The following is a 40,553-nucleotide window of genomic DNA, read 5'->3' as shown; positions in this document are numbered from 1 at the left end:
TCCCGCGCCGGCTTCTCGTCACGCTTACGTGGACTCACAAGCTCCGATGTCATCACTCACAGTGCCCATCCCGCCGGACCTCAGCCCGGCGTGTCGGGCCGGAAACACCGATCTTGGAACAGTCCCCCCTGGGGCATGGCGGGCGGGCATTTCCGGTACAGGGCGCGGGTTCGTGGTCTTCGGGCGGGGAGTCTGGCGGGGAAAGCCGTGGTGGCAGAGGGGTTTCCGGCTCGGTCGGCTCGCGAGGGGAGGGGCGGCTCGGGGTTGTCGGGTTCCGGTGAGTGAGAGGGTTTCGGTTGCGAGCAAGCGGGATTGACTCGTTGGATGTGACGGACAAATGCTTGCTTGGTTTCCGTGCACTGTGCGGTTGGCGGGGTTGGGGATGGATCGGCGGTGCGACTGAATCGGTCTTGTTCGTGTCGCACGAGCATGACCGGGCGCCACGGACCGCATGACGATTCGAGCGCACCGCGAGGTTGAGCGCTGGGGTCACTTGCGGGATGCCGCCCTCGCCGTACGACGGCCCGCTCCGGCATTCCGCTGAACCGGGACGACCGGCCCGGTTCGACCGGGCAAGCTGGCTTCCGCTCCGACCTGCTCCGGCCCTCCAGCCAGGCTCAACTCGCAGACCCGCTCGGCCGGTCGCAGCCCGCCGCCCGACACCGAGCCAGGCGCGCCCTGCGAATGCGCCCGGCCACCCGCAACCCGCCGACCGAGTCCGCCCCGCAACTGCAACCGGCCAGCCGTCGCGCGCCAGCCGAGCCCACCCCGCGCATGCGCCCGACCAGCCGCGGCCTGCCGACCGAGCTCACGCCGCGAACGCAACCGGCCAGCCGCAGCCCGCCAGCCGAGCTCACCCCGCGAACGCAACCGGCCAGCCGCAGCCCACCAGCCGAGCTCACCCCGCGAACGCAATCGGCCAGCGCACGCTCCGCGTGCGAGACGTCGCGCGCCGCCCGGCACGGACGATCCGCCGGTCCCGGCTCTCCGCCTTGTGGGTTCGGCTCGCGCTCCCCCGTGCAGATCGGCTGACCCGGGCTGGATGATGTTCGAGTCCCTCCGCCTCCAGCTCCCGTAGACGGTCTCACGCTCCGAGCCGTGACCTCTCGCGACCAGGGCTGCTCCGGCTCCGGACGACAGTTCCAGCCCGCAGCCCGCCGGTCCCACGTGCCGGACGCGAAAGACTCCGCCCCGCGGCAACCTTCCAGGATCCCCGCCGGTCTCACGCGCCAGGCTTGAAGGCGACCTCCTTCGTGGCGACAGTGCCCGCAGTCCGGCCGGGGGCGGTTTGGTGGGTCCAATACAAGTTGGTGTGCGCGATGACCTGCGCGGGCGGCGGCGCGCCCCACTTCGTGCGGTCGCCCGTGGTGTGGGCGTCGCTCACCAAGGTCGCGTCGTAGCCGCGGACGAAGGCGCCGTGCAGGGTGGAGCGGATGCAGGCGTCCGTTTGGGCTCCGCTGACCACCAGGTGTCCGATCCGCAACTCGGCGAGGATCGACTCCAGGGTGGTGTCTTCGAAGGAATCCCCGTACGTCTTCTCCACCAAGGGCTCCGACGGCGACGGCGTCAGTTCCGGGACCAGGCCCCATTCCGGGCTTCCCTTAGCCAAGCCTTCGCCGTTGTGCTGGACCCACACCACGGGAACCTCGGCCTCCCGGGCCTTGTCCACCAGTGCGGCCACGTTCGCCACGACGTTGTCTCGTTCGTGCGAGTCCTCGACGACGCCGTTCTGGACGTCGACGACTAGCAGTGCGGTGTTCGGCCGGTTGCCGAGAGTGGTCATCGGATCTTCCCTCCAGTCAGGTACCGCTCACGCTAGCGCCGCCCACCGACAAAAAACTGTCACTCGGGGCGGAGGGCATCGTGCTGGGAGGACGGGCCGAACTCGGTTTCGAAGCGGGTCAGCAGGCGGGAGAGGAGAGCGTTCAGGTCGGACAGGTCGGCCTCGTTCAGGACCGCGTTGAACAGAGACCGTTCCCGTTCGGTGCGTTTCCGGGTGGCGGCGGCCCAGCGGGCGCGGCCTTTGCGGGTCAGGCGGACGGGACGGCTCCGGCCGTCCGAGGACGCGGCGACACGTTCTACCAAGCCGGCTCGTTCCAGGCGGTCGACGCGGACCGTGACGGTTCCCGAGGTGACGCCCAGGCGGTCGGCCAGTTCCTTGGGCGTGAGGACGGCCGCGCGACCGGAGCGGTGCAACGCCGACAATGCCTGCCAATCCCCCACGCTGAAACCGTATTCCTCCGCGACGCCGCGCAGCACCTGCTCGAACTGCCGCGACAGCCGTCCGATTCGCTGGCGGGCCGCTTCGACCTGCTCATCCACGCCGTCCGGCATCACGGCCAGCCACTCGGGCAGGCCCGCCCCCACTGAGTCCAACTGGACACTCCCTCGATACTCAAGGTAGTTTGGTTTGAGTATCAAAGTAACTGGTCCTGGGGAGGTCCGCAATGTCCGGACGCGTCTGGTTCATCACGGGAGCGAGCAGCGGATTCGGCCGCGTGCTCGCGGAAACCGTGCTGACGCGCGGGGAAAAGGTCGTGGCCACGGCTCGCGACACGAGTGTGCTCGAAGACCTGAAGACGTTCACCGCCCGGCTGGACGTCACTGATCCGGCGTCGGTGGAAGCGGCGGTGAGCGCGGCGATCGCCGAGTACGGGCGGATCGACGTGCTGGTCAACAACGCCGGGCACGGGCTGGTCGGGGCGCTCGAGGAGCTGACCGACGCGCAGGCGCGGCAGGTGCTCGAGACCAACGTGTTCGGCGTCCTCAACGTCACGCGCGCGGTGCTGCCGCATCTGCGGGCGCAGCGCAGCGGGCACATCGTGCAGTTGTCGTCGGTCGGCGGAGTCGTCGGGAACCCGGGGCACGCGCTGTACGCGACGTCGAAGTTCGCGCTGGAAGGGATGTCCGAGGCGCTCGCCGGAGAGGTCGCGCCGCTCGGGATCCGGGTGAGCCTGGTGGAACCGGGGCCGTTCCGGACGGACTTCGCCGGGCGGTCGATGACGTTCTCCGAACCCATCGACGACTACCGCGACACCCCGGCAGGCATGATGCGCCAACGGTTTTCCGCGCAGGACGGCGCGCAGCCGAACGATCCGGCGAAGGCCGCCGAGGCCATTCTCAAGCTGGTCGACACCCCGGACGCGCCGCTGCGGCTGCCGCTCGGGCCCGAGGCGGTGACCCGGATCCGGGCGAAGCTCGAGCAGCAGCTCGCCGATCTCGCGGCGTGGGAGGAGGTTTCGCTGGACACGCGGTATCCGGACGACTGAACGATCCAGCCGTCCGGACCGCCGGCGAGTCAGCCCACGGGGCCCTCGGCGGGCACGACGGTGACATCCTGCTGCTGACCGGTCTGGTCGACGACGGTCACCGTCAGCTTGTCGCCGGGGTGGTGCTGGTCCATCAGGGTGGTCAGCGCGGTGGGCGAGTCGACTGCTTTGCCGTCCACCGCGGTGATCACGTCGCCGGCGGCCAAACCGGCCTTCGCGGCCGCGCCGTCGGGGACGACCTGCTGGATCACCGCACCCGAACCGGTTCCGCCCTGCTGTTGCTGCTGTCCGGCACCGCTGACGGTCACGCCGAGGAACGCGCTCTTTCCGATGTGGACGGTGTCGGAGCCGGTGCCGCCGACGATCTGGTGGGCGAGGGAGATCGCCTGGTTGATCGGGATCGCGTAGCCCTCGTTCCCGCTCGAACCCTGAGAGCCGTCGCCCTGCGAGTCGCCTTGGGAGCCCTGGGAGTTGTCGCCGGGGAAGCCGTTGCCGAGCCCGCCGTGGCCGCGCCGTCCGCCGCCGTTGAACTGGTACCCGGCCGACGCCGCGGTGTCCACGCCGACGACCTGGCCCTGCGCGTTCACGAGCGGGCCGCCGGAATCGCCGGACTGGATGTTCGCGTCGACCTGGATCAGGCCCTGCAGCTTCTCGGACGAGCTGTTCGATTCGTCGGACGCGGTGATCGACTGGTTCAGCGCGGTCACCCGCCCGCCGGCCGGGATCGGCGCTCCCCCGGCGCCGCCCGCGTTGCCGAGCCCGACGACCGCGTCGCCGACCTTCACCGACGACGAATCGCCGAGCGTCTCCGTCGCCAGCCCGGACGCGCCGGCAAGCTTGAGCACCGCGACATCGTGGCTGCGGTCGTAGCCGAGCACGGAAGCGGTGTACGTCTGGCCGTTGCCGATGTCGGTGACCTTGATGCTGGTCGCGCCCTCGACGACGTGGTTGTTCGTGAGCACCTCGCCGTCGGAGGTGAGCACGATGCCGGTGCCCGCCGCGGCCGCGCCCTGGTAGCCCAGCTCGGTGTTGATGTTGACGATGCCCGCGCTGACCTTCTTCGCGATCGCCTGCGGGTCGATCGCCGTGTTCGACGGGTTGGTCTGGTTGCCGATCGAGCCGAAGTTCTGGTTCCCGGACACGCCGGACGGAGCGGACGGCGTCCACACGAAATGCCCGACCCCGAGCCCGACGGCGACCGCCACCACGATCGCGCCGACCGTGACGGCCGCTGTCCGCAACGGGTGCGGCGCACGATGCTGCGGCAGCTGCTGCGTCGGATAAGGCTGACCGGCGTACTGGCCGCCCGGCTGGGGACCGTACGCGCCGGGCGGCGGAGTGCCCCACGCCTGCTGCTGTGCCCAGCCCTGCTGGTACGGCTGCCCCGGCGAATAAGGATGCGCCTGCCCGCCGTAGCCGGGCTGTCCCTGGTCGTGCCCGCCGCGCTCCTGCTCGTTCATCGTCCGCTCCCGCGTCTCGTCACCCTCCGCCAGCTCAGCAAACACCCGCTACCTGAGATTTTCCTTGCCGTGATCCGTGCGGAAGCTGTGTACCCGGGACCGGGCACGGAAAAGCCCCGCCCGGCTCGGGAAAGAGCCGGACGGGGCCCGCGGAGACCGCGCCTTCTCCGCGCCGCCGCGGTTCCGGCGGCGAGGGTGGTCAGCTCACGTGCACGTAGTCGACCACCAGCTGTTGCGGGAACTGCGTGCTGCCGTCCGGGTCGCCCGGCCAGTCGCCGCCCACCGCGAGGTTGAGGATCAGGAAGAACGGGTGGTCGTACACCCATTTCTTGCCGTTCAGGTCCGCCGGGGTGCGGGTCTGGTAGGCCTGCCCGTCGACCAGCCAGACGATCTTGTTCGGCGACCAGTCGACCGCGTAGGTGTGGAAGTCGTCGGAGAAGTTCGGGCCGTTGAACGCCGCGCCGATGCCGCCCGCACCCGAGTAGCCGGGGCCGTGGATCGTGCCGTGCACGGTGTTCGGCTCCTTGCCGATGTTCTCCATGACGTCGATCTCGCCGTCGTCCGGCCATTGCCCGCCGCCGAGCATCCAGAACGCCGGCCACATCCCTTGCCCGCGCGGCAGTTTCATCCGCACTTCCATGTGCCCGTACGCCTGGCTGAACTTGCCGGACGTGTTCAGCCGCGCCGAGGTGTACTGGCACGCGCCGTACCAGCAGGTGTTGCCGGAATTCTCTTTCTTCGCGGTGATCACGAGGTGGCCTTGGCCGTCGAGCGCGCCGTTCGCCGCGCCCGCGGTGTACCACTGCCGTTCGTGGTTGTTGCCGTTGTTGTCGCCGGTTTCGTAGGTCCACTTGCTGCCGTCGGCGGGCGAACCCGCCGGGCCGTCGAAATCGTCGGAGAACCCGGCGGCCGGGGAGGCGGCGGGGGCGGCGTGCCCCGCGGGCGTCAGCGCGACCGCGCCGGCGAGGGCGAGCGCCGCGGGGATCGCGAGCCGCCGCCAGCGGGAGGAGGTGGGCGTGGACGTCATTGTCATCCCTCAATCACTCGAGGGGCGGCCTGGCGGCGCCACCCCGGGTTTGTTGTGGATGGCAACAAAGTATGCCCACCAGCGCCTTCACCGGCAAGACGTCGCGTGGGTCATTTTCCGACCGCGACCGGCGAAAGGCGCTGACGGGAGGAATTCCGGGCAATCCGGGATGGCTGGACGGGCAACCAGCACCGGTCCGGACCGAAACCGGGCTGGCGCGCCGGGCCGGTATCGGCGAGGTCCGTGAGGGCCACCTTCACGGACGCTGACTCCCCCAGGGTTCCCCTCACGACCCGCCGCCGTCCGTGAGGGCCACCCTCACAGACGCTGACTCCCCCAGGGTTCCCCTCACGACCCGCCGCCGTCCGTGAGGGCCACCCTCACAGACGCTGACTCCCCCAGGGTTCCCCTCACGACCCGCCGCCGTGCGTGAGGGCCACCCTCACGCAGGGCTCCCTCACGACCAGCGGCAGCGGGCGCGAAGGGTCACTCCTCGACGGACGGACGCTCCTCCAGCAGCCACAGCACTCCGCTCGGCGGCAGTTGCAGCACCGCCGACGCGGGCTGTCCGTGCCACGGCTCCTCGGTCGCCTCCACCGCGCCCAGGTTGCCGACCCCGGATCCGCCGAACGACTCCGCGTCCGTGTTCAGCACCTCGGTCCACCGGCCCGCCGCCGGGAGGCCCACCCGGTAGTCGTGGTGCGGCACTCCGGCGAAGTTCGCGATGCAGGCCAGCCGCGAACCGTCCGCGCCGAGGCGCAGGAAGCTCAGCACGTTCCCGGCCGAGTCGTTCGCGTCGATCCAGCGGAAACCCTCCGGCCGTACGTCGCCGCTGAACAGCGCGGCGGTGTCCCGGTAGATCGCGTTCAGCTGCCGGATCAGGTCGCGCACGCCGCGGTGCAGCGGGGTGTCCAGCAGGTGCCAGTCCAGCGACCGCGACTCCGACCATTCGCGCGGCTGGCCGAATTCGCCGCCCATGAACAGCAGTTGCTTGCCCGGATGCGCCCACATGAACGCCAGCAGCGAGCGCAGCCCGGCGGCCTTGTTCCAGTCGTCGCCCGGCATCCGTTCCCACAGCGAACCCTTGCCGTGCACCACTTCGTCGTGCGACAGCGGCAGCACGAAATTCTCGCTCCACGCGTACACGAGCGAGAAGGTCATCTCGTTGTGGTGGTACGCCCGGTGGATCGGCTCGTGCGACAGGTAGCGGAGCGTGTCGTGCATCCACCCCATGTTCCACTTGAAGCCGAATCCCAGGCCGCCGAGATGCGTCGGACGGGTGACGCCGGGCCAGGCGGTGGATTCCTCGGCGACCATCACGACGCCCGGGTGTCGCTTGTAGACAGTCGCGTTCAGCTCCTGCAGAAACCGGACCGCGTCGAGGTTTTCCCGGCCGCCGTACTCGTTCGGCAGCCACTCGCCGTCCTTGCGCGAGTAGTCGAGGTACAGCATCGAGGCGACCGCGTCCACGCGCAGGCCGTCGAGGTGGAACTCCTCCAGCCAGAACAGCGCGTTCGCGACGAGGAAGTTGCGCACCTCGTTGCGGCCGAAGTTGAACACGAGCGTGCCCCAGTCCGGCTGTTCGCCGCGGCGCGGGTCCTCGTGCTCGTACAGCGGGCTGCCGTCGAACCGCGCCAGCGCCCAGATGTCGCGCGGGAAATGCGCGGGCACCCAGTCCACGAGCACGCCGATGCCGCGCTGGTGCAGGTGGTCGACCAGGTAGCGGAAGTCGTCCGGCGAACCGAAGCGCGACGTCGGCGCGTAGTACGAGGTGACCTGGTAGCCCCACGAACCGCCGAACGGATGCTCGGCCACCGGCAGGAATTCGACGTGGGTGAAGCCGGTTTCCTCGACGTAGTCGGCCAATTGGTCGGCCAGTTCGCGGTAGCCGAGCCCGGGCCGCCACGAGCCGAGGTGCACCTCGTACACGCTCATCGGCGCGTCCGCCCAGTCCGTCGCCTCGCGCCGGGCGACCCAGTCGCCGTCGCCCCAGGTGTACTCCGATTCGGTCACCTTCGACGCGGTCGCGGGCGGCACCTCGGTGGCGAACGCCATCGGGTCGGCCTTCTCGTGCCAGTGCCCGTCCGCGCCGAGGATGCGGAACTTGTAGCAGCTGCCGACCGGGACGCCGGGCACGAACAGCTCCCACACGCCCGAGGACCCGAGCGAGCGCATCGGGTGGCCGCGGCCCTCCCACGCGTTGAAGTCGCCGATCACCCGCACGCCGCGCGCGGTCGGCGCCCACACCGCGAAGGACACGCCTTCGACGACGCCGTTCGGGGTGTCGTACCGGCGCACGTGCGCGCCGAGCACGTCCCACAGCCGTTCGTGCCGTCCTTCGCCGATGAGGTGCTGGTCCAGCTCCCCCACCGTCGGCAGCCAGCGGTACGGGTCGTCGGTAACGACAGTGTGGTTGTCGTAGCCGACTTCGATCCGGTAGTCGCCCGGGTGTTCCGGCAGCGTCGCGGCGAACAGCGCGTCCGCTACGCGGTCCAGCGGAACGCGGCGCTCGCCCGCGACGACCGACACCGACGTCGCGCCCGGGCGCAGCGCGCGCACGACGATGTCGCCGCCGGCGGTGTGCACGCCGAGCACCGAATGCGGGTCGTGGTGCTCGCCCGCCAGCAGCCGGTCGATGTCGAGCGGAGACGGCGCCGCCGAGGGCAGATCCGCGGGGACAGCGTTCACGGGGGTCACTCGCTTCCGTCGGTGCTGCGGGCGATCGCCGCCAGCGGCACGCTCAGCCAGTCCGGCCGGTTCGCGTGCTCGTAGGCGACCTCGTACACCGCTTTGTCCAGTTCAAAGGCGCGAAGCAGGTCCGCGTGCTCCAGCGGGTCGCCGACCGGGCCGCCGGCGCGCGCGTACCCGGCGCAGAACGCGGCGCGGTTGCGCCGGGCCCATTCCATCGCGTGCCGGGTCACGTCCGCGTTCTCGGGCTGCCCGACGAGCCGCTGGTGCGCCGCGTAGTCGAACGACCGGAGCATGCCCGCGACGTCGCGCAGCGGCGAGCGCAGCGCGTGCCGTTCCGCGACCGGGGCGGCCGGTTCGCCTTCGAAGTCCAGCAACAGCCATCCGTTGACGGTACGCAGCACCTGGCCCAAGTGCAGATCGCCGTGGATGTACTGCAGCGAGATCGGCGCCTCGTGCGCGCGCACGGCCTCGAACACCTCGCGCAGCGCGGGCGCGTGCACCGCCAGTTCCGGGACCGCCTCGGACACTTGGTCGAGCCGTTCGGTCATCGCGCGCACCGTGCGGTCCAGCTCGTCGCCGTCCGCGGGCTCGGTGCCGAGCGCGGTCGCGAGGTCCGCGTGCACCTCGGCCACCGCGGCGCCGAGCCGCTCGGACTCCCCGGCGAAGTCGCCGCCCGCCTCGGCCGCGGGCTGGTCCGGATCGGCCAGCAGGTCCCGGACGCTCGTGGTCGCCATCGCCCAGCCGTCGACCGCGTCCGGCAGGAACTCCTGCAGCATCCCCATCGTCGCGGGTTCGCCGTGCAGTTCGCCGGAGATCGAGCCGACCACGCGCGCCACGTGCTTGCAGCCCGCGCTTTGCAGCGCGCGGTGCAGCAGCAGGTCCTTGTTCAGGCCCGGGCTGAGCTTGCGGAACAGCTTGAGGATGTACTGCCCGCCGTAGACGAGCGAAGTGTTGCTCTGCTCCGCGGTGATCGGCCGCGAGCGCAGCCCGGGTTCGAGCGTCGCGTCCGGTTCCGCGGCGAACCGCAGCGTCCCGGCGGACCCGCCCGCCGCCATCCGGTCCAGCAGCCCGGCGGTGAGGTCCGCGTCGCCGCTCGCCTCGTAGAACCGCTCGCCGAGCAGCGCCGCCGACGCCACCTCGGGAACCCCGGACCGGCGGCCGACCAGCAGCTGGTACGGCTCGGTCCGGTCGCCCTGCACCACGTCGACGACCGCGTGCACCAGCAGCGGATCCGGGCCCGCCAGCACGGTGAGGCTCGCCGGGCGGACCTCGTCGACCGGCCGGTCCTTGCCCGCGAACCAGCGCTGCGCGGGCAGCCAGTCCGGCAGCAGGGCGGCCAGCGCGCCGGACAGCTCGGGCGGTTCGGGCAGGTCGGACCGTGCGGGCGGGGAACCGTGGGGCGACAGCGGACTCACCTCATTCTTCCGGCTCGAGCAGCTGGAACCAGTAGAACCCGTGGCCGGGCAGCGTGAGCAGGTACGGCAGCTCGCCGATGTCCGGGAAGCGCACCCCGCCGGTCAGCTCGACCGGCGTCGCGCCCTGGTGCGCGGACAGGTCCAGTTCCACCGGCTGCGGGAAACGGGACAGGTTGTTGACGCACACCACGACGTCCTCGCGGCCGTCCGGGCGCAGCCACCGCCGCTGGTAGGCGAGCACGCTCGGGTTCGAGCCGCCGAGGTCGGTGAAATCGCCCTGGCCGAACGCGTGGTGCTGTTTGCGGACCTCGATCATCCGGCGCGTCCAGTTCAGCAGCGACGCCGCGTTGTCGGCCTGCGCCTCGACGTTCAGCGCCTGGTGCCCGTACACCGGGTCCATGATCACCGGCAGGTAGATCCGGCCGGGGTCGCAGGTGGAGAACCCGGCGTTGCGGTCCGGGGTCCACTGCATCGGGGTGCGGACGGCGTCGCGGTCGCCGAGCCAGATGTTGTCGCCCATCCCGATCTCGTCGCCGTAGTAGAGCACCGGCGAGCCGGGCAGCGACAGCAGCAGCGCGGTGAACAGCTCCTGCTGGTTGCGGTCGTTGTCCAGCAGCGGGGCCAGCCTGCGGCGGATGCCGATGTTGGCCTTCATCCGCGGGTCTTTGGCGTATTCGGAGTACATGTAGTCGCGCTCTTCGTCGCTGACCATCTCGAGCGTCAGCTCGTCGTGGTTGCGCAGGAAGATGCCCCACTGCGTGCCGGACGGGATCTGCGGCGTCTGCAGCAGGATCTCCGAGATCGGGAACCGCGACTCCCGGCGCACCGCCATGAAGATCCGCGGCATCAGCGGGAAGTGGAACGCCATGTGGCATTCGTCGCCGCCGGACTCCGCGTCGCCGAAGTACTCGACCACGTCGCTGGGCCACTGGTTCGCCTCGGCCAGCAGGATCCGGCCGGGGTACTCGTCGTCGACGACTTTCCGGCACCGCTTGAGGAAATCGTGCGTGCGCGGCAGGTTCTCGCAGTTGGTGCCTTCCTGTTCGAACAGGTACGGCACGGCGTCGAGGCGGAAGCCGTCGATGCCGATGTCGAGCCAGAACCGCAGCACGTCGATCATCGCGTCCTGCACGGCCGGGTTCTCGTAGTTCAGGTCCGGCTGGTGGGTGAAGAACCGGTGCCAGTAGAACTGGCCGCGCACCGGGTCGTAGGTCCAGTTGGACGTTTCGGTGTCGACGAAGATGATCCGCGCGTCGGCGTAGCGGGAATCGTCGTCGCTCCACACGTAGTAGTCGCCGTAGGGGCCGTCCGGGTCCGAGCGCGACTGCTGGAACCACGGATGCGCGTCCGAGGTGTGGTTGAGCACCAGGTCGGTGATCACCCGGATGCCGCGCCGGTGCGCCTCGTCGAGCAGGTACACGAAGTCCTCGACGCTGCCGAATTCCGGCAGCACGGCCCGGAAATCGCTGATGTCGTAGCCGCCGTCGCGCAGCGGCGAGGCGTAGAAGGGCGGCAGCCACAGGCAGTCCACCCCGAGCCAGGCGAGATAGTCCAGCCGGCCCGCCAGGCCGCGCAGGTCGCCGGTGCCGTCGCCGTTCGAATCGGCGAAGGCGCGCACCAGCACCTCGTAGAACACCGCGCTCTTGAACCATTCGGGGTCCTTCGGCGCCGCGTGCGCGTGCGCGAAGTCGTCCGCCTGCGGTTCGACCAGCAGGCCGTCGGCGGTCACCGCCTCCCCCGTGTGCGGCACGTCCGCCAGTCCCGCCGCGGCGCCGGGCCGGCTCTCCTCGTCCATCCGTTCCACCTTGTCGTGAGTCGCGTGTGCTGAGCAGTGGTTATCCCGTTCGGCGCCGGGATAACCACGGGGGTCGGAGCGGCCGCGGCGTCAGGCCGCGAGCCTGCGGCGCAGCGCGACGATGTGCGCCACCGCCCGCCACGGTTCGAGCCGGACGAAGTTCGCCTGGCCCCAGTCCCACGTCTCGCCGGTGACCTCGTCGTGCGCGATGAGCCGCTCGGTCCAGTCGAAGCCGAGCGCGGGCAGGTCGAGCCAGAGCGTGCCCTCTCGCGCGTTGTGCGGGTCGAGGTTCACGATCGCGACGACCGTGTCGCCGGTCGCCGGGTCCTGTTTGGAGTAAGCGAGCAGCGCGTCGTTGTCGATGTGGTGGAAGCGCAGCGACCGCATGCCCTGCAGCGCCGGATGCGCGCGGCGGACGGCGTTGAGCCGGGTCAGCCACGGTTCCAGCGAACGGCCCTCGGCGAGCGCGCGGGCGAAATCGCGCGGGCGCAGCTGGTACTTCTCGGAGTCGAGGTACTCCTCGCTGCCCGGGCGCACCGCCTCGGATTCGAACAGCTCGTACCCGGAGTACACGCCCCAGGTCGGCGACATCGTCGCGGCGAGCGCAGCACGCAGCGCGAACATGCCCGGACCGCCGTGCTGCAGCGATTCGTGCAGGATGTCCGGAGTGTTGACGAACAGGTTCGGCCGGCCGTGGTCCCAGTGCTCGACGAGGTCCGTGCCGAACTCGGTGAGCTCTTCTTTCGTGGTGCGCCAGGTGAAATACGTGTAGCTCTGGGTGAAACCGAGTTTCGCGAGTCCCCACAGCCGGGCCGGGCGGGTGAACGCCTCGGCGAGGAACAGCACGTCCGGATGCGCATCCTTCACCGACTGGATCAGCCAGGCCCAGAAGTCCGGCGGCTTGGTGTGCGGGTTGTCGACCCGGAAGATCCGCACCCCGTGCGACACCCAGTGCAGCACGACGCGCAGCACCTCGTCGTAGATGCCGCGCGGGTCGTTGTCGAAGTTGACCGGGTAGATGTCCTGGTACTTCTTCGGCGGGTTCTCCGCGTACGCGATGGTGCCGTCCGGGCGGGTGGTGAAGAACTCCGGGTACTTGACGACCCACGGGTGGTCCGGCGCGGCCTGCAGCGCGAGGTCGAGCGCGACCTCGAGGCCGAGTTCCTCCGCGCGCGCCACGAACGAGTCGAAATCCTCGATCGTGCCGAGCTCCGGATGGATCGCGTCGTGCCCGCCCTCGTCCGCGCCGATCGCCCACGGCGAGCCGACGTCGTCCGGCGTCGCGTCGAGAGTGTTGTTGGGGCCCTTGCGGTTCACCCGGCCGATCGGGTGCACCGGCGGCAGGTAGACGACGTCGAAGCCCATGCCCGCGACGCGGTCCAGTTCGCGCTCGGCGGTGGCGAAGGTGCCGTGCACCGCGCGGCCCAGCGCGTCGACCCCGCCGGTGGAGCGGGGGAAGAATTCGTACCAGGAACCGAAAGCGGCGCGTTTGCGGTCGACCCACAGCTTCAGCACGCGGCCCTTGGTGATCAGCTCGCGCACCGGGAAGTCGTGCATGAGCTGGCGGACCTCGGGCGAGAGCGCGGGCCCGACGCGCTCGGCGAGATCGCGTTCGTCGTCGCGCAGCGCGGCCGCGGCCCCGGCGAGCAGCGGGCGCTCGGCCCGGCGCTCCGGGCGGCGGGACACGCGGTCGAGCAGCAGCGCCCCGCTTTCCAGGTCGTTCGCCAGCTCCCCCGGCCCCTGCCCGGCGGCGATCTTCACCTCGACCGCGTGCTCCCAGGTGGCCCACGGATCGCTCCACGCGTCCACCCGGTAGGTCCACATGCCCTCGGCGTCGGGCACGATCACCGCGCCGAACCGGTCGAGCCCGCGGCCCTGTTCGGCCATCCGCGTCTGGCGCGCGGCGCGGTCGCCCGGACCGCGCCAGGCGACCGTCGCGGCGACCGCGTCGTGGCCCTCCCGCCAGACCGTGGCGGTGACGGGGAAATGTTCGCCCGCAACGGCTTTGGCCGGATACCGGCCGCAGCTGACAATGGGTGCGACGTCGTCGATCCCGAGCCTGCCGGTCATGGCGATGCCCCTTTTTCACGGTGGGTGGGAGGGTGGTCGGAGTGTGCTTCCGCGAGCACGGTCAGTGTGCCTGATTCCTCCAAAGCCGTTGACAGCGGGGCCTTTTTCTGATTTTCCCGCCACCCGGTCGGGCGAAACGCCCCCATTCGGCGGAACTCCCGGACGCATTCCCGTCCCCCGCCCGCAACACGCTCGCCGAATTGCGTTAACAATCGGCGGCGCGTTCCGGTGATTACCGGCGAGTATCGGTGCGGATGTCCGGGTGACGGTTTCTCGGCGGCGGCTGACTGCAGTCAGGATGCCCCATGACGCCCGCGGCGATCACGCGAAGCGCCCGGACTTCTCGGACTCGGTCTCCTTACAACTGCGGGATCTCCACCGTGTCCCGCGGCGCGCGCAGCAACAGCAGCGACCGCGCCTCGACCGTGATCCGCGCCTTCGGCTCCAGCACGCCCGGGCTGGCCGGGGTGCCGTCGGCGGTGCTGGTGTCCAAAGTGGGCTTGAAAGTCTCGCCGTACTCCGGGCCGGGCAGCACGATCTCCGCCGGTTCCGCGCCCGCGTGCAGCACCAGCAGCCACGAGTGGTCGGTGACGAGCGCGCCCTCGCGGTTGCGCGCCTGGCTGTTCGACCCGTCGATCCACATGCAGAGCGTGCGGCGGTCCTCGTCGAACCAGTCGATCTCGTCGAATTCCTCGCCGTCCGGGCGGAACCAGACAAGATCGGGCTTGCCGGTGACCGTGGTGCGGCCCTCGAAGAACTCCGGCTGCCGCAAGGCCGGGCTGTGCGCGCGCAGCCGGACCACGCGGCGGGCGAAGTCGAGCATCGGCTCCGACGCCTCGGTCGGGGTCCAGTCGACCCACGACGTTTCGTCGTCGAGGCAGTAGGCGTTGTTGTTCCCGTGCTGGGTCCGCCACATCTCGTCGCCCGCGGTGAACATCGGGGTGCCGGTGGACAGCAGCAGCGTCGCGAAGAGGTTGCGCGCCTGGCGAGTGCGCAGCGCGACGATCGCCGCGTCGTCGGTCTCGCCCTCCGCGCCGTGGTTCCACGAGCGGTTGTCGTTCGTGCCGTCGCGGTTGTCCTCGCCGTTGGCCTCGTTGTGCTTTTCGTTGTAGGACACCAGGTCCCGCAGCGTGAAGCCGTCGTGCGCGGTGACGAAGTTGATCGACTGCCACGGGCGGCGCAGGTTGTGGTCGTACAGATCGGACGAGCCGGACAGCCGGTACGCGAGGTCCCGCACGCCGGTCGCGCCGCGCCAGAAGTCGCGGACGGTGTCGCGGTAGCGGCCGTTCCACTCGGCCCACTGCGCGCCGAAGTCGCCGACGCGGTAGCCCTCGCCGGTCGCGTCCCACGGTTCGGCGATCAGCTTGCAGCGCGACAGCACCGGGTCGGTGGTGATCGCGGTCAGCATCGTCGACTCGCGGTCGAACATCTCGCCGCGCGGCCGGCCGAGCGTGCTCGCCAGGTCGAAGCGGAACCCGTCGACGCCCATCTCCTGCGTCCAGTACCGCAGCGAATCGGTGACCAGCCGGACGACCGTCGGCGAACCGGCGTCGAGGGTGTTGCCGCAGCCGGTGAGGTCGGCCATGTGCCCGCGGCGGGTGTGCAGGTAGTACGCCGGGGCGTCGAGGCCGCGCAGCGAGAGCGTCGGGCCGTCCGGGCCGCCCTCGCAGGTGTGGTTGAAGACGACGTCGAGCAGCACCTCGATGCCTGCCGCGTGCAGGGCCGCCACCATCGTGCGGAATTCCTCGATCTCGCGGCCCGGTTCGCTCGCGTAGCCCGCGTGCGGCGCGAAGTAGCCCAGCGGCGAGTAGCCCCAGTAGTTGTGCCGCCCCGAGCGGATCAGCGCGGGCTCGTCGGCGAACGCGTGCACCGGCAGCAGTTCGACGGTCGTCACGCCGAGCCGGGTCAGGTGCTCGATCGCGACCGGGTGCGCGAGGCCGAGGTACGTGCCGCGCAGCGCTTCCGGGATGAAGGGATGCTGCTGGGTGAACCCCTTCACGTGCAGTTCGCAGATCACCGACTCCTCGAACGGCACCTCGGGCTTGACCCCGGTGTCCTGCCCGCCCGGCGAGGCGACGACCGACAGCGGCACCGCCCCCAGCGAGTCCACAGTGGACATCGGACCGCGCTCGGGGTCCCCGGTGAAGCCCTGCGCGGCGTGCAGGCTGGCGAGCTTGCCGTCGATCCGGCGCGCGTACGGGTCGACGAGGAGCTTGGCCGGGTTGCAGCGGTAGCCGTGCGCCGGGTCGTACGGGCCGTGCACGCGGTAGCCGTAGTGCTGACCGACGGTGACGCCCGGGACGAGCCCGTGCCAGACGCCGAACGTGCGTTCGGTCAGTTCGATCCGCCGCTCGGAACCGTCGTCGCCGATGAGGCACACCTCGACCGCGTCGGCGACGGCGGACGTCACCGCGAACCGGACGCCGCCCGCCTCCGGGTGGGCGCCGAGCGGGAACGGACGTCCGGCGAGGACCTGGTTGTCGGATGCGGGTCGCTGTGCCATGCGCCGATCCTTTCAAACCCTCGGCGGCGACGGGCTCCGGCGCTTGGCTGAACTTGCCCGGAGCAGGGGTGATGACCTGGGCCGACAGCGGCGGCAGTAGGGGTTCGCGCCGGGCGTGCCCTCGGGATCCCTGACAGGTTCTGTCAGTGGACCGGGGCATGCTGGCCGCATGCGCGCGAGCCGGCTCGTCTCCCTCATGTTGCTGCTGCAGGCCCGCCAGCCGAGGACCGCCGCCGAACTGGCCGCCCGGCTGGAGGTCTCGCCGCGCACGGTCTACCGCGACATCGAGGCGTTGAGCGCCGCCGGGATCCCGGTGTACGGCGAGCCCGGCCACGACGGCGGATACCGGCTGGTCGACGGGTACCGCACCCAGCTGACCGGTCTGACCAGGCAAGAAGCCGAGGCGCTCTTCCTCACCGGGCTGCCCGCCGCGGCTTCCGGGCTGGGGCTGGGGCCGGTCGCGGCGAACACGGAGCGCAAACTGCTGGCCGCGCTCCCGGCCGAACTGCGGTCCCACGCCGACCGGGTCCGCGAGCGGTTCCATCTGGACGCGGCGTCCTGGTACCACGACAGGGAGGCCACGCCGCAGCTGCCGACGGTCTCGGACGCGGCGTGGCAGCAGCGGCGCGTCCGGATCCGGTATCAGCGCTGGGCCGCGCCCCGCGAAGTCGCCCGGACCGTCGAGCCGCACGGTGTGGTGCTCAAGGCCGGGCACTGGTACCTGGTCGCCCGGCATTCCGGGGAGTTCCGGACTTACCGGGTGGCGCGGATCGTCGAGGCGGCGATGCTGGACGAGACCTTCGTGCGGGCCGAGGGCTTCGATCTGGGCCGCTACTGGTCGGAGTACCTCGACGACTTCGACGCCCGACGGCACCGCGGCGAGGCGGTGCTGCGGGTGTCGCCGGAGGGGATGCGGCTCCTGCCGCAGCTCGCCGAACCAGCGGTCGCCCGCGCGGCCGCGGGCGGCGTTGTCGAAGCGGACGGGTGGACTCGGGTGGTCGTTCTGGTCGAGCAGCCCGACCAAGCCGTGCACGACCTGTTGCGGCTCGGGCCGTTGGCGGAAGTGGTTGCGCCGCAAGAGCTTCGCGACCGAATGGCCGAAACGCTCACGAAGATGCTGCAGGGCTACACCGGGTAGCGACCAGCGCGAACGACTCCGCGGGCAGCACCGTCGCGGCGCCGACCTCCGGGTTGCCCCACGAAGCCAGCACCTCCCCCGCCACCGGAACCTCGACCGGCTTCGCCCCGAAGTTGCACGCCAGCCGCAGCGCGCCCCGGTGCAGGATCAGCCACGCATCGTCCGGCGGGGTTTCCACCACGACGCGGTCCAGCCGCGGATCGGTCAGCTCCGGATGCGTGCGGCGGAGGCGGATCAGCGTCCGGTACAGGCCGAGAATTTCCCGGTGGCCCGGTTTGCCCGGTTCGGTCCAGTCGAGCCGCGAGCGGGCGACGGTGGCCGGGTCCATCGGGTCGGGAACGTCCGTTTCGCCCCAGCCGTGCCGGGCGAACTCGCGGCGGCGGCCGGTGCGGACGGCCTCGGCCAGTTCCGGGTCCGGGAACGACGCGAAGAACTGCCACGGCGTCTCCGCGGCCCATTCCTCCCCCATGAACAGCATCGGCGTGAACGGCGAGCAGAACACCACCGCCGCGCCGCAGGCGAGCAGGCCGGGCGAGACGGTCGCGGACAGCCGGTCGCCGGTCGCGCGGTTGCCGATCTGGTCGTGGTCCTGCAGGTAGGCCAGGAACCGGTGGCCGGGGGCGACGCGCCGGTCCAGCGGGCGGCCGTGGACGCGCGAGCGGAACGACGACCAGGTCCCGGCGTGGAAGAACGCCTCCCGCAGGGTCTTGGCCAGCGCGCCGGGCTCGGCGAAATCGGTGTAGTAGCCGGTGGTTTCGCCGGTGAGCCGGACGTGCAGCGCGTGGTGCAGGTCGTCGGACCACTGCGCGTGCAGGCCGTAGCCGCCGGCGTCGCGCGTCGTGACGAGCTTGGGGTCGTTCTGGTCGGACTCGGCGATCAGCGTCAGCGGGCGGTTCAGGGCCGCCGACAGCGCGTCGACCTCGGCGGACAGTTCCTCCAGCAGGTGCACGGCGCGGTTGTCGACCAGCGCGTGCACGGCGTCCAGGCGGAGGCCGTCGAAGTGGAAGTCGCGCAGCCAGCCCAGCGCGTTGTCGATGACGTAGCGCCGGACTTCGTCGGAGCCCGGGCCGTCGAGGTTCAGCCCGGCGCCCCAGTCGGTGCGGCCGGCGAAGTACGGGCCGAACCGGTCGAGGTACGCGCCGGACGGGCCGAGGTGGTTGTAGACGACGTCGAGCAGGACCGCGAGCCCGCGTGCGTGACACGCGTCGACCAGGCGTTTCAGCCCGTCGGGACCGCCGTATGGTTCGTGCGCCGCGCCCCACAGGACGCCGTCGTAGCCCCAGCCCGCGGTGCCGTCGAAGGAGTTCACCGGCAGCAGCTCGACGTGCGTGACACCGAGGTCGACCAGGTGCCCGAGCCGGTCGATGACCGCATCGAACGTGCCCGCTTCGGTGAAGGTGCCGACATGCAGTTCGTAGACCACGCCGCCAGGCAACTGCCGCCCGGTCCACGACTGGTCGGTCCACTCGAACGCCGAGTGGTCGTAGACCCGCGACGCTTCGTGCACGCCCTTCGGCTGGCGCAGCGAACGCGGGTCCGGCAGCGGGCGGTCGTCATCGCCGAGCAGGAAGGCGTAATCGGTGCCGGTGACGTCGGCCTGCCACCACCCGCTCCCGGCGGCGGTCATCTCGTGGTCGGTGCCGTCCACGCGGACGCGGACGCGCTCGGCCGACGGGGCCCATACGCGGAACATCAGGAGTCCTCCCGCACCAGAAGCGCGACCGGGTACTGCTCGAACAAGGCGGACGCCTGCGGGGCATCGCCGACTCCGCGACCGGTCAGCACGTCGGTCCATTCCCCGGCGCGCAGCGGCAGAACGGTGTCGCGCCAGCCGCCCGCCCGGTCCAGGCCGAGCGGCAGCCGCGTGACCGCGACGGTCAGGCCGGCACCGCGTTCGAAGGCCAGAAGGTGTTCCGCGGCAACGCCTTCGGCCTGCAGCGGCCGGTATCCGGTGAAGAGCTCCGGCCGGTCTCGGCGCAGGGTCAGCGCGCGGTGCACCACCAGCAGCTTCGCCGCGCCGGTCTCGTCGACCTCCGGCTGTTCGCCGCCCTGGATGCGGTCGAGAACGGAACGGCGGGCGGCGTAGTCGACCTCGCGGCGGTTGTCCGGGTCGACCAGCGAGTAGTCCCACAGCTCGGTGCCCTGGTAGACGTCCGGCACCCCGGGTCCGGCCAGATGCAGGAGCTTCTGCCCCAGCGAGTTCGTCCAGCCCGCGCCGCGCACCCGCTTCACGAAAGACTCGACGTCGGCCGCCAAAGCGGCGTCGTCCAGCACCGCGGACGGCCACTCGGCGACGGCGCGTTCGAAGTCCTCGTCGTGGTCCGTCCAGGAGGTGCGGAGTTTCGCTTCCTTCGCGGCCTTGTCGAGGTAGTCGCGCAGCCGCTCCGGCGAGATCGGCCACGCGCCGACGAGCGTCTGCCAGGCGAGGAGATTCAGCGCGGGCTCGTCGATCCCGCGCGCGGCCGTCCAGCGGCGGACCGCGACCGCGAACTCGTCCGCGACCTCCGAGAGCGCCGCCATCCGGGCGCGGGTGTCTTCGGACCGCTTCGTGTCGTGGGTGGTCAGCGTGGTCATCGTGGCCGGGGCCGCGGCCGCCCGGCCCGCGGCCAGCGTGTGGAATTCCCCGGTGCTCAGCCCGAACCGGTCCGGGTTGCCGCCGACCTCGTTCAGCGCGGCGAACCGGGTGAAGCGGTAGAAGGTCGTGTCCTCGGTGCCCTTCGCGACGACCATGCCGGACGTCTGCTGGATCCGCGTCGCCAGCTCGCCGTCGGGCGCGCCGCGCACCTGGCTGTCGAGCGCGTCGAGCGCCGGGGCCAGTTCCGGCCGCCGCTTGCGGGCCCGCACCACGGCAGTCGCCCAGTGGCCGGACCCCTCGGGAAGGTACGAACGGTAGACCGGGAACGCGATCATCACCTCGGCGACGGCGGCGCGGGCCGCACCGGCGTCCACGCCTTGCAGCAGCGCCGCGATCCGGTGCACCTCGGCGACCAGGATGCCGTCGGTCACCAACCTCCGCGCGTTCTCCTCGACCGCGTGGTAGTCGGTGCGCACGCCCTGTTCGGCGGCGAGCCGGGTGAACACCGACGCGGCGGCCGGGTCCACGAACACGCCGGTGATCTCGCGCAACGCGTCGTATCCGGTGGTCCCGTCGACCGGCCAGCTCTGCGGCAGCGCCTCGCCCGGGTGCAGGATCTTCTCCGCGACCAGCCACGCCCCGGGCGCGCCCTCGCGGAGCCGCCGGAAGTAGCCGCCGGGGTCGGCGAGACCGTCCGGATGGTCCACGCGCAGGCCGGTGACGTCGCCGCCGGACACCCAGCGCAGCACCTCGCCGTGCGTTTCGGCGAACACCTCCGGCCGCTCCACGGCGACCGCGGCCAGGTTCGTGATGTCGAAGAACCGCCGGTAGTTCAGCTCGCGGTTGCCGCGCCGCCAGCCGACCAGCTCGTAATGCTGGCGCGCGTGCACCTCGGCCGGCGTGCCGTCGCCGGTTCCGGGCGCGATCGGGAAGCGATGGTCGTAATAAACGAGTTCGGCATTGTCGGCACTGCCCTCGACGGTCAGCTCGGCAACCGCACTGTCCTCGCCGAGCACCGGCAGCAGCAGCCTGCCGCGGCTCCAGTCGATGTCGAAGAACGACGCGTACGGCGATTCCCGGCCGTTCCGGAGAACGTCCCACCACCACTGGTTCGCCTTCGCGACCTCGACCGACATGTGGTTCGGCACGATGTCCACGACGAACCCGAGCCCGGCGTCTTTCAGCCGCGCTGCCAACGCCTTTCGCGCTTCTTCGCCGCCCAGTTCTCCCCGGGCGCGCGTCGGATCGGTGACGTCGTAACCGTGCGTCGACCCGGGTGTCGCGTCGAGCATCGGCGAGCCGTACAACGCCCCGACACCCAGCTCGCGCAGGTACTCCACGATCGCGGCGGCGTCAGCGAAGCCGAACTCCGGCCGCAGCTGCACCCGGTACGTCGAGGACGGCGTGCTCATTCGCTCTCCTTCGCCGTGCGCTGGAGAACCACGAGCGAACGCGCGGCGAGCGTGAACTTGCCGCCGCCTTCGACCGGTTCGACGCCGCAGTCCCCGACCGCCCCGGTCCGGGTGTCCACCACGACTGTCCATTCGCGACCGTAGCCGTTGCCCGGCAGCGTCATCGCGATGTCCTCCCAGTGCGCGTTGAACGCGAGCAGGAACGAATCGTCCTCCACCGGCATCCCGCGCGGGTCGAGGTCCGGGATCCCTTCCCCGTTCAGGAAGATCACCACGGACTTGCCGAACGCGTCGTCCCAGTTCTGCTCGGTCATCTCCTCGCCGGCCGGGGTGAACCAGGCGATGTCGCCCAGTTCCTCGCCCTTGCGCACCGGCTTGCCCTGGAAGAACCGGCGGCGGCGGAACACCGGGTGCGCCTTGCGGAACGCGGCGAGCGCGCCGGTGAACTCGACCAGGTCGGCGTTCTCCGTGGCGAGCTCCCAGTCCATCCAGGACAGTTCGGTGTCCTGGCAGTAGGCGTTGTTGTTGCCCTGCTGGGTCCGGCCGAGTTCGTCGCCGTGCAGCAGCATCGGCACGCCTTGGGACAGCAGCAGCGTGGCGAGCAGGTTCCGCCGCTGCCGGGCGCGCAGCGCGAGCACCTCTTCGTCGTCGGTCGGGCCCTCGACGCCGCAGTTCCACGACCGGTTGTCGTCCGCGCCGTCGCGGTTGTCCTCGCCGTTGGCCTCGTTGTGCTTTTCGTTGTAGGACACCAGATCGGTGAGCGTGAACCCGTCGTGCGCGGTGACGAAGTTGATCGACGCGAACGGGCGGCGGCCGTCGTCCTGGTACAGGTCCGAAGAACCGGTGATCCGCGAAGCGAACTCGCCCAGGGTGGACGGTTCGCCGCGCCAGAAGTCGCGCACGGTGTCGCGGTACTGCCCGTTCCATTCCGTCCACAGCGGCGGGAAGTTGCCGACCTGGTAGCCGCCGGGCCCGACGTCCCACGGTTCGGCGATCAGCTTCACCTGGCTCACGATCGGGTCCTGCTGCACGAGGTCGAAGAACGTCGACAGCCGGTCGACGTCGTAGAACTCGCGGGCCAGCGCGGAGGCGAGGTCGAACCGGAAGCCGTCCACGTGCATCTCGGTCACCCAGTACCGCAGCGAATCCATGATCAGCTGCAGCGTGTGCGGGCTGCGCACGTTGAGCGAGTTCCCGGTGCCGGTGTAGTCCATGTAGTACTGCGGATCGTCCTCGACCAGGCGGTAGTACGCCTCGTTGTCGATGCCGCGCATGGACAGCGTCGGGCCGAGGTGGTTGCCCTCGGCGGTGTGGTTGTAGACCACGTCGAGGATGACCTCGATCCCCGCCTCGTGCAGGGCGCGGACCATGCCCTTGAACTCCTGCACCTGCCCGCCCTGGCCCTGCATCGCGGCGTAGGCGTCATGCGGCGCGAAGTACCCGATCGTGTTGTAGCCCCAGTAGTTGCGCAGGCCCTTCTCGTCGAGGCCGTGGTCGGTCACGAACTGGTGCACCGGCATCAGCTCCACCGTGGTCACGCCGAGTTTCTGCAGGTGCTCGACCACCGCCGGGTGCGCCAGCCCGGCGTACGTGCCGCGCAGCCGCTCGGGGACGAACGGGTGCGTCATCGTCATGCCGCGCACGTGCGTCTCGTAAATGACCGTCTCGTGGTACGGCACCCGCGGCGCGCGGTCGTTGGCCCAGTCGAAGAACGGGCTCACCACGAGCGAGTACGGCACGTGACCGGCCGAATCGTCCTCGTTGAGCTGTTCCGGGTCGTCGAAGCGGTAGCTGAACAGCGCCTCGGACCAGTCGACGCCGCGGGACAGCGCCTTGGCGTACGGGTCGATCAGCAGCTTGCCCGGGTTGCAGCGCAGGCCGCGGCTCGGGTCGTACGGCCCGTGCACCCGGAATCCGTAGCGCTGCCCGGGGCCGACGCCGAGCAGGTAGCCGTGGTGGACGAACCCGTCGACCTCCTCCAGCCGCGCGCGGGTTTCGTTGCCCTCGTCGTCGAACAGGCAGAGATCGACGTGCTCGGCGACCTCGGAGAACAGCGCGAAGTTCGTCCCCACGCCGTCGTAGGTCGCGCCGAGCGGGTAGGGCTTTCCGGGCCAGGGCCGCACAGGGCTTCTCCTTGGGCATCGGTTTACGTTGTCCGGACAGGCTTTTCGGGGGTTCAGCGCAGCGGGCGGGCCGCGGCCAGCGGAGCGACCGCCGCCCGCACCCGCGGATCGGCGAAGAACCCGTCCACGGTGGCGGGAAGCGGGATGCGCCAGTTAGGGTACTCATCCACGGTGCCCGGCAGATTCGGCTGGCGCCGTTCGCCCGCGACGTCCGCGGGCGCGGTGAGCACCAGCCGAGACGCCGCCGAGGCGAGCAGCGTGTGCAGGGCGACCACCAAGTCGTCGTCCGGAATTCCTTCGCGCGCAACCAGTTCGAGCAACGCCCGGCGTTCGGCCGCCGCCTCGGCGTACTCCTGCTCCGCCGGGCGGTCGAGCTGGCCGAGTTCGGCGCGGACGCGGACGTGCTCGGCGTCGAGCCAGCCGGACACGGTCGGCAGGTCGTGCGTCGAAATGCTGGCCATCGCGTCCGGGTCCCAGCGGTCCGGGCGGACGAACGGCTTGCCGGGCGCGTCCCAGTCGCGCTGGAACCACAGCACCGCGGAGCTGAGCAGGCCGCGTTCGTGCATGGTCTCGGTGACGGTGTCCTCGACGGTGCCGAGGTCCTCCCCCACCACGACCGCGCCCGCGCGGTGCGCCTCCAGCGCGAGCACGCCGAGCATCGCTTCGGCGTCGTAGTGCACGTACGTGCCGCGACCAGCCGGTTCGCCCGGCGGAATCCACCACAGCCGCCACATGCCGGCGACGTGGTCCACCCGGATCCCGTCGGCGTGCTGCAACACGCCGCGCACGACGTCGCGGAACGGCGCGTACCCGGCTTCGGCGAGCCGGTCCGGCCGCCATGGCGGCAGATTCCAGTCCTGGCCCTGCTGGTTGAACGCGTCCGGCGGCGCGCCGACCCGCACCTGCGCGGCGAAAACGTCCCGCAGCGCCCAGGTGTCCGCGCCGCCGGGATGCACGCCGACCGGCAGATCGTGCACGACGCCGACCGGCATGCCCGCCTCGCGCGCGGCGCGGCGAACGGTGTCCAGCTGCTCGTGACAGAGCTGCTGAAGCCAGCCGTGGAACTCGATCCGCTCGGCCAGCTCCTCGCGCGCGGCGGCCACCTCGGCGCTGCCGGGATCGCGCAACGGCTCGGGCCATTCGCGCCAATCGCTGCCGTGCACCTCGGCGAGCGCGCCGAACGCGGCGAAATCGCGAAGGTCGTCGTCCAGCTGGACCGAGTGCGGATGGTGCGGGCGCAAGAGTTCCAGCGCGGCCCGTTTCGCGGTCCACACGGCGTCGTAGTCGATCAGCTCGCCGATCGGATCGGGCGCGAGCGCCAGCACTCGCCGCCGGGTGTCCTCGTCGGCGCGGGCGAACGCTTCGGTGTCGGTCACCCGCAGGTACAGCGGGTTCGCGAACCGGCGGCTGGACGGCGAATACGGCGACCGTTCGACCGGATGCGCCGGACTGATCGCCTGCACCGGGTTGACGAGCAGCACGCCCGCGCCCAGCTCGGCGGCCGACCGGGACGCCATCTCGGCGAGATCGCCGAAATCGCCCATCCCCCACGACCGTTCGGAATGCAGCGCGTAAAGCTGGAGCATCCAGCCCCACGCGGGCGGCACCGCGGGCAGCCGGTCCGGGACGACGGCCAGCGAAACCCGTTGCTCCGCGGTCTTGATCCGGTGCCAGCCGAGCGGAAGGTCAGCCGGAAGAGTGGCGCCGACGTCACGCGTCGTGCCGTCTTCGAGCTCGATCCTCGCGGCTTGGCCGAGTTCGCGTTCTTGCCCGGCGCGCACCACCACCGTCGGCGGCAGCACGCGCGCCGCGCTCGCTTCTTGCACCGCGGCCAATTCTCGCTGAATTGCCTGTGGAGTACGGGCATCGACGTCCAGCTGCGCCAATACCGCGATCACGACGTCGGGATCTACCTGTACTTCGACTTGGTCGGAGTTTTCGTAGTGGGTGGCGACTCCATGGGCGGCGGCCAGTTCGGCCAGTTCGGGGGTCACGTTTCGGTCCGGGGAACGGGAATGCGCACCGGACCAGTGTCCCGGGCGGCGCCCCGCGGCGCCATTCGCCTCGCCGCCGCGGACGGGCGAAGCGGTGACCGGCCGGTCGGGGGGCGTGCCGGCCGGTCACCGCCACACGAAACAAGAGGGAAGGCGTTCCCCGGAATGACGCGCGAACGCCCAGTTCACCCGTTCAGGCGCTATTCGCGATTTCAGCGCGCGGTTTTCTTCTTAACGAGGTAGCGCCGTGCGAAATGGACGCGGTCAGGCTCCGGCCAGCTGCCCGAGCTTCCCGGCGAGCCGGTCCAGCCACGCTTCGACCTCGCCCGGCGAGCGGTCCGGCAGCCCGAACACGACCTCGGTCACGCCCGCCTCCTCGAGCTTGGCGAGCCCCTCCGGATCCGGGCGCGGACCGAGCGCGATCACCTCCGGCTCGCCCTCGCGGCCTTCCTTGCGCCAGATTTCGCGCAACTGCGCGACTTTCCCAGTGATGTCGCCCTCGCCCGGCGTGGTCAGCCAGCCGTCGCTGTGGCGCGCGATCCACCGGAACGTGCGCTCGGTGCCGCCCGCGCCGACGACCACCGGCACCTTGGGCTGCACCGGTTTCGGCCACGCCCAGCTCGGCCCGAACTCGACGAACTCGCCCGCGTAGCTCGCCTCTTCCTCGGTCCACAGCGCGCGCATCGCCTCGATGTACTCGCGCAGCGCAGTCCGCCGCCGCTTCCCGGGCACGCCGTGGTCGGCGAGCTCGTCGGTGTTCCAGCCGAACCCGACGCCGAGCGTGACCCGGCCGCCGGACAGGTGGTCCAGCGTCGCCACGGTCTTGGCCAGCGTGATCGGGTCGCTCTCCACCGGCAGCGCGACCGCGGTCGCCAGCCGGATCGTCGAGGTCACCGGCACCGCGCTGGCGAGCGCGACCCACGGGTCGAGCGTGCGCAGATAGCGGTCGTCCGGCAGCGAGGAGTCGCCGGTCCGGGGATGCGGGGCGTCCCGCCGGATCGGGATGTGGGTGTGCTCGGGCACGTAGAAGGTCGCGAACCCGGCCTCTTCCGCGGCCTGCGCGGCCGCCGCCGGGGAGATGCCCCGGTCGCTGGTGAACAGCACGATCCCGTATCTCACCCCCGGCACGGTATTAGAACGTGTTTCAGTTTGCAACGGCCCCGGGCGCGGGCGATTATTCCTGCGAAAACCCGGGCTTGACGGCGCCCCCGGCCGGGTACTCCACTGGTACTTGAGCGATCACCGGCCCGTCCTGCCCGAGGAGGGGATCATGCTGCCCCATCGCGACCGCAGCGCCCTGCGGAAGATCGAAGAGGAACTCGCCGCGAGCGACCCCGTGTTCGCCGCGACGCTGAGCCAAGGCGTGCCGCCGGTGCAGACCCGGCGATGGCAGAAGATCCTCGTGCTCGCCGAGGTCACTGTCCTGATGATGCTGGTCTTCGGCCTGATGGGCGGGGAGACCGGCTGGTTCCTGTGGGGACTGCTCGCCGCGCCGCTGCTGGTCTGGGCGCACCGGACCATGCTGCAGCACCGCCGTGAGCGCGCGGCCGACGACCAGACGTGACCCTCAGCGCTGGGCAGCGCGCTCGAGCAGCGGAGTGAGCCGGTAAGGCACCATCTCGCGCATGACGAGCGCGTTGTTGGTGCGCTCGACGCCGGGGATCTCCAGGATTTCCCCGGCGATCCGGTACAGGTCGTCCGCGTCGGTCGCGACCACGTGCACCAGCAGGTCCTGCGCGCCGGTCAATCCGCGCACCTGCAGCACCTCGGGCACCGCGGCGAGCGCGCGGCCGACCTCGTCCAGCAGCCGCTGCCGCGCCTGCACGGTCACGAACGCGGTGAGCGGGTAGCCGAGCGCGGCCGGATCGATCCGGTGTTCGGCCGAGCGCAGCGCGTCGCCCTGCTCGAGCCGGGCGAGCCTGCTCTGCACGGTGTTGCGGGACAGGCCCAGTTCGTCGGCGAGCGCGACCGCGGTGGCGCGCGGGGTGCGGCCGAGCGCGAGCAGGATCCGGGCGTCGGTGGCGTCGAGCCGCTGAGTGCTGGGCATGCTGCGCAATCCTCTCCGCACCGTGCGGTGCTGACTTGGGCGTTCTGCGCAATGTTGAACGCGCTTGTTGTGCACCCTACCCAGCTCTGCTGGACTGGCCTGAACTTTCCGCCCAAGAAAGGTCCGATCCTTCGTGAGCAGCGCCGCCCCCGAACGCCTTCCGGACAACGACACGGTGACCGTCCTGCGCGAGGTGCAGGACCGGGTGCTGTGGCTGTCGACCGCGATCATCGACCACGCGAACCGGGTGCGGCCCAATCCGACCGGGCTCAAGGTCGGCGGGCACCAGGCGTCCAGCGCCTCGATGGTGTCGATCATGACCGCGCTGTGGTTCGCCCGGCTGCGCGCGCAGGACCGGGTCTCGGTCAAGCCGCACGCCTCCCCCGTGCTGCACGCGATCAACTACCTCCTCGGCGACCTCGACGAGAAGTACCTGACGACGCTGCGCGAGTTCGGCGGCCTGCAGAGCTACCCGTCGCGCTCGAAGGACCCGGACCAGGTCGACTACTCCACCGGTTCGGTCGGCATCGGCGCGACCGCCCCGATCTGGGGCGCGCTGGCACGGCGCTACGTCGAATCGCACGGCGGCGGCGCGGGCGCCGGACGGCAGTACTCGCTGGTCGGCGACGCGGAACTGGACGAGGGCGCGTGCTGGGAAGCCGTCCTCGACCCGAACGTGGCCGAACTGGGCGAGGTCGTGTGGATCGTCGACCTGAACCGGCAGTCGCTCGACCGCGTGGTCCCGAACATCGGCGCGACCCGGCTGCAGGGCATGTTCGAGGCGGCCGGCTGGCAGGTGCTGACCGTCAAGTACGGGCGGCTGCTGCAGGACCTGTTCGAGCGGCCGGGCGGTTCGGCGCTGCGCCGGCGCATCGACGAGATGTCGAACCCGGAGTACCAGCGCCTGCTCCGCTGCACCCCGGCGCAGCTGCGCGAACGCCTGACGACGCCGGAACTGGCCCCGCTGCTGGACACCCTCGACGACGACACGCTGCACGCCGCCATCCGGAACCTCGGCGGCCACGACCTGTCCGCGCTGCTGGACACGTTCGACGCCATCGACGACCACCGGCCGACCGTCGTTTTCGCTTATACGGTCAAGGGATTCGGCCTCGCCAGCGAAGGACACCCGCAGAACCACTCGTCGCTGCTGACCGCCGAGCAGCTGGGCTCGCTGGCCGAGCGCGTCGGAATCTCGCCGGACAACCCGTGGCAGAAGTTCGCCGAGGGCTCCGCGGCCGCGCAGCTGTGCGCTTCGACCGCGGCCCGGCTGGAACGGGAACCCGTTGAGCTGCAACCGGTTCCGGCCCTGCCGTCCGACATCGGCCGCACGCCGTCCGGCCGCACCACCACGCAGGCCGCGCTCGGCCGCGCGCTGCTCGACCTGACCCGCGAAGCGCCCGAGGCCGCGGAACTCGTGGTGACGCTGTGCCCGGACGTCTCGTCCAGCACCAACCTCGGCGGCTGGGTCAACAAGGTCGGCGTGTGGTCGCCGCAGGAGCGCGTCGACTGGTTCGCCGACGACCCGGAAACGATCCTGCACTGGCGCGAGCGGCCCAGCGGACAGCACCTGGAACTGGGCATCGCCGAGGTGAACCTGGTGAGCGCGCTCGGCGAACTGGGCACGACGTGGTCGCGCTGGGGCCGTCCGCTGCTGCCGATCGGGGTGCTTTACGACCCCTTCGTGGAGCGCGCGCTGGAACCGTGGTCGTTCGGCATCTACGGCGGCGGACAGTCCATTTTGGTCGGTACCCCGTCCGGCGTCACGCTCGCACCCGAAGGCGGTGCGCACCAGTCGGTGACCACGCCGTCGGTCGGGCTGGAGCAGCCGGGTTGCGTGACGTACGAGCCCGCGTTCGCGCTGGACGTCGAGTGGACCCTGCTGGCTTCGCTTTCGCGGCTCGGCCGTCCCGACGGAACTTCCGCTTACCTGCGCCTGTCGACCCGCCCCGTGGACCAGAGCCTGGCCGCGGTGCCGGCCGATCCGGCCGCGCGGGAGCGTCGCCGCCGCCAGGTCGTCGCGGGTGCGTACCCGATCCGCACCGCCGCGGTGGCGCGCCCGGACGTCACGCTGGTGACGATGGGCGCGATGGTCACCGAGGCACTGGAAGCCGCCGACCGGCTGGACGCGCTGGGCAAGCACGCCGACGTCGTGTGCGTGACGAGCCCCGGCCTGCTGTTCCGCGCCGTGCAAGCGCGGGCAGGCCAGGACACCGCCGACACGTGGATCCTGGAGTCGGCGCTGCCGTCCGAACGGTCCGCGCCGATGGTGACGGTGCTGGACGGGCACCCGCACACGCTGGCGTTCCTGGCGAACGTCCACCGCGTGCGGGCGGCGCATCTGGGCGTGACGCGGTTCGGGCAGTCCGGCGACCTGGAGAGCGTGTACCGGCACCACGGCATCGACACCGACAGCATCATCCAGGCCGCGCTGGACGTCGCGGACTGAGCTAGGAGCATTTCTTGTTCGCCGCCGCCGTCACCCGCCATTGGCTGCCTCCGGTCCCGGACGGCGGCGGATTCAGCCTGACCGTCGACGCCGCGCTGGACGAGGACGAGCGGCTCACCGTCCTCGTCACCGCGGACGGGCGGACCCGGATCCGGCTCACCCCGGCGATGACCGAAACCCTCGGGCGCCCGCGCGACGAACCGGAGTTCCGGCAGCGGCTGGCCTCGGCGGGGATCGTTCTGCACGGGGCCGACAACCTGTTCTATTTCACCGACGAGGCAAGGGAAAAGCTGCTCGCCGAACCGGACGACGCGTCGGTCCGGCCGCTCACCGGTTCGGACGCCGAAGCGTTCGCTGCGTTCGAGGCCGCAGCGTCCGAACAGGATCTGGACGACGCGTCGGTCGAACTGGACCACTGGGCGGTGTACGGCGCGTTCGCCGACGGACAGCTCGCGGCGGTCGCGAGCATGTATCCGTGGCTTGACGCACCGCTGGCCGACTTAGGCGTGGTGACGCTGCCGGCGCATCGGGGCAAGGGGCACGCCCGACGCCTCGTACGGGCGATCTCGCGGCACGCGCTCGGGCGAGAGCACGAGCCGCAGTACCGGTGTCAGCTCGACAACCACGCGTCGATCGCCCTCGCCGCGTCCGCCGGGCTGACCTTGTTCGGCACCTGGGACATCGTCTCGCCCGGCTCGCCTCGCTGACGGCTCAGTCCCCGATCCGGATCAGCGACCGGGCGCCCTCCCCGCGCCGCATCCGGTCGAACGCGTCGCCGACCTCGTCGAGCGAAATCCGGTGCGTCACCAGGGTTTCCAGGTCCAGCGCACCGGAGCGGACCTCGTCGGCGAGCACCGGGATGTCGCGATCCGGGTCGGAAGCGCCGTAGACGGTGCTGGTGAGCGTGCGGGCGAAGTGGAAGATCTCCAGCGGGTTCAGCACGACCTGCTGGTCTTTCCGCCCGACCCCGACCACCGTGCAGTGCCCGCCGCGGCGCACCGAACTCCACGCGGCGCGGATCGTGGCCGCCGCGCCGACGCATTCGAAGGCGTAGTCCGCACCGCGCCCCTCGGTCAGCCCGCGCACCTGTTTGGCGAGTTTGTCGTCGCTCACCAGGAAATCCGTCGCACCGGCCGCGCGGGCGAGCGCTTCCTTCTCCGGCGACAGATCGGCCGCGATGATCTGCCCGGCACCCGCGAGTTTCGCCCCGAGCACCACGCACAGCCCGATCCCGCCGAGCCCGAGCACGAGCACGCTCTGTCCTTTTCGGACCTTCGCGGTGTTGCGCACCGCGCCGACCCCGGTGAGCACTGCGCAGCCCATCAGCGCGGCCAGGTCGAGCGGCACGCCGTCCGGCAGCGGCACGACGGAGTGCCCCGGCAGCACGGTTTCCTCCGCGAACCCGCCGACGCCGAGCAAGACGTTGAGCGGCTGGCCGTCCAGCTCCCCACGCGGCAATGTGGTGACACCCTCGATCGCGGAACACAACCAGGGCTCCCCGGCCTGGCAGAACCAGCATTCCCGGCACGCGGCGGCCCAGTTGAGCACCACCCGGTCCCCCGGCCGCACGTGCGTGACGTCGCTGCCGACCTCCGCCACGACGCCGGACGCCTCGTGTCCCGGCACGAACGGGTACTGCGGACGCAGCGTTCCGTCCACCATGGACAGATCGGAATGGCACACGCCGGCGGCCGCGACCCGCACCCGCACGTCTCCCGGACCGACCGGCGGCAGCACGATGTCGCAGACTTCCGGACGCCCGCCCTGCTCGCGCACGACCACGGCTTTGACCACGATGTCTTCTCCTTGAAAGCCGGGACTAGAGCTGGATGGACTTGAGTTCGGTGAACTCGTCGAGCGCGGCGCGGCCCATTTCCCGGCCGAGTCCGGACTGCTTGTAGCCGCCGAACGGGGCGAGCGGGTTGAAGGCCCCGCCGTTCACGTCGATCTGCCCGGTCCGGACCTTGCGCGCGAAGGCGAGCGCCCGGTCCTGGTCGGCCGACCACACCGCGCCGTGCAGGCCGTAGCGGGAGTTGTTCGCGATCCGCAGCGCGTCTTCCTCGTCGTCGAACGGGATGATCGACAGCACCGGGCCGAAGATCTCTTCCTGCGCGATCGTGGAATCCGGGTCGACGCCCGCGAAAACTGTCGGTGCGACGAAGTAGCCTGTGTCCGCAGGAGCTTCGATGCCGCCCGTCACCAGAGTCGCGCCCTCGGCGATGCCTTTTTCGATGTAACCGCGCACGCGGTCGCGCTGCGCCGCGCTCACCAGCGGGCCGAGCTTTGTCTTGGGGTCCAGCGGATCGCCGGTCGTGAACCCTTCGGCGAACGTCTTCGCGAGCGCCGCCGCTTCGTCGTGCTTCTCGCGCGGGACGAGCATGCGCGTCCACGCCGTGCAGGTCTGGCCGCCGTTGAGGAACGCGTTGGAGACGCCGACCTTCACCGCCGTCGCCAGGTCCGCGTCGTCGAGGATCACGTTGGCGGACTTGCCGCCCAGCTCCAGCGTCACGCGCTTGACCGTGCGCGCCGCCAGCTCCGCGACCCGGGTGCCCGCACGCACCGAACCGGTGAACGACACGACGTCGACCTCCGGATGCGTCGCCAGCGCCTCGCCGACCTCCGGCCCGTAGCCGGTGACCAGATTGACCACGCCGGGCGGGAAACCGGCCTCGTGGATCGCGTCGAACAGCTGGTAGGCGCTCAACGGCGCGACCTCGCTCGGCTTCACCACGACCGTGCACCCCGCCGCCAGCGCGGGCGCGATCTTGCAGGTGATCTGGTGCAACGGATAGTTCCACGGCGTGACGGCCGCGACCACGCCCGCCGGTTCGCGCACGATCAGCGAATTGCCGACCTTCTCCTCCGGCTCGTCCTGGCCGAGCAGATCGACGTAGGCCTGCACGTCGGTCTGCGGCAGCGCGGCCTGGATCCGGGTCGCGATCCGCAACGGCGTGCCCACGTCCTTCGCGATCGTCTCGCCGATCTCTTCCGCCCGCTTGGCAAGGCCGTCGTGCAGCCTCCGCAGCAGTTCGCGGCGCTCGGCCCGGCTGGTGGCCGCCCACGCCGCGAACGCCTCCCGCGCCGCCCGGACCGCCCGGTCGACGTCCCCGGCCGTGCCCTCCGGAATGTGCGCCTGGACCTGCTCGGTGGCCGGGTTTTCCACCGGGATCGAGGTTCCGCTTTCCGCACGGACCCATTCGCCGCCGATGTACAGCACGTCGCGCTCAGCCACCGAGTCTCCTTCGCCCTGGGTTCTGTCCCTCGGGCCGGATTCTATAGAAAACGCTCCGGCTGTCTAGTGCGCCGCGAGCACGCCCTGCGCCGCGAGGAAGTCGACCAGCAGGTCCCCCGCCTCGCGGATGTGCGCCGCCATCGCTTCCCGCGCCGCTTCCGGCTTGCGCTCGTTCAACGCGGCGAGCACCCGATCGTGGTCGTCGCGCGCCAGCAGCGGCCAGCCGGGAATGTCCGCGTACGCGGAGAACGGCACGTACCGGAGGGTCAACGACAGCATCCATGTGAACTTCGGCGCGGCAGCCGCGTGATTCACCATGCGGTGCAACGCGAAATCGGCCCGCTCGGTCGCGTCGAGGTCGCCTTCGCGCACGGTTTTCTCGATCTCGCGCTGGAGGTCGTCCAGCCGCGCCAGCCCCGCCGGATCGAACGCTTCCGCCGCCCGCGCGGCGAGCTCGCCGGAGACGTAGGCCTGCATCGCGTACACGTCGACGACGTCCCGGCGCGTCACCGGAATCACCCGGAATCCACGCCCTGGACGGAAATCCACCATGCCCTCGCCCGCGAGCGCCATCAACGCCTCGCGCACCGGGGTCGCGCTGACGCCGAGCCGCTCCGCGAGGTGCTCGGTGCGCAGCCGCTCGCCGCCGCGGACCGCGCCGGTCAGGATCAGGTCGCGCACCTGCTTGGCGACCCGCGGACTCAGCCGTTCGCGCGCTTCTCCGGCCACTGTCACGAAAACTCCCCGCCAGCGTTGGATTTCCCGCTATCGTAGCCTTTCCCCGTCGATGTGACCCCCGTCACTTTTCGCGCCGGAGAGAACCTGCGGAGGGGGTCGCGGCGACTACCCGGACGAACCCCATAGCCCGGGGTGAACCGCAGTGTCCTCAATGGACACACCGAGGGAGGGAACCCGAATGTCAGCGAAGTCTTCGATCCTGCGCCACGGCCGCCTTGTCGCAGGCACGGCACTGGCCGCGGCCGTCATCGCAGGCGGCACGATCGGCGTCGCGGCGGCCGCCACCAGCGATCATCCAGCCGCGCCTGTCGCTGCTGCCGCGCCTGCCGCTGTCGCCCAGCCGCCCGCCGCTGAACAGCCGCCCGAGGGCGCCCGGGCAACTGTGAAGGTCGACCCGAACCCCGCCGCCCCCGGCGGAGACGTCACGATCACCGGCAACTGCGGCGGAGGAAAAGGCCTGAAGAAGGTGATCGGCGGCTACCCAGGCCACCAGATCCTCAAGGACCTCAAGATCGTCGACGCGAACCCGGACGCCTTCAAGGCAACAGCCAAACTCACGACGAAGATCGGCAACGGAGTAGGCCCGGTCATGGTCGACTGCGACGGAGAAGCAGGCGTCACCCTGCTGGTGACCCACACCCCGCCGGCGGGTGAGTGACCATGCCGATCCGCGGCACCCGAGTAACCCGCTTCGGTCCGGAGGCGGTGTCGCCTAGGTAGGCGCCCGACTTCGTCAGATCGGAGTCGTGGGCACGCTGTTGCCGGTCCGGCCGGTGGCCAACGCCCGGACCGGCAACAGCCGCCGGCTCGACGCAAATCGAGTGGGTGACCGGAGACCCTCACGGGCTCGACCATGCGGCCGTCCCGAGGGCTGCCTGCCCAGCAGGTGACCGGCCAGTCCCCCAGGCTGGCCGGTCACACCGCGAACCCGGGCGTCCCCAACCACAGCCAGGCCGCAACCCGCGGCGCTGCCCGCTCGGCCTGCCAGCCCACCAGACTGGCCGGTCACCTCACGAACCCGGGCATCCCCAACCACAGCCAGGCCACATCCCACGGCGCTGCCCGCTCGGCCTGCCAGCCCACCAGACTCGCCGCTCACCCCAACGAACCCGGGCAACCCCCCACCTCAACCAGGCCACATCCCACGGCGCTGACCACATGACCCGCCAGCCCACCAAGCTGGCCGTTCATGCCGCACCCGACACCGATGCGGGTGTCGAGAAGGCACCTCCCAGCGCCCGCCAACCACCCGCGAACCACCCCCGCGAGGGTGGAAAATCCCGGCCTCCCCGCCCTGAAATCCCCCTGCTGTGAGCGGATGTGCGAGCGCTGTGAGGTTGCTGTGCATCCGGCCGCACAGGATGCCCGGCGAGCGTCGGCATGGTCATCTTGAAGCGTGAGAGTCAACGTTTCCCGCACAGCGCTGATCGTCTGCGCGGCGGCCGCGATCGTCGCGACCGGCGGCGCCAACGCCGTCGTCTACACCGCTGACGTCACCGGTCCGGCCGCCCAGCCGAGCGGCACGGGCACCCCGGCCGTCACGACCGGTGGTGATTCCCGCGGTACGGGGACGAGCACCTCCACCAGCAACACCCCGGCGGCCGCCGATGCCCCCGGCACCGGGGCGAACACCTCGTCCAGCAGCGCCCCCGCATCCGCCGATTCTCCGAGCACGGGGGCGAATACTTCCCGCAGCAACACCGCGACGGCCAGCCCGGCAGTCGGCGCGTTGTTCGCCGGCGGCAACCATTTCTGCTCGGCCAGCGTGGTGCACAGCCCCACCGGCGACTTGCTCCTCACCGCCGCGCACTGCATCGGCGGCGACGTCTCCGGCATCACCTTCAAACCCGGCTACCACGACGGCATCGCCCCGTACGGCACCTGGCAGGTCACCGCCGCGGTCGTCGCCGACGGGTGGAAGTCCTCGTCCGACCAGGACCTCGACTTCGCGTTCCTCAAGGTCGCCCAGCCCGGTTCCGCGAGCCTCGAAAGCCTCACCGGGGCCAACCAGCTCGGCACGAACCAAGGCTTCTCGCACACGATCACCCTCACCGGCTACCCGGACGGCACCGAACAACCGGTCGTCTGCACGGGCACCACCACCCAGTCCGACACCTACCAGCAACGCGTCGCCTGCCCTGGCTTCCCCGACGGCACCAGCGGCGGCCCCTGGGTCATCAACCAGGACCCGAACACCGGAACCGGTACCGTCATCGGTGCCATCGGCGGCTACCAGACCGGCGGCGCCACCCCGGACGTCTCCTACAGCGCCTACTTCGACGACGACATCGCCCAGCTCTACCGCTCAGCGATCAGCTGACCCGGACAGCGACGGAAAACAGGCTCAGGAGGACTGCGGTGAGTTCCGGATCGGGACCGTCGGCGGAGGACTTCGACGAGTGGTACTCGAACATGCTGGACAGCCCTGCCCGCGACGAGATCCCCCAGCGGCATCTGGGCCTGCCGCCGCGGCTGTTGTCGAGCAGTCTGCTTTCCTGGGACGGCATCGCGGAAGTCGTCGAGGCGCTGCGGCTCGCGCCCGGCGACCGGCTGCTGGACCTGGCGTGCGGGCGCGGCGGATACGGCCTCGAAATCGCATCCCGGACTGGGGCGCGGTTGATCGGTGTCGACTTCTCGCGGGCGGCGATCGAGCAGGCTCGGACGTTAGCTCGGCAGTTCGATTCCGTGGACGCGGAGTTCCAGGTGGGCGATCTTGCCGACACGGCCTTGCCAGCGGAGTCGGTCGACGCGGTCGTGTGCGTCGACGCGATCCAGTTCCGGGCGACCGCCGAGACGTTTGAAGAGATACGCCGGGTGCTCCGTCCGGGCGGACGCGTCGCTCTGACGACCTGGGAGGCTGTCGACCGCGCGGACGAGCGCGTCTCGGCACGAATCCGGGCAGTCGACACCGAAGCCGGACTCGTCGGCGCGGGCTTCGCGAACGTTGTGGTCCGGGATCGTCCGCAGTGGCGGGCCGCGGAACGCGCGATGTGGGAAGCGGCTGCGGCGCTCGACCCTGGCGACGATCCAGCCCTGCGCTCCCTCCACGACGAAGGCGTCCACGTGCTGTCCGCTTTCGATCTGAGGCGCAGAGTCCTCGCGACTGCGGACGGCTGAGGCTCGAAGCCGAACGACCCGGCGACAAACTCGCCACGGTCACGTCGAATTTGCCCGTCAGCGCACCCGATCAGCTTGAGCTGGGCGGCGCGGCCGGAGCCTGATGCAGCGAGAGATTCTGCCCCGCCTTCTCGTCCGGAGCCCACGCCCCGGCCTCCGCGGTCCACGTCTGACCGGCGAAGCTCACCCGGTCCACGCCCAGCTTCGCCGCGCGGGCCACGAGCCAGCTCGCGATCCGCCAGCCCTCCGCGGACGGGTGCGCGCCGCTCAAGCGCGCCGTGCCGAGTTCGGCGTTCGCGACGGTCACCAGGTTCGCCGGCGGGTTCAGCGTGAGGTTCCGGCAGGTCAGCGCCGCGGGGTACTGGCCGGTCAGCGCTCCGGTCAGCGCGGTGGCCTCGTCTTCCCACTGGGCGTACGCGTCGGGAGCGCCGGAGCGCTGCACCGCCTGTGCCGCTTCGGTGATCGGAATCGTCTGCCAGTTGTCGAGTTTCGCGAGTTTCTTGTAGAACTCCGTCGCCGAGTAGACCGGGTCCTGGAGCTGGTCGGGCGTGCCCCAGCCTTGGCTCGGGCGCTGCTGGAACAGGCCGATCGAATCCCGGTCGCCGCCGCTCAGGTTGCGGAGCTTCGACTCTTGCAGGGCAGTCGCGAGGGCGACCGTCACCGCGTGCGAGGGCAGCCCCTGCTTGATCCCGACGGCGGCAATGATCGCGGCGTTGTTCATGGGTTCCGGTTGCAGCGTGTACTGCGGCGCGGAAGCGTCGTTCGGCCCCTTCGGCAACGCGACCGTGCAGCCAGGGGTCTTCACCTCGTCACTGCTCGAGAACATGACCACCACGACGACCACCGCCGCGAGCGCCACGACGACCGCCAAGATCGCCGCTCGCACGCCACACCCGCGCACCCGTGCCCGCCCTTCCCCACTGCCCACTTTAAGTGCACAGTCTGCCCGGGCGTCCGGGTCGCGGGACGCTCGGGTCGGGTCAGCCGGCGTCGGCGGCGCCCAGGAAGATCGGGTTCGACATGGCGACCATGGCGTTCGGCGTGGTCGTCTTCGGACTGCCCGACGAACGCCGCACCTCGACGCGGACCCAGCGGCTGTAGCGCGGGTACGTCGTCCACGTGACGGTCGCGGTGCCGGATTCCGGGACGGTCTCGCTGTGCTCCGGGCCGAGCTGGTCGAGGAACGTCACGGTCGTGCCGGGAACTCCCCGAACGACCGCGCGCACCTCGATCGGCGTGCCGATGCCCGCGACGAGCCGTCCGCCGATACCTGCGCTGCGGCCCGCTCCGGACACGGAGAAGTCGAGCTGCACGTCCTTCGACTCGGCGAGCCACGAACGCCCTGCCTTGAGCCCGGCGAGCAGTTCGGCCCGGCCCAGCCGGTCCGCCTGGACGACCGTGTGCGGGAGCGCGACGGTCTGGTCCGGGTTGTGCGCGTCGGAATCGCCGATCGCCGGGATCCACCGGCCGCCGCGCAGGAGACCGTCCCAGTGCGTGACGCTCGCTTCGTCGTCCGCGGTCCACGGGCCGTTCCAGACCTCGACGAGGTCGGCGATCTCGTACGCGAATTCGTAGGTGCAGCCGAAACAGTTCGCGAACGGGTGCGCGGCGGTGACCAGGCCGCCCGCCCGGTGGACCTGGTCGGTGAACCGGCGGAAGTCGCGCGGGTCGGAAGCGCGGTAGCGCCAGTCGATCCACGTGCCGGCCGGGACGCCGATCGCGGGCCAGTGCCCGGACCGCGTGGTGACCTCCTCGCCGTTCAGGATCAGCAGGTCGTCGGTGGCGTAGTTGCCCCACACCAGCTGCGAACTGGACGTGTTGTGGTCGGTGGACACGATGAAGTCCAGGCCGGCCGCGCGGGCGTCCGCGACCAGTTGCTCGGGCGTGCGCTTGCCGTCGGAGTGGACCGTGTGCAGGTGGGAGTCGCCGCGATACCAGGACCGGCCGCGGTCGCGCGCGGGCGCGGTCTCCGGCGCCGGGTTCGGCTGGAACGGCTTCGCGGTGTCGCGACCGAAGGTCAGCGTGATGTCGACGCGGTAGTTCAGCCCCTGCGGCGCGACCGTGTACGGACCGAGAATCACGTGCCAGCGGCCGGGCGTGATCGGCCCGGCGAGGTACCCCGGCGTCGCTTCGGCAGCGCTGATCGAGAACCGGTCACGGAAGCCGCCGGACCAGCCGCGGAAGCCGCGGCGGGTGCCCAGTTCGTGCCCCTCCGGCCCGAACATCCCGATGTCGCAAGCATTTCCGCGCGTCCCCGCGGGCACCGACGGCTTGTCATAGGAGTAGACGACGTCGATCTGCTTCACGCCGCGCGGCACGTCGACCGGGAGGTAGTACCAGTCGGGCACGTCCGGCCGAAAGGTGCCGGTGACGGTCTTCGTCTGCTGCCCGGCACCGGGCGCGGGCGCCGCGAACGAGACGCCCGGCACCATGCTCATCGCCGCCCCCGCCGCGACGACGCCTCCGGCCCGGAACAGGTTGCGCCGGTTGAGTTCCCCAGTGGACATGGCTTACCTCCGCAGCAATGAAGTCGCGCCGACGCTAGCCCTCGAAGCCACCCCCTTCAACGACGCTGCGGTGAACACTGGGCGACTCGCCTCGGCTGCTAGGGATCGCCGCGTTGAGCCGCGCATCCGGCCGACGACGGGCGAGAGTGGTTGCCACGCACCGGATCGTGGAGCGGGACCGGAACATTCGCTGATTCGCTTCGCCCGGCACCGACCCAGCACCACATCGACCCGCGTCACGCGACGCAGGACGACATTCCGCGCGCGGAACAGCAGAGCAGCTGACTGCCGTCGCACAGCGAGCCGCGCACGGCAGCTCGGCTCATGCAGCATCGCCCGAGGGCCCCAGCAAACCGCGCACCGCACGACGCAGGACCACTTGCCGAACCGGGAAAGCCGAGCCGCACCTGAACACCCGCCAACGCACAGCGACTCGCCCGGCACCACACGAACCCACGCACCGCACGACGCAGCACCGCCCATCACACCGCGAACAGCACCCGACCACCGCCCAGCACGCAGCGACTCGCCACGCCCGCGCACCAACCCGGCACCACACCACGCCGCGCACCACGCAACGCAGCACCGCCCGCCGCACCCGGGAACAGCCGAGCCGCACCCGACCACCCGCCACCGCAAAGCGACTCGCCCGGCACCACACGAACCGCGCACCGCCACGACGCAACATCGCTCACCACACCGCGAACAGCACCCAATCACCGCACAGCACGCAGCGATTCGCCACCCCCGGCGCACCACACCACACCGCGCACCACGTGACGCAACGGCACAACCTTGCGCAGGAAAAAGCCGAGCAGCACCCGACCGCGCGCCACCACCCAGCGCTCAGCAAGTCGCCACGCCCGGCACCTGAGGTTCACCCCGGGTAGTGGACACCGAGTTAGCAGGATCAGTCGTCCTGCTGAAAGGATGTCCTCATGCCTCCTCGCAAGCGCCGGTCGTACACGGCTGAGTACAAGGTCGAGGCTGC

Annotated in this window: 27 protein-coding genes and 1 pseudogene; 8 read left to right on the top strand and 20 right to left on the bottom strand. The window is 70.8% G+C overall.

Translation table 11 applies throughout. The features are described 5' to 3' along the window. Positions 1 to 1,222 precede the first annotated feature (1,222 nt). Together PUT80_RS41710 and PUT80_RS41705 are read right to left on the bottom strand one after the other, a co-directional pair. Positions 1,223 to 1,783 carry a cysteine hydrolase family protein gene (locus PUT80_RS41710; protein ID WP_275295451.1) on the bottom strand — a complete coding sequence of 187 codons (561 nt, stop codon included), beginning with the start codon at positions 1,781 to 1,783 and terminating at the stop codon, positions 1,223 to 1,225. A gap of 59 nt (positions 1,784 to 1,842) precedes the next feature. Further along, positions 1,843 to 2,367, bottom strand: a complete 525-nt coding sequence (locus PUT80_RS41705) for a MarR family transcriptional regulator (protein WP_134731396.1) — start codon at positions 2,365 to 2,367, stop codon at positions 1,843 to 1,845. 80 nt (positions 2,368 to 2,447) lie between these two features. Between PUT80_RS41705 and PUT80_RS41700 the strand changes: the two genes are divergently transcribed. Continuing rightward, positions 2,448 to 3,269 (top strand): oxidoreductase, encoded by an 822-nt coding sequence (locus PUT80_RS41700; RefSeq protein WP_275295450.1) that lies wholly within the window; start codon positions 2,448 to 2,450, stop codon positions 3,267 to 3,269. Positions 3,270 to 3,298: 29 nt separating this feature from the next. On the opposite strand, the gene PUT80_RS41695 is transcribed toward PUT80_RS41700, so the two are convergent. From PUT80_RS41695 to glgX (PUT80_RS41665), 7 genes and pseudogenes are all read right to left on the bottom strand, one after another. Further along, positions 3,299 to 4,729 (bottom strand): trypsin-like peptidase domain-containing protein, encoded by a 1,431-nt coding sequence (locus PUT80_RS41695; protein WP_275295449.1) that lies wholly within the window; start codon positions 4,727 to 4,729, stop codon positions 3,299 to 3,301. Between the two features lie 202 nt (positions 4,730 to 4,931). After that, positions 4,932 to 5,756, bottom strand: a pseudogene (locus tag PUT80_RS41690) (glycoside hydrolase family 16 protein); the annotation flags it as partial. A gap of 486 nt (positions 5,757 to 6,242) precedes the next feature. Beyond that, a complete protein-coding gene (gene glgB / locus PUT80_RS41685) occupies positions 6,243 to 8,444 on the bottom strand; it encodes a 1,4-alpha-glucan branching protein GlgB (RefSeq protein WP_275295448.1) in 2,202 nt (733 codons plus the stop codon). Positions 8,445 to 8,449: 5 nt separating this feature from the next. Next, positions 8,450 to 9,817, bottom strand: a complete 1,368-nt coding sequence (locus PUT80_RS41680; protein ID WP_275295453.1) for an aminoglycoside phosphotransferase — start codon at positions 9,815 to 9,817, stop codon at positions 8,450 to 8,452. Positions 9,818 to 9,863: 46 nt separating this feature from the next. After that, positions 9,864 to 11,657 (bottom strand): maltose alpha-D-glucosyltransferase, encoded by a 1,794-nt coding sequence (gene treS / locus PUT80_RS41675; RefSeq protein WP_037815557.1) that lies wholly within the window; start codon positions 11,655 to 11,657, stop codon positions 9,864 to 9,866. A 90-nt stretch (positions 11,658 to 11,747) separates the two neighbouring features. Then, positions 11,748 to 13,727 (bottom strand): alpha-1,4-glucan--maltose-1-phosphate maltosyltransferase, encoded by a 1,980-nt coding sequence (locus PUT80_RS41670; protein WP_275295447.1) that lies wholly within the window; start codon positions 13,725 to 13,727, stop codon positions 11,748 to 11,750. Positions 13,728 to 14,085: 358 nt separating this feature from the next. Next, entirely contained in the window at positions 14,086 to 16,230 is a 2,145-nt protein-coding gene (gene glgX, locus PUT80_RS41665; protein WP_037815552.1) for a glycogen debranching protein GlgX, read from the bottom strand. Between the two features lie 169 nt (positions 16,231 to 16,399). On the opposite strand from glgX (PUT80_RS41665), the gene PUT80_RS41660 reads away from it, so the two are divergent. Then, positions 16,400 to 17,368 (top strand): YafY family protein, encoded by a 969-nt coding sequence (locus PUT80_RS41660; RefSeq protein ID WP_275295446.1) that lies wholly within the window; start codon positions 16,400 to 16,402, stop codon positions 17,366 to 17,368. Here PUT80_RS41660 and treZ read toward each other — a convergent pair. From treZ to PUT80_RS41635, 5 genes are all read right to left on the bottom strand, one after another. Beyond that, entirely contained in the window at positions 17,337 to 19,064 is a 1,728-nt protein-coding gene (gene treZ / locus PUT80_RS41655; protein WP_275295452.1) for a malto-oligosyltrehalose trehalohydrolase, read from the bottom strand. The genes PUT80_RS41660 and treZ overlap by 32 nt on opposite strands. Beyond that, positions 19,061 to 21,355 (bottom strand): malto-oligosyltrehalose synthase, encoded by a 2,295-nt coding sequence (gene treY / locus PUT80_RS41650; protein WP_275295445.1) that lies wholly within the window; start codon positions 21,353 to 21,355, stop codon positions 19,061 to 19,063. The genes treZ and treY overlap by 4 nt, the downstream gene beginning before the upstream one ends. Continuing rightward, the gene (glgX, locus tag PUT80_RS41645; protein ID WP_037815545.1) at positions 21,352 to 23,478 is read right to left on the bottom strand and encodes a glycogen debranching protein GlgX; all 2,127 of its coding nucleotides are present in this window, start codon (positions 23,476 to 23,478) and stop codon (positions 21,352 to 21,354) included. The genes treY and glgX (PUT80_RS41645) overlap by 4 nt, the downstream gene beginning before the upstream one ends. Positions 23,479 to 23,531: 53 nt before the next feature. Next, on the bottom strand, positions 23,532 to 25,472 hold the full coding sequence (malQ, locus tag PUT80_RS41640; RefSeq protein WP_275295444.1) for a 4-alpha-glucanotransferase: 1,941 nt from the start codon (positions 25,470 to 25,472) through the stop codon (positions 23,532 to 23,534). A 264-nt stretch (positions 25,473 to 25,736) separates the two neighbouring features. After that, positions 25,737 to 26,591 carry a TIGR03619 family F420-dependent LLM class oxidoreductase gene (locus tag PUT80_RS41635; RefSeq protein WP_275295443.1) on the bottom strand — a complete coding sequence of 285 codons (855 nt, stop codon included), beginning with the start codon at positions 26,589 to 26,591 and terminating at the stop codon, positions 25,737 to 25,739. Between the two features lie 151 nt (positions 26,592 to 26,742). On the opposite strand from PUT80_RS41635, the gene PUT80_RS41630 reads away from it, so the two are divergent. Continuing rightward, complete coding sequence (locus PUT80_RS41630; RefSeq protein WP_037815541.1) at positions 26,743 to 27,036, top strand: DUF3040 domain-containing protein; 294 nt, start codon at positions 26,743 to 26,745, stop codon at positions 27,034 to 27,036. Positions 27,037 to 27,039: 3 nt separating this feature from the next. On the opposite strand, the gene PUT80_RS41625 is transcribed toward PUT80_RS41630, so the two are convergent. After that, positions 27,040 to 27,519 carry an Lrp/AsnC family transcriptional regulator gene (locus PUT80_RS41625; protein WP_037815539.1) on the bottom strand — a complete coding sequence of 160 codons (480 nt, stop codon included), beginning with the start codon at positions 27,517 to 27,519 and terminating at the stop codon, positions 27,040 to 27,042. Positions 27,520 to 27,652: 133 nt separating this feature from the next. Between PUT80_RS41625 and PUT80_RS41620 the strand changes: the two genes are divergently transcribed. Further along, positions 27,653 to 29,968 (top strand): pyruvate dehydrogenase, encoded by a 2,316-nt coding sequence (locus PUT80_RS41620; RefSeq protein ID WP_037815538.1) that lies wholly within the window; start codon positions 27,653 to 27,655, stop codon positions 29,966 to 29,968. Between the two features lie 14 nt (positions 29,969 to 29,982). Further along, the gene (locus tag PUT80_RS41615; RefSeq protein WP_275295442.1) at positions 29,983 to 30,675 is read left to right on the top strand and encodes a GNAT family N-acetyltransferase; all 693 of its coding nucleotides are present in this window, start codon (positions 29,983 to 29,985) and stop codon (positions 30,673 to 30,675) included. Between the two features lie 4 nt (positions 30,676 to 30,679). Here the strand turns inward: PUT80_RS41615 and PUT80_RS41610 are convergent, their stop codons facing one another. The 3 genes from PUT80_RS41610 to PUT80_RS41600 all read right to left on the bottom strand — a co-directional run bounded on the left by PUT80_RS41610 (position 30,680) and on the right by PUT80_RS41600 (position 33,935). Continuing rightward, positions 30,680 to 31,762, bottom strand: a complete 1,083-nt coding sequence (locus tag PUT80_RS41610; protein WP_275295441.1) for an alcohol dehydrogenase catalytic domain-containing protein — start codon at positions 31,760 to 31,762, stop codon at positions 30,680 to 30,682. A gap of 25 nt (positions 31,763 to 31,787) precedes the next feature. After that, positions 31,788 to 33,200, bottom strand: coding sequence for an aldehyde dehydrogenase family protein (locus PUT80_RS41605; protein WP_275295440.1), 1,413 nt, complete (start codon positions 33,198 to 33,200; stop codon positions 31,788 to 31,790). A 63-nt stretch (positions 33,201 to 33,263) separates the two neighbouring features. Beyond that, complete coding sequence (locus PUT80_RS41600) at positions 33,264 to 33,935, bottom strand: GntR family transcriptional regulator (protein ID WP_009079497.1); 672 nt, start codon at positions 33,933 to 33,935, stop codon at positions 33,264 to 33,266. 181 nt (positions 33,936 to 34,116) lie between these two features. On the opposite strand from PUT80_RS41600, the gene PUT80_RS41595 reads away from it, so the two are divergent. The 3 genes from PUT80_RS41595 (at position 34,117) to PUT80_RS41585 (ending at position 37,055) form a co-directional block, all read left to right on the top strand. Beyond that, positions 34,117 to 34,596, top strand: coding sequence for a hypothetical protein (locus tag PUT80_RS41595; protein ID WP_275295439.1), 480 nt, complete (start codon positions 34,117 to 34,119; stop codon positions 34,594 to 34,596). 738 nt (positions 34,597 to 35,334) lie between these two features. After that, positions 35,335 to 36,258, top strand: a complete 924-nt coding sequence (locus PUT80_RS41590; RefSeq protein WP_275295438.1) for a serine protease — start codon at positions 35,335 to 35,337, stop codon at positions 36,256 to 36,258. 38 nt (positions 36,259 to 36,296) lie between these two features. Further along, on the top strand, positions 36,297 to 37,055 hold the full coding sequence (locus PUT80_RS41585; protein WP_275295437.1) for a class I SAM-dependent methyltransferase: 759 nt from the start codon (positions 36,297 to 36,299) through the stop codon (positions 37,053 to 37,055). 70 nt (positions 37,056 to 37,125) lie between these two features. On the opposite strand, the gene PUT80_RS41580 is transcribed toward PUT80_RS41585, so the two are convergent. Further along, positions 37,126 to 37,941, bottom strand: coding sequence for a hypothetical protein (locus PUT80_RS41580; protein ID WP_037815525.1), 816 nt, complete (start codon positions 37,939 to 37,941; stop codon positions 37,126 to 37,128). 94 nt (positions 37,942 to 38,035) lie between these two features. Beyond that, complete coding sequence (locus PUT80_RS41575) at positions 38,036 to 39,562, bottom strand: CehA/McbA family metallohydrolase (RefSeq protein WP_037815524.1); 1,527 nt, start codon at positions 39,560 to 39,562, stop codon at positions 38,036 to 38,038. Between the last annotated feature and the right edge of the window lie 991 nt (positions 39,563 to 40,553).

The organism is Amycolatopsis sp. La24 (assembly GCF_029087445.1).
GTDB lineage: Bacteria > Actinomycetota > Actinomycetes > Mycobacteriales > Pseudonocardiaceae > Amycolatopsis > Amycolatopsis nivea.
The sequence above is the reverse complement of the archived record's forward strand: the minus strand, read 5'-3'. Positions and strand labels throughout refer to the sequence as shown.

Bases quoted from the DNA above. Each gene is read 5' to 3' on its own strand.
- PUT80_RS41710 (WP_275295451.1), bottom strand. From the start codon at position 1,783: ATGACCACTCTCGGCAACCGGCCGAACACCGCACTGCTAGTCGTCGAC.
- PUT80_RS41700 (WP_275295450.1), top strand. From the start codon at position 2,448: ATGTCCGGACGCGTCTGGTTCATCACGGGAGCGAGCAGCGGATTCGGC.
- PUT80_RS41695 (WP_275295449.1), bottom strand. From the start codon at position 4,729: ATGAACGAGCAGGAGCGCGGCGGGCACGACCAGGGACAGCCCGGCTAC.
- treS (WP_037815557.1), bottom strand. From the start codon at position 11,657: ATGGACGAGGAGAGCCGGCCCGGCGCCGCGGCGGGACTGGCGGACGTG.
- PUT80_RS41670 (WP_275295447.1), bottom strand. From the start codon at position 13,727: ATGACCGGCAGGCTCGGGATCGACGACGTCGCACCCATTGTCAGCTGC.
- glgX (WP_037815552.1), bottom strand. From the start codon at position 16,230: ATGGCACAGCGACCCGCATCCGACAACCAGGTCCTCGCCGGACGTCCG.
- PUT80_RS41660 (WP_275295446.1), top strand. From the start codon at position 16,400: ATGCGCGCGAGCCGGCTCGTCTCCCTCATGTTGCTGCTGCAGGCCCGC.
- treY (WP_275295445.1), bottom strand. From the start codon at position 21,355: ATGAGCACGCCGTCCTCGACGTACCGGGTGCAGCTGCGGCCGGAGTTC.
- PUT80_RS41630 (WP_037815541.1), top strand. From the start codon at position 26,743: ATGCTGCCCCATCGCGACCGCAGCGCCCTGCGGAAGATCGAAGAGGAA.
- PUT80_RS41625 (WP_037815539.1), bottom strand. From the start codon at position 27,519: ATGCCCAGCACTCAGCGGCTCGACGCCACCGACGCCCGGATCCTGCTC.
- PUT80_RS41595 (WP_275295439.1), top strand. From the start codon at position 34,117: ATGTCAGCGAAGTCTTCGATCCTGCGCCACGGCCGCCTTGTCGCAGGC.
- PUT80_RS41575 (WP_037815524.1), bottom strand. From the start codon at position 39,562: ATGTCCACTGGGGAACTCAACCGGCGCAACCTGTTCCGGGCCGGAGGC.